At 32.8% G+C, this 57,671-nt stretch carries 43 protein-coding genes, 1 tRNA gene and 1 pseudogene (2 of these 45 cut by a window edge); 28 read left to right on the forward strand and 17 right to left on the reverse strand.

The window, feature by feature from the left end; all coding sequences use genetic code 11:
* Positions 1-429, reverse strand: a pseudogene (locus OYT91_RS15385) (ISAon1 family transposase); its annotated part reaches 462 nt to the left of the window's first position; the annotation flags it as partial.
* Positions 430-927: 498 nt separating this feature from the next.
* Between OYT91_RS15385 and OYT91_RS15390 the strand changes: the two are divergent.
* A complete protein-coding gene (locus OYT91_RS15390) occupies positions 928-1,332 on the forward strand; it encodes a T9SS type A sorting domain-containing protein (protein ID WP_269223018.1) in 405 nt (134 codons plus the stop codon).
* Between the two features lie 357 nt (positions 1,333-1,689).
* Here OYT91_RS15390 and OYT91_RS15395 read toward each other — a convergent pair whose 3' ends face one another.
* From OYT91_RS15395 to OYT91_RS15410, 4 genes are all read right to left on the reverse strand, one after another.
* The gene (locus tag OYT91_RS15395; protein WP_281238660.1) at positions 1,690-4,572 is read right to left on the reverse strand and encodes an alpha-amylase family glycosyl hydrolase; all 2,883 of its coding nucleotides are present in this window, start codon (positions 4,570-4,572) and stop codon (positions 1,690-1,692) included.
* 319 nt (positions 4,573-4,891) lie between these two features.
* Positions 4,892-5,644, reverse strand: coding sequence for a SusE domain-containing protein (locus tag OYT91_RS15400; protein WP_269224019.1), 753 nt, complete (start codon positions 5,642-5,644; stop codon positions 4,892-4,894).
* A 17-nt stretch (positions 5,645-5,661) separates the two neighbouring features.
* A complete protein-coding gene (locus tag OYT91_RS15405; protein ID WP_281238661.1) occupies positions 5,662-7,215 on the reverse strand; it encodes a RagB/SusD family nutrient uptake outer membrane protein in 1,554 nt (517 codons plus the stop codon).
* A 17-nt stretch (positions 7,216-7,232) separates the two neighbouring features.
* The gene (locus OYT91_RS15410) at positions 7,233-10,295 is read right to left on the reverse strand and encodes a SusC/RagA family TonB-linked outer membrane protein (protein ID WP_281238662.1); all 3,063 of its coding nucleotides are present in this window, start codon (positions 10,293-10,295) and stop codon (positions 7,233-7,235) included.
* A gap of 240 nt (positions 10,296-10,535) precedes the next feature.
* Between OYT91_RS15410 and OYT91_RS15415 the strand changes: the two genes are divergently transcribed.
* The 10 genes from OYT91_RS15415 to OYT91_RS15460 all read left to right on the forward strand — a co-directional run bounded on the left by OYT91_RS15415 (position 10,536) and on the right by OYT91_RS15460 (position 25,922).
* A complete protein-coding gene (locus tag OYT91_RS15415) occupies positions 10,536-11,558 on the forward strand; it encodes a LacI family DNA-binding transcriptional regulator (RefSeq protein ID WP_269224016.1) in 1,023 nt (340 codons plus the stop codon).
* Between the two features lie 877 nt (positions 11,559-12,435).
* Positions 12,436-13,767, forward strand: coding sequence for an MFS transporter (locus OYT91_RS15420; RefSeq protein ID WP_269224015.1), 1,332 nt, complete (start codon positions 12,436-12,438; stop codon positions 13,765-13,767).
* 13 nt (positions 13,768-13,780) lie between these two features.
* On the forward strand, positions 13,781-14,440 hold the full coding sequence (gene pgmB, locus OYT91_RS15425) for a beta-phosphoglucomutase (protein WP_269224014.1): 660 nt from the start codon (positions 13,781-13,783) through the stop codon (positions 14,438-14,440).
* An 88-nt stretch (positions 14,441-14,528) separates the two neighbouring features.
* A complete protein-coding gene (locus OYT91_RS15430; RefSeq protein WP_281238663.1) occupies positions 14,529-16,823 on the forward strand; it encodes a maltose phosphorylase MdxK in 2,295 nt (764 codons plus the stop codon).
* 65 nt (positions 16,824-16,888) lie between these two features.
* Positions 16,889-18,727, forward strand: coding sequence for a glycoside hydrolase family 13 protein (locus OYT91_RS15435; RefSeq protein ID WP_281238664.1), 1,839 nt, complete (start codon positions 16,889-16,891; stop codon positions 18,725-18,727).
* Between the two features lie 93 nt (positions 18,728-18,820).
* The gene (locus tag OYT91_RS15440) at positions 18,821-19,222 is read left to right on the forward strand and encodes a GxxExxY protein (protein ID WP_269224011.1); all 402 of its coding nucleotides are present in this window, start codon (positions 18,821-18,823) and stop codon (positions 19,220-19,222) included.
* Between the two features lie 230 nt (positions 19,223-19,452).
* On the forward strand, positions 19,453-21,846 hold the full coding sequence (locus OYT91_RS15445; protein WP_281238665.1) for a glycoside hydrolase family 31 protein: 2,394 nt from the start codon (positions 19,453-19,455) through the stop codon (positions 21,844-21,846).
* A 1-nt stretch (position 21,847) separates the two neighbouring features.
* Positions 21,848-23,515: an alpha-amylase family glycosyl hydrolase gene (locus tag OYT91_RS15450; protein WP_281238666.1), complete on the forward strand. Its 1,668-nt coding sequence runs from the start codon at positions 21,848-21,850 to the stop codon at positions 23,513-23,515.
* A 257-nt stretch (positions 23,516-23,772) separates the two neighbouring features.
* Positions 23,773-24,459 carry a glycerophosphodiester phosphodiesterase gene (locus tag OYT91_RS15455; RefSeq protein ID WP_281238667.1) on the forward strand — a complete coding sequence of 229 codons (687 nt, stop codon included), beginning with the start codon at positions 23,773-23,775 and terminating at the stop codon, positions 24,457-24,459.
* A 254-nt stretch (positions 24,460-24,713) separates the two neighbouring features.
* On the forward strand, positions 24,714-25,922 hold the full coding sequence (locus OYT91_RS15460; protein WP_281238668.1) for a BaiN/RdsA family NAD(P)/FAD-dependent oxidoreductase: 1,209 nt from the start codon (positions 24,714-24,716) through the stop codon (positions 25,920-25,922).
* An 18-nt stretch (positions 25,923-25,940) separates the two neighbouring features.
* On the opposite strand, the gene OYT91_RS15465 is transcribed toward OYT91_RS15460, so the two are convergent.
* Positions 25,941-27,239: a TlpA family protein disulfide reductase gene (locus OYT91_RS15465; protein WP_281238669.1), complete on the reverse strand. Its 1,299-nt coding sequence runs from the start codon at positions 27,237-27,239 to the stop codon at positions 25,941-25,943.
* A gap of 247 nt (positions 27,240-27,486) precedes the next feature.
* Between OYT91_RS15465 and OYT91_RS15470 the strand changes: the two genes are divergently transcribed.
* Positions 27,487-28,227 (forward strand): BamP family beta-assembly machinery protein, encoded by a 741-nt coding sequence (locus OYT91_RS15470; RefSeq protein WP_281238670.1) that lies wholly within the window; start codon positions 27,487-27,489, stop codon positions 28,225-28,227.
* Positions 28,228-28,282: 55 nt separating this feature from the next.
* Here OYT91_RS15470 and OYT91_RS15475 read toward each other — a convergent pair whose 3' ends face one another.
* The 6 genes from OYT91_RS15475 to OYT91_RS15500 all read right to left on the reverse strand — a co-directional run bounded on the left by OYT91_RS15475 (position 28,283) and on the right by OYT91_RS15500 (position 38,916).
* The gene (locus OYT91_RS15475) at positions 28,283-29,806 is read right to left on the reverse strand and encodes a RagB/SusD family nutrient uptake outer membrane protein (protein ID WP_281238671.1); all 1,524 of its coding nucleotides are present in this window, start codon (positions 29,804-29,806) and stop codon (positions 28,283-28,285) included.
* A gap of 14 nt (positions 29,807-29,820) precedes the next feature.
* A complete protein-coding gene (locus tag OYT91_RS15480; RefSeq protein WP_281238672.1) occupies positions 29,821-32,928 on the reverse strand; it encodes a SusC/RagA family TonB-linked outer membrane protein in 3,108 nt (1,035 codons plus the stop codon).
* Between the two features lie 68 nt (positions 32,929-32,996).
* The gene (locus OYT91_RS15485) at positions 32,997-33,863 is read right to left on the reverse strand and encodes an ROK family protein (protein ID WP_281238673.1); all 867 of its coding nucleotides are present in this window, start codon (positions 33,861-33,863) and stop codon (positions 32,997-32,999) included.
* A 20-nt stretch (positions 33,864-33,883) separates the two neighbouring features.
* Positions 33,884-35,140, reverse strand: a complete 1,257-nt coding sequence (locus OYT91_RS15490; RefSeq protein ID WP_281238674.1) for an MFS transporter — start codon at positions 35,138-35,140, stop codon at positions 33,884-33,886.
* Between the two features lie 140 nt (positions 35,141-35,280).
* Positions 35,281-37,893 (reverse strand): glycosyl hydrolase 2 galactose-binding domain-containing protein, encoded by a 2,613-nt coding sequence (locus tag OYT91_RS15495; protein WP_281238675.1) that lies wholly within the window; start codon positions 37,891-37,893, stop codon positions 35,281-35,283.
* A 3-nt stretch (positions 37,894-37,896) separates the two neighbouring features.
* Positions 37,897-38,916: an SIS domain-containing protein gene (locus tag OYT91_RS15500; protein WP_281238676.1), complete on the reverse strand. Its 1,020-nt coding sequence runs from the start codon at positions 38,914-38,916 to the stop codon at positions 37,897-37,899.
* Between the two features lie 326 nt (positions 38,917-39,242).
* Between OYT91_RS15500 and OYT91_RS15505 the strand changes: the two genes are divergently transcribed.
* Positions 39,243-40,418: a XylR family transcriptional regulator gene (locus tag OYT91_RS15505; protein WP_281238677.1), complete on the forward strand. Its 1,176-nt coding sequence runs from the start codon at positions 39,243-39,245 to the stop codon at positions 40,416-40,418.
* A gap of 9 nt (positions 40,419-40,427) precedes the next feature.
* On the opposite strand, the gene OYT91_RS15510 is transcribed toward OYT91_RS15505, so the two are convergent.
* A complete protein-coding gene (locus OYT91_RS15510) occupies positions 40,428-40,904 on the reverse strand; it encodes a TspO/MBR family protein (protein WP_269223995.1) in 477 nt (158 codons plus the stop codon).
* A 111-nt stretch (positions 40,905-41,015) separates the two neighbouring features.
* Here OYT91_RS15510 and OYT91_RS15515 point away from each other — a divergent pair, with 111 nt between their 5' ends.
* The 9 genes from OYT91_RS15515 (at position 41,016) to OYT91_RS15555 (ending at position 48,170) form a co-directional block, all read left to right on the forward strand.
* The gene (locus OYT91_RS15515; protein ID WP_281238678.1) at positions 41,016-42,098 is read left to right on the forward strand and encodes a diphosphomevalonate decarboxylase; all 1,083 of its coding nucleotides are present in this window, start codon (positions 41,016-41,018) and stop codon (positions 42,096-42,098) included.
* Positions 42,099-42,138: 40 nt separating this feature from the next.
* Complete coding sequence (locus OYT91_RS15520) at positions 42,139-42,333, forward strand: hypothetical protein (protein ID WP_281238679.1); 195 nt, start codon at positions 42,139-42,141, stop codon at positions 42,331-42,333.
* A gap of 12 nt (positions 42,334-42,345) precedes the next feature.
* Positions 42,346-42,567, forward strand: coding sequence for a hypothetical protein (locus tag OYT91_RS15525; RefSeq protein ID WP_281238680.1), 222 nt, complete (start codon positions 42,346-42,348; stop codon positions 42,565-42,567).
* 2 nt (positions 42,568-42,569) lie between these two features.
* Positions 42,570-42,869 carry a type II toxin-antitoxin system RelE/ParE family toxin gene (locus tag OYT91_RS15530; protein ID WP_281238681.1) on the forward strand — a complete coding sequence of 100 codons (300 nt, stop codon included), beginning with the start codon at positions 42,570-42,572 and terminating at the stop codon, positions 42,867-42,869.
* Between the two features lie 31 nt (positions 42,870-42,900).
* Positions 42,901-43,839, forward strand: coding sequence for a mevalonate kinase family protein (locus tag OYT91_RS15535; RefSeq protein WP_281238682.1), 939 nt, complete (start codon positions 42,901-42,903; stop codon positions 43,837-43,839).
* 51 nt (positions 43,840-43,890) lie between these two features.
* Positions 43,891-44,847 (forward strand): geranylgeranylglycerol-phosphate geranylgeranyltransferase, encoded by a 957-nt coding sequence (locus OYT91_RS15540; RefSeq protein ID WP_269223990.1) that lies wholly within the window; start codon positions 43,891-43,893, stop codon positions 44,845-44,847.
* Positions 44,848-44,992: 145 nt separating this feature from the next.
* A complete protein-coding gene (locus OYT91_RS15545) occupies positions 44,993-45,898 on the forward strand; it encodes a pseudouridine synthase (protein WP_281238683.1) in 906 nt (301 codons plus the stop codon).
* A gap of 76 nt (positions 45,899-45,974) precedes the next feature.
* Complete coding sequence (locus OYT91_RS15550) at positions 45,975-46,337, forward strand: nuclear transport factor 2 family protein (protein ID WP_281238684.1); 363 nt, start codon at positions 45,975-45,977, stop codon at positions 46,335-46,337.
* Positions 46,338-46,406: 69 nt separating this feature from the next.
* Positions 46,407-48,170, forward strand: a complete 1,764-nt coding sequence (locus tag OYT91_RS15555) for a DUF885 domain-containing protein (protein WP_281238685.1) — start codon at positions 46,407-46,409, stop codon at positions 48,168-48,170.
* Between the two features lie 213 nt (positions 48,171-48,383).
* Here OYT91_RS15555 and OYT91_RS15560 read toward each other — a convergent pair whose 3' ends face one another.
* Both OYT91_RS15560 and OYT91_RS15565 read right to left on the reverse strand, forming a co-directional pair.
* Entirely contained in the window at positions 48,384-48,995 is a 612-nt protein-coding gene (locus OYT91_RS15560; RefSeq protein WP_281238686.1) for a hypothetical protein, read from the reverse strand.
* Positions 48,996-49,491: 496 nt separating this feature from the next.
* Positions 49,492-49,564, reverse strand: a tRNA-Phe gene (locus OYT91_RS15565).
* Between the two features lie 99 nt (positions 49,565-49,663).
* Between OYT91_RS15565 and OYT91_RS15570 the strand changes: the two genes are divergently transcribed.
* The 6 genes from OYT91_RS15570 to OYT91_RS15595 all read left to right on the forward strand — a co-directional run bounded on the left by OYT91_RS15570 (position 49,664) and on the right by OYT91_RS15595 (position 55,922).
* Positions 49,664-50,398: a type III pantothenate kinase gene (locus OYT91_RS15570; RefSeq protein WP_269223985.1), complete on the forward strand. Its 735-nt coding sequence runs from the start codon at positions 49,664-49,666 to the stop codon at positions 50,396-50,398.
* On the forward strand, positions 50,391-51,641 hold the full coding sequence (gene bamG, locus OYT91_RS15575) for a BamG family beta-barrel-assembly machinery protein (protein WP_281238687.1): 1,251 nt from the start codon (positions 50,391-50,393) through the stop codon (positions 51,639-51,641). Before OYT91_RS15570 ends, bamG begins: the two co-directional genes overlap by 8 nt.
* Before the next feature lie 41 nt (positions 51,642-51,682).
* On the forward strand, positions 51,683-52,237 hold the full coding sequence (gene lptC / locus OYT91_RS15580; RefSeq protein ID WP_432419428.1) for an LPS export ABC transporter periplasmic protein LptC: 555 nt from the start codon (positions 51,683-51,685) through the stop codon (positions 52,235-52,237).
* A 20-nt stretch (positions 52,238-52,257) separates the two neighbouring features.
* Positions 52,258-52,449 carry a hypothetical protein gene (locus OYT91_RS15585; protein ID WP_269223983.1) on the forward strand — a complete coding sequence of 64 codons (192 nt, stop codon included), beginning with the start codon at positions 52,258-52,260 and terminating at the stop codon, positions 52,447-52,449.
* A 3-nt stretch (positions 52,450-52,452) separates the two neighbouring features.
* Positions 52,453-53,712 (forward strand): hemolysin family protein, encoded by a 1,260-nt coding sequence (locus tag OYT91_RS15590; RefSeq protein ID WP_281238689.1) that lies wholly within the window; start codon positions 52,453-52,455, stop codon positions 53,710-53,712.
* Between the two features lie 110 nt (positions 53,713-53,822).
* A complete protein-coding gene (locus tag OYT91_RS15595) occupies positions 53,823-55,922 on the forward strand; it encodes a peptidylprolyl isomerase (protein WP_281238690.1) in 2,100 nt (699 codons plus the stop codon).
* 74 nt (positions 55,923-55,996) lie between these two features.
* Here OYT91_RS15595 and OYT91_RS15600 read toward each other — a convergent pair whose 3' ends face one another.
* Both OYT91_RS15600 and OYT91_RS15605 read right to left on the reverse strand, forming a co-directional pair.
* Positions 55,997-56,908 (reverse strand): GYDIA family GHMP kinase, encoded by a 912-nt coding sequence (locus OYT91_RS15600; RefSeq protein WP_281238691.1) that lies wholly within the window; start codon positions 56,906-56,908, stop codon positions 55,997-55,999.
* 56 nt (positions 56,909-56,964) lie between these two features.
* Positions 56,965-57,671, reverse strand: the 3' portion of a protein-coding gene (locus OYT91_RS15605) for a hydroxymethylglutaryl-CoA reductase, degradative (protein WP_281238692.1). 616 nt of this gene lie beyond the right edge of the window; the window shows 707 of its 1,323 coding nt (coding positions 617-1,323); the start codon falls outside the window, past its right edge; its stop codon occupies positions 56,965-56,967.

Here is a 57,671-nt window from a genome sequence, read left to right on the forward strand (position 1 = left end):
TTTCTTGGCTGCTTCTATAGCTTCGTTTTCTTGGTCTATGGCTAGCCATCGGTATTTGATTCTGATTTCTTGTAAAGCTTCCGTAGCTAGCTTTTGAACGTGAAACCGGTCTGTAACACGAGTTGCGTTTGGAAAACATTTCTTAGCAATCAATCCCATATTCCCTGCCATATCCAAGGTTATTTCCGTGACTAGATTTCGTTGTTTGAGAGGGATTTTTTCAATGATTGCAATTACCTCCTCAGCTTTAGTTCCAGCAACCATAGCCACTATAGCTCCTTTTTTACCTTTAGCGGCTTTGTTAGTTAAAATAGTATAGAGCTCGCCATTGGATAAGGAGGTTTCGTCTATTGATAAACGTTTTCCAATATTTTTGGAGAAAAGAAGCCATTTTTTTGCGTGTTTTATTTGATCCCAAATTTTAAAACCGCTTAAAAAATCGGATCAATCCTAAAAGTTGTGGGGAAATATTAATAGAAGATACTTGTGTTTATAATATATACCCCATGCAAGATTCATTTAGTGAACTAATCAAATTATTATTACCCGAAATCATAGTAGAGTAATTACATATTTAAAGTTGTTGTGCACGCGTGAGTTATGGAAGCGAGTTACCGAATAAAGTGATATTCTATAAAATCGTGAAATTAATAATTTTGTTTTCACTTAGATTTTGCAGATTTACGCAGAAAAAGGAGTGCGAAACGTTAAGATTTTGTGATATTTTTTTTTCTTATTTTTTATAAAATAAAAATATATAGTGTGTTCTAAATTACCTTAGAATAGTACTTAATTATCTTAAGTGGTTAGATATCGTTTTCGTAAGGTTAATATAACAACTGTATTGGAAAATGGAGTTGTGTTTTGAACTGAATTATACTGCTACTTTAGCAGTGAAAATAATTACTAATTTAAAACAACAGTATTATGAAAACGATTTTAAAATTAAGTCTAGTAGTATTAGTAGCAATGACTACCATGAATACTTATGCAATTGATGGTGATTTTTTACTAAATGTAAAAAAAGGAACAGGAAAAGAAATTAGTTTTTCGGTAAATGAGATTCAGCAAGCAAATGTAACTATATATGATAAATTGCATAACGAAATTTATTCTGAGGTTGCTACCGGTAAAGCTGGTATTATGAAAACCTATAGTCTTGAGGAATTTCCTGATGGTGTTTATTTTTTGGAAGTGGAAACAAACCTAAAAAAAGTAACACACGAGATTGTGATCTCAAAAGATGTGCCTTCATTATCTAGAAAAGCTATTGCAGAAGTGTATAAAGGTAATCTAAAAATGAAAAATCAAAATGTAGTAACTTTGAATTAATAAAGTCATACGTTAAGAACACTATTTACTTCGAATTTATGAAAAACAGCTCTTATATGGAGCTGTTTTTTGTTTTAGTATATTTCCTTTAAAACCAATAAAAAGGTTGTGAAAACTAATTTGCATGAGGGATGGAAATGGCATCTCCCGATTTAGAAAAACAAGGTTTTTTGCCGTAGTTTTTGTTAATCGGGAATACAATGGACAGCCCGACCTTGTTGCTTGAAAAATGATGTTATTTGCCCAAAATGATCTGCAACAAGGACATGCCCAAATTTAATTTTTTGATTGTAAAAAAAAGCCACCAAAAATAATTTGATGGCTTTTAAAACTATACTAATTCATAATAATAGCTTTTTATTGTTTGACAAACTTCATCACTTTTACTTTATTCTCATCGTTGTATATTTTAACGAAATACATACCACTCTCTAGATTACTAACATTGTATTGATATTCTTTGACTTGACTTTTATCGAAAGTTTTTACTAATTGTCCCGATATTGCATAAATCTGAACTTTAGTAGTTGTAGTATTTAGTATAAAATAATTAGATGCTGGATTAGGGTAAATATAAATATCATTTAATACATCAAAATCAGTTGTAGCCAAAGTAGTTGCTTTGTTTCCGTAGACTCTAAATTCACCGGGTTGCAAAGAAATTGTAGCATTCACGTCGGTTACCGTATAAGGTGTATTATCCATTAGATTATACCATGATCCTGTATATTGAAAACCTGTCGCAACATTTTTTGCAGTTACATCTAGATTAGCAATAATAAGCACATCTTTGAGATCGGTACTTGTTAATGTACTATTCGTGATTTTGATATTTGGAGTAAGGGATGATGTATTCGGAATAGTTGCAACCCCTGAAAACACAGCTTCAGTAGTTTTTAAACTGATCATTCTAGCCCAGTCATAATAGATTTTGTTCCTGTTATTATCAGCAAGCCAGTTGTTTGCCCATTGTGGTTGTGGCTTGGTAGATAATTTACAATCACCTGCAATCGTTGCTGAATTGTCATTTACACTTCCATCTGTACATGTATAAATAGAAGAATTCCATCCCAACTCTCCAAAGTGCCAGATCATTTTTGGTCCAGGAACCAATAAAGAAACTGCTCCAATAGCTGACATTCTAGACAAAGCAACATTTAAAGTTTTTACATTATGAGCTACATTTGTTGCATTACCAAATTGCGAATTTTTGTACATCAAACGTTCTTCATCATGACTTTCTGCATAACCCATTAATCGATTTGCAGTAAACCCACGGCTTTGACTTGTCATTCCAGAAATATTTGCAGTATAACCCATTGATAACTCATTATAATTCGAATTCATGTTTCCCCACATTATTACTCCTTTACTTGGATTTTCTGAAATTCTATAATTTGCCCATTGTTGTTCTTCAGTATTTCCACCTAAATGTTCAAAAATAGTGTAATGTGTTGGGTCTAATAACCATGAATAATCAGTATATTCCTTCAAGATATCTACTCTGTCTTGTTGATAGTTACCTGTACAAGTTTGATCGCTGGCCGTACAATTTTGAGTAAATCCTTTGGTTAAGTCCCAACGGAATCCATCAATTTTATATTCTTCAATCCATTGTTTGATCACACGTTTTACATAGTTTTTGGTATAAGCTGAAGAATGATTAAAATCTTCTCCTACGCTATAGGAATGTTTAGCTACGGTATTAAAATAAGGATTCTCAGTAGTTGGATTTCCGTATCCGTCTCCATCTGGATCATTCATCCACATGCGAATCATTGGATTTCTTCCAAAAGCGTGATTTAAGGCTACATCTAGAATTACTGCAATACCATTTTGATGACATAAGTCAATCAACTCTTTTAATTTTGTAGATGGCCCGTAAAATTTATCCAATGCCATGTGAAATGAAGTATTGTAACCCCAACTTTCGTTGCCTTCAAATTCCATTACAGGCATTAACTCAATGGCATTGATCTTTAAATTTTTAAAATAATCAATACGATCAATTAAGTTTTGATAATTTTTATTGGCATCAAAATCACGAACTAATACTTCATATACTACTAATTTGTCTTTTTCTGGTTTTACAAAGTTTGTAGTTGATGTACTCCACGCATAAGGAGTCTGTCCTGTTTGTAATACCGTAACTTCTTTGTCTTGTCCAGCAGGATATACTGGCATATTAGGATAAGTGGTAGACGGAATATATTGATCATCCAAAGGTGATAACACCAATGTAGAATAAGGATCAGCTGTTTTGACCAATGCAGGTGAGTTAGCAATTGGTGTAGTTTCACCTACCCAATATAAAAAGCTTTCACTTTTTCCTGATGTTAATCCTGTCAATTCCAACCAAAATTTGGTGGAACCAGGAGTAGCATCTTTTTTCATTGCGTATGAATTTCCAGGTTGCCAGTTATTGAAACTCCCTGCTACATATACAAAATCTTTAAGTGGTGCATCAAGTACTAATGTTGCTTTAGTTGCATCTGTTGGATTGTAATTGATTCCATCAACTAAGCCAGCTGGAATTGTTTCAGAAATTGTATTTGGATTTATAACGACAGTAAATTTTTTAGTAATAATTGTTGTCCCTTGAGTTACCTCTAATTCGTAGTTTTGATTGTCTGTGATATTTGTATGAGAAAACGAATAAGTAGAAGTACTAGGATTAGTATTGATGCTAATTCCATTTGATTTTAAATTGTAACTAGCAACTCCATTTGTATTTGTAGCAGCAATAGAAAGATTACTCCCAGAAGTTAAAATGGTTGCACTGTTTTCAGCTGGAGAAGTTAGGTTTACTTGAAAAGCTCCAACTTCAGCAAGAATATCTTGTGATTTTTTATCACCAGTTCCATCTTTGGCTTTAATTAGAAATCCAATTTTTCCAATATTTGTTGTATTATAATAGGTACTTGGTACAAATGTTTTTGTATAAGTATCGTTTCCAGAGTTATAAGTAAATCTACTGGCTTCATCTGAAGTATTCCAAGATCCATTTAGAGGTGTTCCTTTTTGGGTAGTATCATCTAAGTCAAAAGCCCATGCCCATAAATAAAGTGCATTACCTGATACACCCCAAGTACTTTCATTTATACTGCTCCCATTAATGGTAATAGTAATAGATGTTGTTTCTTCAAACGAAGCCGGACTTATAGAATAAGTCGCTGTTTGTTGTTGAGCTGTGCACAACAAAGAAATAAAAAATGGTATTAAAAGTATAAGTTTTTTCATAGTCGTAGAATTTTTTTGAAAATGTGTAATTTCCTAAATCATTTAATTTAAACTAATTTACCTTAAGATTTTAAACGTTAGAATTTGTTATTAATAGAATAAAATGACAATTAGAAAGTTTTAAATGACGCTGTATTGTATTCTTTAAAGTTAAGTTTTATCTAATATTAAATAAGAATGTTTGATTACAAACATTTTACGATATCGTTGTAGTGTTTAAAACTTTATTTTTTTTAAGTATTTTTCCGAATAGTTTATTTTTTTAAATTAAAAAAGGGCTGTCAGTTAAGACAGCCCTTTTTTGGAAATAATTTTAAAATTATTTTTTAACAATACTATATATATTTGCTTTAAAATCTACTGTAATTAAATAATTTCCATCAGCAGCGATTTTCATATTGTCACCATTTTGTTCCATTGAAAAGTCAGCACCTGTGTCACCGCGGTTTACAGTCCAAGCGTCGTCTAGTCTAAATTTATACTCACCAGCTTTTAATGCACCGTCAAAAGTGTATTTTTTGGTAGCTAAATCGTAAGTTAAATTTGTATCAGGATCACCCCATCCATTAGGAGTTGCGCTACCAATAATTCCCCAGTTATCCCAAGCTGGGTAAGGAGTGATTTTCAATTTAACTACATTAGAGTATTGAGGTACGCCACTTACTCCAACGTAAGATTTAATTCTAATTTCAGCATCTGAAGCTGAAAAAGGAGCTAAACCAGTATTTAGAGCAGCATCATTCAATTGAGCAACTGTAAGTGCTACTAAACGATCTGTAGTTTTTGTAATAACATTAATTGCTTTGAAGTCAGTTCCAGCTTTAGCCATTTCTACTTCGTAGTTAATAACTGTCTGAGTACCGTCGTATTTAGTATAATCCCAAACAAGAGTAGTAGCCATATCAGCTGCTTTTAGCTTGTCTAGTATAAAAACTGCACCATCAGCTGGAGCAAGTAATTTAGGAGTTTCAGATGGTGAAATTACTGTTAATTCGTTGTCAGAAGTTGGTACACATGATACGGCTGACATTAAAAGCATCGCTATTGCGCTTAATTTAAATATATTTTTCATTGTTCTTTAGTGTTAAATTAAAAACCTGGGTTTTGAGTTAAGTTTGAATTTGCTTGTAAAGCAGATGTAGGAATTGGATATAATTTATAGGTATCAGGAATAGAAGTACCTCCTTTAGTACCACCTTTCCATGGCCATAAATATGAACCGCCTGTGAATTTACCAAAACGAATCAAATCCGTTCTTCTTTGTCCTTCAAAATTCAATTCTCTTGCTCTTTCGTCGATTAAAAAATTCAAGTTTAATTGTGAAGCAGTTATTGCATCTCCTTTAGACCTAGTGATTATTGCATTAACATAAGTTAATGCTTGTGAAGCATTTCCAGCAGTTGCACCTCTTAATACACATTCTGCATACATTAAATAAGCATCAGCCAATCTAAATAAAGGGAAATCTGTACCCGAGAAGCTTGTAGAAATAGAAGTTCCGCTAAAGTTTGAATTTCTAAATTTAACACTTGGATATCCATCTGTCCATGTTTTATAATTATTCATTTCATAAGAATGACCTGTAGTCCAGAATAATTTTGATCTTACATCATTTGAGCCCAATAAATCACCACCATTAAATAAACCATACCATGCTTTAGTAGCTCTATGACCTCCCCATCCATCTTTTGCTCCAAATAAGTTTGGATCTACTGTATCGTTACTTAAACTTCCGTTTACAATATAAGTAGTATTACCATAACTTTGACTAACTACAGCATCAGCAATTAATGTATAAATAATTTCAGGACTAGTATTGTTATCTCCTGAAAATATGCTTACATAATTCGGCGCTAATGAATATTGGCTATCTGCTAGTACTTTATTTACATAAGTAAGGGCATCATTATATCTTGCAGTTCCAGTATAAACTTCCGCATTAAGATATAGTTTTGCAAGTAACATTTGAACTGCTGCTTTATTTGCTTTACCATACGATTTTGTAGACGTGATAGTTTGTTCTGCTTCCAACAAATCTTTTTCAACAAAATCAAATAATTCTTTTCTTGTTGATTCTTTTTTAGGTGTTGTTGAATTGATATCAGCCTCAGTTACTAGAGGACCTTTTCCAAAGCAATCAATCACATAATAATAAGCTAAACATCTTAGAAAACGTAATTCAGCAATATGATTTTCTTTATCTGGAATTGCAGTCTTAGTTTCTTTTAAGATTTTTATCAAATTATTACTTTGTGGAATTGTGTAATAAGCTCTGTCAAATAAGTATCTAAAGAATTTGTTATTTGGATTCCATCCACTTGTTGTAGTAAGTTGATCCAAACCATCATCTCCCCAACGGTTTTTTACTGCATCTGCAGAAAAATCTTCAAGATTAATGATTCCTCTTAAAAATGCTGCTTCACCAGCATCTTTGGTCACAACATCTGTAGAACCTGGCCCATCAGGCCCTGAAAGTGCAAATGTTCCATAAATTTTAGAAACCATCCCCTCAACAGCTTGCGGGTCTTTTGCTAACAATTTATCTAATGTTAGTTCTACTTTTGGCTCAGTATTCAAATCATCAACGCATGAAGCGAAAAAGACAAGCATAACGGCTGCTCCTATAATTTTAAATTTGTTCATTTTTCTTTTTTTTTGTATTAAAAATCTAGATTCATACCGAAACTAAATACTCTTGGTCTAGGATAGAAATTATTGTCAATTGCATTGAAATTTTCTGGATCGGTTCCAGTATAATCAGATACAAGAAATAAGTTATTTACAGATGTATATAATCTTAAAGAAGCACCTTTTATAGCATTATCCATTTTAAAACCAATTGTTACATTTTGACAACGTAGGAAACTCGCATCTTCTAAGTAATAATCTGAGAAAGGAACGTTACCATTAATAGTTGTAAATACATATTCTGTATCTAACATATTTGTTAATGCATTTGAATTTACAGGTAAAGAATGGTCAATAAAACCAGATTGTAATTTTCTAGCATTGTAAACTTTACCGCCTATTTGACCATTGAATGTAGTAGATAGATCAAATTGTTTATAGGAAGCCGTTAGACCAAAACCATATGTCCAATTTGGTCTCAATGCTACATAATGACGATCTAAGTCTGTAATTTGACCATCTCCGTTTTTATCAACAAAAGCATTTTCAATAGGTTTTAAATTTGAATCGTAAATTTGTTCAAAAACCCAAGCAGAATAAGGTTGCTCACCCACAGTATTGTATGCGATTTTTTGTCCTGTTCCTACTGGGATACCAGAATTATTATCAACATTTGTAGTTCTATTGTTTAAGTCTGTAATTTTACCAAGGTTAAAAGCCATATTACCATTAACAGATAAATTGAAATCTTGACTATTAATAACTTTAACATTTAAACTAGCTTCCATACCTTTGTTTTCCATTTTACCTACATTTGAAACAAATTCATTAGTTAAAGCTTGACCAGGAGCAGCAGATACCATAGATAGTAAATCTGTTGTAAAACGTTTATAAGCATCAAAACTACCTGTTACAATTCCATTTGTAAATAAACTAAAATCTATACCTACGTTGTAAGTAGCTGTTTGTTCCCATGTTAAATCTGGATTATAAGGTAATGCATAATAGCCGTTTACACCCGGAATATAGGTACTTGAAGCACTTGTTGGTGCAAAAAGAGGAATGTATGGATACGAATTAGATACACCAGAAATGTCTTGTTGTCCAGTAATACCATATCCTAATCTTAGTTTTAAATCGTTAAATGTGCTTGACTCTTTTAAGAAAGATTCATCTTTCATTTTCCAAGCAAAACCTACAGCAGGAAAATAACCCCATCTTTTACTTTCTTCAAATAGTGAAGAACCATCTGCTCTTAAAGTAAATGTAAATAGATATTTATTTAATAAATCAACATTTGCTCTTCCAAAAAATGATTGTAAGTTTCTTTCGTTGTAGTATCTGTTATTACCATTTGATGGGTTTGGAGTTTCTTCTCTTAAACCAGTGTCAGTATTGTATCTATAAATCTCTTTATTACCGTCAACTTTAAAGTTTTGATAGTTATATCCTGCTTGAGCATCAAATTTAGTTACAAAGCCAGTCAAGTCTTTGGTATACTGTAAATAAGCATCAAAAGTTTGATTGTTTATTGTTTGGTTCTCACCATAATTTTTACCTGGGTTGAATACATATGTAGGAGGATTTGTTCCTGCAGAGTTGTTTAACTGATAAGTTGATAATGAATTATTAGAGTAAAACTCTTCAATTTTAGACTTTGAAGATTCTATACCAAAATTTGTTACAGCTCTTAACTCTTCTAAAAAAGGCATTTTATAATCCAATTGAATATTTGCTAAAACTTTTTGTACTTCTTCTGGACGAGTTCTTTGATTCAAAAGAGCTAATGGATTGTATTGACCATTTATAGAATTATTCGCATTTAAAGATTGATAATAACCGCCAAATATATTTTTTGATGAGTTGTCATAAACTGGTTTAGTAGGATCCATTCCTAATGCTCCACCAATTACACCACCCTCGTCAATTGCATTTTTCTTAGAAGAAATTCCTTTAGCATTAATGTCAATTTTCAAATGATTATCAAGTAATACTGGTGTAAATTTAACAGAAGCTGTATATCTGTCTAAATCATTAGTTCTTACAACACCCTCACTTTTTGTGTATCCAACTGAAGCTCTAAAAGGAACTTTTCCAAATAAGTTAGCTCTGGCACTAAATGAGTTGTCAGTTGAGAATGATTCTCTGTAAATTAAATCTTGCCAGTTAGTGTCTGATAGAATTCTACCTTCAATTTGAGGTGTAGTTAAATCATCTACTTTTCCAGAACCATCACTTACACCTAAAAGATTTGTGTATCCTGGGTGGTATTTCTGAATAAAAGAAGCAAATTCTTTACCGCTTAACATGTCAACTGGATTATTAACCGTACCAACAGAAATGTTAGATGAAAAATTAAATTGAGGTTTTCCAGAAGACCCTTTTTTAGTTGTAATAATTATAACACCATTTGATGCTCTAGAACCATAGATAGCTGTTGCTGATGCATCCTTTAAAATTGTAAAGGAATCGATATCATTTGGATTTATTAAAGTTAATGGATTGGCAACTCCTGCAGGATTTACATTATCCAATGGTACACCATCTACTATTATTAAAGGACTATTACTGCCTGATAATGAGGCGCCACCTCGAATTCTAATATTAGGGTTAGAATCTGGTTGACCACCATCAGAAGTAATTCTTACTCCTGGGGCTCTACCTACTAATAATTGATCAGCTGATGCAATTGGTCCTTTGTTGAAATCTTTAGTAGATAAGACCGTTACAGCTCCAGTAGCATCTTTTTTCTTAACAGAACCGTATCCCACTTGTACTACAACTTCTTTCAATTGATTAGAATCTTCTTGAAGTTTAATAATTAAGGAGGTTTGGTTTCCAACTATAACTGTCCTATTGGAATAACCCATATAGGAGATGTTAAGTACATCCGATGGCTTAACATTGGATAATTGAAATTTACCGTCAAAACCTGTTGAAGTACCTGATGCACTTCCTTCTATTCTTACATTTACTCCCGGAATGGGTTGGCCTGACGCATTATCAACCACCGTTCCTTCAACTTTGTTCTGGGCTATTGCGCAAAACGGAAGTAGGAGTAATAAAAATAACAACTTTCTATAAATTGTTTTCATACTTTTTGTTTAAATTAATTGTTTTTTTGGTTAAGTTTTGTTTAAGTTTTTTTACTTCGAATTTCAAAATTAAGAATTAATTAACACGCTCGACATGACAAAAATCAAACACGGTTACGAAAACGTGATAGTGTTGAAAACTTTGCTTTTTATATTTTTTTTTATGCGAATATTTACAATAAATAAAAAATTATGTTATCTTTATTAAGAATTGAATAGATAGTATTAAGTAAACCCCCTATGAAGAAGAAAATTACACTTAAGCAAATCGCTAAAGAACTAGATGTTTCTATTTCCACAGTTTCTAAATCTCTAAGGAATAGCCCCGAAATCGGTGAAGAAACAAGGTTGAAAGTTCAAGCTTTTGCTAAATTTTATCATTATAAGCCAAATAATATAGCACTAAGCCTTAAGAATCGGAAAACCAAAACAATAGGGATTATCATTCCGGAAATTGTTCATCATTTTTTCTCTACAGTAATTAATGGTATTGAACAAGTTGCCAATGAAAAAGGGTATAGTGTCGTAATATGTTTGTCTGACGATTCATTTGATAAAGAAGTTTTAAACATGGAACTTTTGGCCAATGGAAGTATAGATGGTTTTATTATGTCTTTGTCTAAAGAAACACAATATAAAGGAGATTTTCATCATATCACTGAGGTCATAAGTCAAGGAATGCCCGTAGTAATGTTTGACCGTATTACTAATGAAGTTTTATGTGATAAAGTGATTATTGATGATAAACAAGCTGCTTATGAAGCGGTTCAATCATTAATAGACAAAGGTAGACGTAAAATTGCCTTGGTTACTACTGTGGATTATGTAAGTGTTGGTAAATTAAGAACGGACGGGTACATCAAAGCATTGTTGGATAATAATATCCCTTTTGATGAGCATTTGATTATTAAAATTGAAGACATAGATACTTGTGAAATTATTATTGGTAAATTATTAGAGGATGAAGCCATTGATGCTGTTTTTGCTGTAAATGAGATTTTTGCAGTAACCTGTATCAAAACGGCAAATAAAATTGGATTGAATGTACCAACAGACCTAGCAGTAATAGCATTTACCGATGGTATGATATCAAAATATTCTACTCCAACAATAACAACTGTTAGTCAAAGTGGACTTAAAATGGGTAATAGAGCTGCCAAAATAATAATAGACAGATTGGAAGCAGATGACGATTCTGAAGAAGTGAATTACATAACAGAAGTAATTGAAACATATTTGGTAGAAAGAGAGTCTACAGATTAAAGTTTAAAGCCTATTTTTATTAGACATATAAGTAAAGCGGAACTTTTTATAGAAATATAGTTCTTGGATTGTTTTAAAGGATTCTTAGGTATTTTTTGTCAGTGATTTAAAATTAATTGAAAGGTTGTGAAATCTATTTAGATAAATATAATTTCTAATATTAGATTTAGGTCTATGGGAAAGGCTTTTTTTGTAAATCAGAAAGTTTAACAGATATTAACTTAAAATTTTTTTTAGTTTTTTTAAAAATGAAAATCGAATGGAATAATATTCATTCGATTTTTTTATGCTGTATTGTCAATTCCGAAATTAATTGCAATTAAAACTCGTATTTTATTCAATACTATAACCTTGTAGTTGCGAAAAATGATTTTTTTTGAATTTAATTCAATTAAATCTGAAAAGAATTTTATACATTTACTCCACGTTTATAGCTTCTCTTTTACTTCGAAAAATAAGATGAGTTTTTTTAAAGCGAAGATTTTGTAGAATATTTTTTAATCTCTACGGTAAAAATCTTAAAAGAAAATCATAAATAGTTTAATGATTTAATGAATTTTTAAAAATGGTATAGTATTGGTTTTAAAGATTATCACCTTGAAAATAGGTTGAGTTTCTTCAATTTTATTCCTTAATTTCAATCAGAACACACTATTGTAGAATTAATTTAGTGCTTAAAAATGAATTTTCAATAAATTCATATTTAAGTTATTGAATGCTATATCTAAAAATAAGCGTGTTTTTTGAACACGAAAATAAGTTATGTGAATGAATTATAGGATTTGAAATTCAAATTTTGTGAAATAGTGATGTTACAAAATCAATAACTATAAGGTAGACATTGTGTTTGCCTATATAAATAAGTAAATTTTTAATTATGGAAAAACCGAAATTAAGTTTTTGGCAAATATGGAATTTAAGTTTTGGGTTCTTAGGAGTTCAGATTGGTTATTCTTTACAAAATGGGAATACAAGTAGAATTTTAGAAGCATTAGGCGCTGATGTGCATAGTATAGGCTATTTTTGGTTAGCAGCCCCTTTAGCAGGGTTAGTAGTTCAACCAATTATTGGTCTATCAAGTGATAAAACATGGACAAAATTAGGGAGACGTATTCCGTTTATATTTTTTGGAGCAATAGTATCTGCTTTAGCAATGTTTTTTATGCCTAATGCAGAATATTTTACCTTTTTATTACCGCCCTTGGTTTTTGGTGCAGTAATGTTGTTATTAATGGACACTTCCTTCAATGTAACTATGCAACCTTTTAGAGCATTAGTAGGGGATATGGTAAATGATGAACAGCGGAATTTAGGCTATTCTCTTCAAAGTGCGTTGATTAATTTTGGTGCTGTTTTTGGATCATTATTGCCTTGGATTCTTGTTAAAATAGGGATGTCAAATGTTCCTGCAGCTGGAGAGAAAGTAGCCGAATCTGTTATTTGGTCTTTTTATATTGGGGGAGGAATATTATTGGCAACTGTACTTTGGACCGTTTTTAGAACCAAAGAATATGCGCCAAAGGAGCATGCTGAGTATAATAAAATTGACCTAAATGCCCCTGAAAATAAGGAAAAGACAAGTATTTTTAAATTAATAGGAAATGCTCCAAAAATCTTTTGGCAACTAGGAATTGTTCAATTTTTCTCATGGTTTGCATTGTTTTTAATGTGGGTTTACACAACAAGAGCTATTGCTGATCAAGTTTGGGGACATGGAGAGGCATTAGATGCAAAGTCAATTGGTTTTAATGAAGCTGGAGATTGGACTGGTGTAATGTTTGCTTTCTATAGTGGAGTGGCGGCTTTATTTTCATTATTTATCCCTTCAATTGCAAAATCTATTGGAAGGAAAAAAACATATAGTTTTTCACTAGTATTAGGAGGTATAGGATTGATTTCTATGTTTTTTGTTGAAGATAAAAATATTTTGTTACTTTCTATATCTGGAGTAGGTCTTGCATGGGCTGCAATTTTGGCGATGCCTTATGCAATGTTATCAGGATCTTTACCGGCAGATAAAATGGGTGTATATATGGGGCTTTTTAATGCAACAATCACAATACCTCAAATAGCTGCTGGAGTTTTAGGTAGTACTTTGATAGCTCTTTTTGGAGGTAATCCAATGGCGATAATCGTAATTGCAGGAGCATCAATGTTAATTGCCGGTACAGCAGTATTTTTTGTAAAAGAAAAAGTAAAAACGAATTAATAAGAAGAGTATAATGGAAAAGAAAAAAGGATTTATTTTTGATTTGGATGGTGTGATTGTAGACACTGCCAAATACCATTTTTTAGCATGGAAAAAAATAGCCAATGGACTAGGAATTGACTTCACTTTAGAACATAATGAATTGTTAAAAGGAGTGAGTCGAGTTCGTTCTTTAGACATAATTTTAGAATTAGGAAATGTCAAAGCGTCACAAGAAGATAAAAACAAATGGTTAGTTCAGAAAAATGAAGATTATCTTTCGTATCTCGTGGATATGAATGAGACTGAGATTTTGCCAGGAGTAATGAAAGTTTTAAAGTTTTTAAAAGCTAATAATCAGCCAATTGCATTGGGTTCTGCAAGTAAAAATGCTAAGCCAATCCTTGAAAAAACAGGTACCTTGTCTTATTTTGATGTTATTGTTGACGGTAATGATGTTGCCAATGCAAAACCAGATCCAGAAGTTTTTCTTCAAGCAGCACGATTATTGAATGTAGCTAATGAAGATGCAATTGTTTTTGAGGATTCTGTTGCAGGTATACAAGCTGCCAATATTGCAAAAATGTTAAGCATCGGTATTGGGGAAGAAGAAACGCTTCATGAAGCAGAATATATTTTTAAAGATTTTACGCAAATAAGTTCCACTTTTTTGGAATTATTAATAAACAATTAAAACAAAAAGATAAGGTTAAAAGAGGAATGAAGCAAATAGGTGTTTTATTCTTAGACTTCAAACCCTACCCCTTAAATTGAAAATAAAAATGAATCAAGATTATATTAAACCAGACAATTGGTCTATCATTGAAGAAGGATTTGATAGAGAGAGTGTAAAATCATCAGAAAGTCTTTTTAGCATTGGTAATGGAGCTATGGGACAAAGAGCAAATTTTGAAGAAAATTATACAGGTGAAACGTTTCAAGGTAGTTACATCGCAGGAATTTATTATCCTGACAAAACTAAAGTAGGATGGTGGAAAAATGGATACCCAAAATATTTCGCCAAAGTATTAAATGCTCCAAATTGGATAGGTATCAATATCGAAATAAACGGAGAGGATTTTGATCTAAATACGTGTACTGAAGTTAAAGATTTTCGTCGTGAATTGAATATGAAAGAGGGGTGGTACCATCGTTCTTTTCAAGCTACTTTAAAAAATGGAACTGAAATAGCTGTTGATATTCGTCGTTTTTTATCTTTGAACTTAGATGAAGTAGGAGTTATTAATTATGAAATTACACCTTTAAATAAAGATGCTAAAATTATATACAAGCCTTACATTGATGCAGGGGTAACAAATGAAGATGCCAACTGGGAAGAAAAATTTTGGGAACCTTTGGATGTGAAAAAGTCTGGAAATGAAGCTTATGTAACGGCACAAACTTTTAAAACACATTTTAAAGTTACTACTTTTATGCAAAACACAATTTTTGCTAAAGGGGAAAAACAAAATCTATCACCAACTTCTGTTGATACAATTTCCGATAAGATTTTATTTTATTATGATGTTATTGTTGCTAAAGGAGAAAAATCAGCTATCCAAAAAATTGGAGGCTATACCGTTTCTTTAAATCATTCAGATACGATTTCCGCAGCAGAGAATGTTGTACAGGCAGCTTTAGCTAAAGGATATGATCAGTTATTGCAAGATCAAATTGATGCTTGGTCAAAAATTTGGGAAATGTCAGATATTACCATTGATGGTGATGTTAAAGCACAACAGGGAATCCGATTTAATATTTTTCAATTGAATCAAACTTATTTAGGTAAAGATTCACGTTTGAATATTGGACCAAAAGGTTTCACTGGAGAGAAATATGGTGGATCAACATATTGGGACACTGAAGCATATTGTATACCATTTTATATGGCAACAAAAGACCAACAAGTGGCCCGTAATTTATTGACCTACCGTTACAATCAATTGGATAAAGCCATTGAAAATGCCGAGCAAAATTTAGGTTTCAAAGATGGTGCAGCCTTGTATCCAATGGTAACGATGAATGGTGAAGAATGCCATAACGAATGGGAAATCACACATGAGGAAATTCATAGAAATGGAGCAATAGCATTTGCTATTTATAATTATTATCGTTTTACTGGTGATTACAGTTATATTCCAGAAAAAGGATTAGAAGTTTTAATCGGAATTGCTCGTTTTTGGCATCAAAGAGCTTCTTTTTCTAAAAACAAAAATCAATATATGATTTTGGGTGTAACAGGTCCAAATGAATATGAAAATAACATTAATAATAATTTCTATACCAATTATATTGCAAAATGGTGTATTGATTATGCATATGAGCAAATTCAAAAAGTTTCTTTAGAATATCCTTCAGACCATAAACGTATTATGGAAAAAGTAAAACTTTCTGATACAGAATTGAAGGAATGGAATAAAGTTGCTGGAAATATGTATTTTCCAAGATCTGAAGAAATGGGTATTTATTTGCAACAAGATGGTTTCTTAGACAAAGATTTAGTTCCAGTAAAAGATTTGGACCGTTCACAAAGACCAATCAATCAAAAATGGTCTTGGGATCGTGTTTTACGTTCTCCATATATCAAACAAGCTGACGTTTTGCAATGTTTTTACTTCTTTGAAGAACATTTTTCTAAAGAAGAATTGGAGCGAAATTTCGACTTCTACGAGTCATTCACAGTACACGAAAGTTCTCTTTCTCCCTGTGTTCACTCTATTCAAGCGGCATTGTTAGACAAAATGGATATGGCTTATGCTTTTTATTTAAGAACATCACGTTTGGATTTGGATGATTATAATAAAGAAGTAGAAGAAGGGTGTCATATTACTTCTATGGCAGGAACTTGGATGAGTATCGTTGAAGGATTTGGAGGAATGAGAGTAAAAAATGATGCACTTCATTTTTCACCAAAAATCCCTAAAGAATGGGGAGGTTATTCGTTTAAAATCAACTTTAGAAACCAGATCTTAAAAATTGCGGTAGATCACAATGAAACAAAACTATCCTTAGAGGGATCAAAAGAGCTCACTGTTTATGTAAACGGGGTTCCAGTTTTAGTTCAACCAAACAACTAGTATTAAATCTAATAATAAACCCTTTCTTAGTTTTACTTCGAAAGGGTTTTTAAATTTAAGACAAAATGAAAAAGTTTCTTTTTTTATTATTTTTCATTTCTACTTCTGTTTTTTCTCAAATTAACAGAATAGAACCTCCATTTTGGTATGCAGGAATGAAGAATCCAGAGTTACAAATTATGTTTTATGGAAAAAATATTTCTGAAAATGAAGTATCCGTATCAAATGGTATTGTTATAAAAGAAGTTAAAAAAACGGAAAATCCAAATTACCTTTTCGTTACTATTGACACAAAAGATGTTACGGCACAAGATTTTGTTTTTTCATTTTCGAAAGATAAAAAGGTTGTATTCACAAAAAAATATAGTTTAAAACAAAGAAGAGTAAATTCTGCAGACAGAAAGAGTTATGATGCATCCGATTTGATTTACCTTGTAATGTCAGATCGTTTTGCCAATGGTAACCCTAAAAACGACAGTGATAAATCAGTTTATGAAAAAGGGAATAGAGCACTTCCAGGGGGCAGACATGGAGGCGATATTGCGGGGATGATTCAGCATTTGGATTATATTAAAGAATTAGGAGCAACAGCACTTTGGCCTACACCACTTTGTGAAGATAATGATAAAGCCTATTCTTATCATACTTATGGTCAATCGGATGTTTATAAAATAGATCCACGATTTGGAACCAATGATGAGTATGTACAACTTTCGGCCGAATTGCACAAACGCGACATGAAACTTATCATGGATTATGTAACCAATCATTGGGGAGCTGAACATTGGATGATGAATGATTTACCTACCTATGAATGGATACATCAATTCCCAGGTTATGCGCAAACAAATTACAGAATGACCACTCAGTTTGATAACAATGCGTCTCAAATTGATGCTAAAATGTGTATGGATGGATGGTTTGTAAAATCGATGCCCGATCTGAATCAATCGAATCCATTGGTGAATACTTATTTGAAACAAAACGCAATTTGGTGGATTGAATATGCTAATTTGGACGGTTTTCGTGTAGATACTTATTCGTATTGCGACAAAAAAGGTATAGCCGAATGGACCAAAGCAATTACTGATGAATATCCTAATTTTAATATCGTTGGTGAAGTTTGGATGCATGCCCAAGCCCAAATGGCGTATTGGCAAAAAGATAGTAAAATTGCTGCTATCGAAAATTATAATTCGTATTTGCCATCTGTTATGGACTTTACATTAACAGAGACTTTAGGAAAAGTATTCAATGAAGACAATGGTAAGTGGAATGAGGGTATGATTAATGTTTACGAAAATTTCACCAACGATTTTTTATATCCAAATATCAATAGCATTATGACTTTTGTGGAGAATCATGATACAAATCGTTTCAATGAGATTTATAAAAATGATTTTTCAAAATATAAAATGGCCATGACTTTGTTGGCAACAGTTCGAGGAATTCCTCAAATCTATTATGGTTCAGAGATTGGAATGGCTGGTAACAAAGATAAAGAGGGGGATGCTGCTATCCGACAAGATTTTCCAGGCGGTTGGGAAGGTGATAAGAATAATGCTTTCGCTAAAGCAGGAAGAACTCCCGAACAACAGAAGTATTTTGATTTTTCATCTCAATTATTTACTTGGAGAAAATCAAATGATGTGGTACATTTTGGAAAAATGAAACATTATATACCAGAAAACAACGTGTATGTGTATTTCAGATATACAGACTCCAAATCGGTTATGGTGGTCATCAATAATAATAAAGATTCTAAAACTTTTCCAACGAATCGTTTTCAAGAAAGTATTTTAAATTATAAAACAGGAAACGACGTGCTTTCTGGGAAAACTATTGATTTGAAAAATGACATTACTATCGAAGGAAAATCGGTTCTACTTTTGGAATTGAAGTGAAAAAATAAAAAATTTAAACCATTAAGGAATTAAGTTTATTAAGAAAAATTGTAAATTGATAAACTTAATTTTTAATGATTTAATAAAAATAAAATGACCAAAAAAGAAGTGACTCAATTGTCTTATGAAATTACTGGGTATGCAATAAAAGTGCATAAAGAACTAGGACCAGGATTATTGGAAAGTGTTTATGAAAAATGCTTGAAATATGAGTTAGAAACTAATGGTTATTCAGTAAGACAGCAATTATCTGTTCCTATTCAATATTATGATTTAGAAATTGATGCAGATTTAAGACTAGACTTGATGGTAAATGACACAATAATTGTAGAGTTGAAAGCAGTTGAAGCAATTTTACCAATTCACGAGGCGCAATTACTAACTTATATGAAGTTATTAGAGATTCCTCAAGGTTTATTAATCAATTTTTACACTTTAAATATTTCTAAATCATTAAAACCGTTTGTTAACGAATTTTTCGCCAGGCTAGATTAAAAATCAGCTATTGAATTTCAAAATAATTGAATAAACCTTTAAGTCATTAAGTTTAATTAAGAAAAACTTTGCCCTTTTATGTATCAAATTATAAACAAAGCTTAATAAACTTAATGCCTTAATGGTCCAAAAAATAAAATAGGTTTAAAAAAATTTACCATGATTAGTCATCAAATTACAAGCAAAGCTTAATAATCTTAATGTCTTAATGGTTCAAAAAAAAAACAGTCATGAAAAAAATAATTCTATTTCTTTTAATTTCAAGTATTTCATTTGCACAAAATGCAAACAGAAAATTCGAAAGTTATAAAGTAGTCAAAAACACCTTGGAAATTAAAACTTCCGATGGAGTTTATTATATCAAACCTTATTCGGATAAAATAATTGAAACCACTTTTTTGCCAACTGGAGAAAACTTAATTTCCAATTCGCATGCAGTTATTTTAACTCCTGAAAAAGTAGCTTTTAAAATAAAGCAAACTCAAAACGAATTAGTATTTTCCACTAATGGGATTTCGGTTTCTATTGTAAAAAGTCCTTTTCAAATTTCGTATTTGTATAAAAACAAGGAATTAATTTCGGAGAAAAACGGATATGTGCAACGGGAGAAAGCTACCATTAGCAAAGAACAGCCAAAAGAAACATTAGAGTTTAATTTGGATGCTTCCGAAGCCTTATATGGAGCTGGAGCACGAGCCTTGGGAATGAATCGTCGTGGAAACCGTTTGGAACTATACAACCAAGCCGATTATGGATATGGAACGCATTCGAAAAAAATGAATTTCTCGATTCCGTTAGTACTATCTTCCAAAATTTATGCCGTTCATTTTGATAACGGAGCCATTGGTTGGTTGGATTTGGACAGTAAAAAAGATAATACATTGGTTTATGAAACCATTTCAGGAAGAAAAACATATCAAGTAATTGCTGGTAATTCTTGGGCTGATTTGACTTCGAATTATACTTCATTGACTGGTAAACAACCGCTTGTTCCTCGTTGGGCTTTGGGAAATTTCTCCAGTCGATTTGGATACCATTCTCAAGACGAAGTCGCCAAAACAATTGACAAATACATCAAAGACGAAATACCTGTAGATGCCATAATTCTGGATTTGTATTGGTTTGGAAAAACCGTTCAAGGTACAATGGGTAACCTAGATTGGGACAAAGACAATTTCTCTGATCCTAAGAAAATGATAACCGATTTGAACAGCAAAGGAGTTAAAACCATTCTGATCACGGAGCCTTTTATACTTACCACTTCAAGCAAATGGCAAGAAGCAGTGGATAAAAAAGTATTAGCTACAGATCAAGCAGGAAATCCGTTTAAATATGATTTTTATTTTGGAAATACAGGACTAGTAGATGTTTTTAAACCCGAAGGTAAAACCTGGTTTTGGAATATTTACAAAAACTTAATCAACCAAGGAGTTGGTGGATGGTGGGGCGATTTGGGTGAACCAGAAGTATTCCCTTCCGCCACATTTACAGCCCAAGGACCTGCCGATGAAGTGCATAATATTTATGGTCATAATTGGGCCAAAATGATTCGTGATGGTTACAAAACTGATTTTCCAACGGTACGCCCATTTATTCTAATGCGTGCTGGATATTCAGGATCTCAAAACTACGGAATGATTCCGTGGTCTGGTGATGTGAGCCGTTCTTGGGAAGGATTACAATCTCAACCCGAAATTGCATTGCAAATGGGAATGCAGGGAATGGCCTATATGCACTCCGATTTAGGGGGTTTTGCAGGCGATTATTTTGATAACGAATTGTATGTGCGTTGGCTGCAGTATGGAGTTTTTCAACCTGTTTATCGTCCGCATGCACAGGAAGATGTGCCTTCGGAGCCTGTTTATAAAGACATCGTGACTAAAGCTAAAGTAAAAAAACAAATCGAGTTGCGCTATCAAATGTTGCCATACAACTATACTTTGGCATTTGAAAACAACAACAAAGGTTTACCATTAATGCGTCCCTTATTTTTTGAAGAACCAACCAACGAAAAGTTGTTGAATTCTTGTGATTCGTATTTGTGGGGGAATGATTTTCTGGTGACTCCAATTACAAAAGCGGGCGTTACAAGTACATCGATTTATTTTCCAAAAAATAGTAATTGGTATGATTTTTATACTGGAGCAAAACAAGAGGCAGGAACAACAGCAAACATAGCTGTTTCGGCAGACAATATTCCAGTTTTTGTGCGTGGTGGCGCTTTTATTCCGATGATAAAAACGATTCAGAATACAACAAAATATTCTTTGGCTAATTTTGATTTGCATTTTTATTACGACGAAAAAGCAACTTCAAGTACTGGAAAATTATACAATGACGATGGTGTTACTCCAAATGATTTTGAAAAAGGAGCTTATGAAATACTCGATTTTTCGAGTAATTCAACCAATAAATTGATTACGGTTAAAATTAATACGGTTACAGGTAAATCTTTTATAAGCGAAGATAAAAACATTACTTTTTTAGTTCATAATATCGCAGGAAAACCAAGTAAAGTGACTGTAAACGGTGTAAATGTAGATTTTAAAACAAATGGAAACAATCTTGAAATTCCAGTTGTATTGAAAAAAGGATTGGATAACGAAATTAAAATACAATTATAAAATGAAAAGTAGAAATATAGTATTAGCCCTATTTTTATTAGCAGTAACCACTTTTGTTAGTGCTCAAGATAAAAAAGAATCAAAAACAAAAACAGAAAAAACGCCTTTTGTATGGGAAGGCGCCAACTTGTATTTTTTGATGACCGATCGTTTTGCTAATGGCGATAAATCGAATGATTTAAATTATAACAGAACCAAAACTACTGGAAAATTAAGAGGTTTTGAAGGTGGAGACATCAAAGGGATCACTCAAAAAGTAGATGAAGGTTATTTTACCAAATTAGGAATCAATGTGATTTGGTTTACGCCTGTTGTCGAACAAATCCACGATGGTGTTGATGAAGGAACTGGATTGAGTTATGGATTTCACGGCTATTGGGCAAGAGATTGGACGGCATTGGATAAAAACTTTGGAACCAAAAAAGACTTGGCTGAATTGGTGAAAAAAGCACATGCCAAAGGAATCCGAATTATGCTTGACGGTGTAATCAACCATACGGGACCAGTTACAGAAATAGATACGGTTTGGCCAGAAGGCTGGGTTCGTACAGAGCCTAAATGCCAATACAGCAATTTCGAAAATACAACCGCTTGTACATTGGTGGCGAATTTGCCTGATGTAAAAACGGAAAGCAAAGTAGAAGTACCTTTACCTCCTTTTTTGATCGAAAAATGGAAAGCTGAAGGAAGATATGAAAAAGAAGTGGCTTCATTGGATGCATTTTTCAAAAGAACGGGCTACCCAAGAACTCCAAAATATTACATCATAAAATGGCTAACAGATTATATCACAGAGTTCGGAATTGACGGTTATAGAGCCGATACTGTAAAACATACAGATGAAAGTGTTTGGGCAGATTTTAAAACACAATGCGACTATTCTTTTGCAGATTGGAAAAAAAACAATCCAACCAAAGTGTTAGACAACAATCCATTTTACACCATTGCCGAAGTCTACAATTACAACATCAGCAACGGACAGCTATTTGATTTTGGAGACAAAAAAGTAAATTATTACGAGAATGGTTTTACGGGAATGATCAATTTTGAATTCAAAAGTGATGCTCAAAAAGACTATGCTTTTATGTTTCAAAAATATTCGGATTTGTTGAATAATCAATTGAAAGGTTTTAGTGTTTTGAATTATTTATCATCGCATGATGATGGAGGTCCTTTTGATGCCAAGAGAGAAAAAAGCATCGAAAGTGGTACTAAATTACTTTTGACTCCAGGAATTGCACAAGTGTATTACGGAGATGAATCTGCACGTTCATTGGTGATTGAAGGAACTCAAGGTGATGCCACATTGCGTTCGCTTATGAATTGGGATGCTGTAAAAACCGATGCAAAGACTCAAAAAGTGCTTTTGCATTGGCAAAAATTAGGTCAATTTAGAAAAAATCATCCTGCAGTGGGAGCTGGTGTGAATGTAGCCATTTCGGCAAAACCGTATGTGTGTTCCAGAACTTTTACAAGAGGGAATTACACAGATACCGTTGTAATAGGCTTGGATTTAGCCAAAGGAAAAAAAGAAATTCCTGTAGGTACTGCATTCAAAGATGGAGCCAAAATAAAAGATGCCTATTCCGGCAAAATGGCAACTGTTTTGAATGGTAAAGTTACCGTTGACAGTGAGTTTGATATCGTTTTGTTGGAATTAAAGAAATAATTTTTGAAGCAGAAAGATTAGGCTTCTTTGGAAATATCGTCCCGCTTTCCGTTACAATCTTTTGTGCCGAACACCGGCACAAAAGGATTTTCACTTCAATCGGGGCTCAAGGGAAAGATTTTGCTTTTTTGCCTTCATACTAACAGGATTTAAAAACCTTTTAAGACTCATTAAAATAGCGTCAATTTGCATAAGTAATTGACTTTTGAATAGAAACGCCTTCAACAATGAAGGCGTTTTTTTATATTTGTATAACTATGAACAAAATACTCAAAATAGGACATCGCGGAGCCAAAGGATATGAACCCGAAAATACCTTGGTTTCTTTTGAAAAAGCACTACAAATGGGAGCAGACGGAATCGAACTGGATGTGCATCTAAGCGTAGACGGTCATTTGATAGTGATTCACGATGAAACTGTAGACAGAACAACCAACGGTAAAGGTGTTGTGAACCAATTGACATTACAAGAATTAAAGGCATTTCGAATCAACGATACCTATGAAATTCCAACATTAGAGGAAGTTCTGGATTTGGTCAATCAAAGGTGTTTTGTCAATATTGAATTGAAAAATCAAGATACAGCCGAGAAAGTGGTTCAAATAATAGAGCATTATATTTCTGTCAAAAATTGGAATCACGCTCATTTTTTAGTATCTAGTTTTGATTGGAATGCGTTGCAACAAGTTCGATTTTTAAACGATGGAATTCGGATTGGAGTTCTAACCGAAACCGATTTGGACGTAGCCATTTCTTTTGCCCGGTTCATGAAAGCTGCAGCCTTGCATCCCGATTTTCAATTATTGACCAATGAATATACCACTAAAATTCAAGAGAAAGGAATTCTGGTTTTCCCTTGGACAGTAAATGAAACGGATGATATTCAAAAAATGAAATCGTTCAAAGTAAATGGCATAATTACCGATTTTTTGGATATGGTTTAATGAATTAAACTGAAATAGGTAGTAGAAAATTATTTCACGGAGATTCGCGAAGAAGTCTCTAAGATTCGCAAAGAAAATACTTGTTTTTCAAATTTCAAAAAGACTTCGTGGATCTTTGGGTTTTCTCTGTGTAGCTTTGCGAAACAAACCATTATTGCACATAAATCTGTTCTTTATCAAAATATAATCTGCAAATCTGCGGTTATCCCTTCAATAACTTACCTTTGCATTCCAATTTATTTCCTTTTACAATCATGAATCAAAACTTTGACATAATAATAGTCGGCGGCGGAGCTGCAGGTTTTTTTACGGCCATCAATATTGTGGAGAAAAATCCAAAAATGAAAGTTGCCATACTCGAAAGAGGAGCCGAAGTGTTAGGAAAAGTTCGCGTTTCTGGAGGCGGACGCTGTAATGTAACCCATGCGTGTTTTGAACCGAACGAATTGGTGAAGTTTTACCCACGTGGCGAGAAAGAATTGCGAGGTCCTTTTCATCAATTTTGTTCGGGAGATACTATTGAATGGTTTGAGAAGCATGGAGTAGAACTCAAAATTGAAGAAGATGGAAGAATGTTTCCCGTTTCTAATTCTTCGCAGACTATTATAGATTGTTTTATAAAAGCCACTCAAAAATTGGGGATAGCAGTTCTAACTGGACAAAGTGTACAATCGATATTCAAAAAAGATAATTTTTGGAAAGTGGAAACGCAAAACGAAAATTATATTGCAGAAAAATTAGTTCTTGCCACAGGAAGTAACCCCAAAATCTGGGAAATGCTGCAACAGCAAGGTCACGCGATTGTAAGTCCTGTACCGTCATTGTTTACCTTTAACATAAAAGATTCCCGAATCAAAGAATTGCCTGGCGTAGCGGCTCAAGTTACGGTAAAAGTCAAAGACACGAAGCTAACCTCAACAGGACCATTGTTAATCACGCATTGGGGAATGAGTGGTCCAGCCATTTTGAAATTATCGGCTTGGGGAGCGCGAACTTTATTCGATAAAAATTATCAGTTTACCATTTTTGTAAATTGGCTAAATGACATGGATGCCGAAGATGCTGAAAAAGTGCTAAAAACGGTAAAACAAGAACACACCAAAAAAGCCGTTTCCAAAAAATCTCCTTTTGACTTTCCAAACCGATTATGGGAAAGTTTAGTTTTGGCTTCGAATATTCCAGAGGAAACCAAATGGGCAGATTTGTCTAAAGTTCAATTGCAAAATTTAGTGAAACAATTGACTAATTGCACGTTCCAAGTCAATGGCAAAAGCACTTTTAAAGAAGAGTTTGTAACTGCTGGAGGAATCGATTTAAAAGAAATTAACTTCAAAACTATGGAAAGCAAACTACACGAAAACCTCTATTTTGCAGGCGAAATCGTGAATATTGATGCTATTACAGGAGGTTTTAATTTCCAGAATGCTTGGACTAGCGGTTTTATTGTGGCGAGTGCTGTTTAATTTTAATTTCATTATTTGCTATAAATTTGCTTTAATCAATGTCTCCATTTCGGTGCTGGAAGGTCGTGGAGCATCAAGATTGATGATTTTTCCATCTTTTCCAAACAAGACACAACGAGGAATTGTAGATAGGTTTATCTCTTTTAATATCTCGTCTTTTTCTGATTTTATAAGTAAAAAACTGTTCTCTTTGTTGAGGATATCGTTGTATTGAGTCATTGCTTTTTGCCAAGCCGCTTTGCTTTTGTCAATGGATAGAAATAGAAAAGTTACATTTGGGTATTTTTGCATCAGTTTTTTTTCACTCGGTAACTCTTCTCGACAAGGTATGCACCACGATGCCCAAAAATCAACCAGAACCAATCTTCCAGCATGCTTTTTTATAACATCATTAATAATTATAGGTGTTGTTCTTGGTAGTAAATCTTGATTTATTGCATCAATGTATTCTTGGTTTTTGCAGTTTTTTCTAAAAAGTTCAATACTTTGTTCATCAACTACTGTTTTTCCGAATCGATCATTTAAGGAGTAATTAATATTGGTATATAATAAATAATCTCTAATTTTTTGGTTGGAAATATTTTTAGCAACAAAGTCCATTTTAGAATATAAATCATTTTTTAAATTCAGATTCTTCATGGATCTTGCAACATAATTCCATAGCAATTCTTTATATCCTTCGATAGCCAATAACTTATCAGCTTCATTAAAACTTTTTTCTATTGATAAGTAAGTTTCTGGATTTATAACTTTGTTTTCTAATTCATTGAATTTGATTAAACACCAATACATTGTTTGGAAATATTGATAAAATTCTTTTGAAACTTTCTCTTTTTTATAATAAATTTCCAGTAATTCTAACTCTTTGGTATACTCTTTATCAAAATACTTTGATGTGCCATTCAATAAACGGATCTGTTTAAGCTCATTATAATTTGAAATATTTTCAGTTTTTCCGAATTTTTCATAACAATCATTTATGAATTCTGATTCTGATTTTCGATATTTATTGGAGTTGCAATAATAACTGATTAATCCATTTTTATTTATATCAAATTCAATTGTCTCATTTGGGGACACATAAATCAATGTATTTCTAGTAACCTGATTGCATAATAGTGTTGTTGAGCGATCTAATGTTATTTTTAAATCTCTATTATTTTTGTTAAATACGAAGGGTGACTGCAATGATTCTAAAGATTGACAAGTTAACATAATAGCATCATCAGTATTACCAATATATTTAATGAATATATTTTGTGAGAAAGAATATGATGAAATAAAAAATATTAAAAATGATTTTTTTATTGCTTTCATTGGGATCGTTTTTTTATTTTTTTAAGCTTTTTACTAAATGAAATTAAATCCACATTTATTTTATTTTTGATACAGAGTTTGGGGTAGTAAAATCGAATGTACGAATATTATTCAAAATAGTACTTTTGGTCTTTTTATATTTTGACTAATTGAATCAATTAATTAAACAATTAACAAAAATTTACATCTATTCTAAGTTTTTATTAAGGACGATTAGAATAGATTTACTTTCAATAAATTCTTACTTATGAAGGTAAATTTACTTGTTGTATTATTCTTGTTTTTCTTTCAATTTAGTTTTTCTCAAAAAGAAGAAATGCTAAAAGGAAAAGTTTTCAATCAAAATCTTCCTATTAAGGGAGTTGCTATTATTAATTTTAACACTAAAGCTCAAACAAGCACTGATCAGTTTGGTAATTTTTCTATTCCTGCAAAAACAAATGATTTACTCGTTTTTATTTCAAAAGAGTATCAATTGAAAAAGTTGCTTGTAAACGAAAAACTGTATGATGAAAAAGGATTGGCTGTTTATTTGAACCTAAAACCAGAAGAGTTAGAAGAAGTAGTGATTACAAAATTACCTTCCCTGAAATTGAGCGGAAGTAAAGGCTACGAACAAGGAAAAGTGGACGAAATAACTTTGGATAAAGCTGCAAGTAAACCAAGAACTGGAGTTTACGATGGAGCTATAGAAAACGGTGCCGATATCAATCGAATATTTGGAATGGTTTTGGGACTGTTCATAAAAGACAAAGAACCGCCCAAAGAAAAAGGGCCAGAAATTGAATTTGCAGTATTGGCAAAAAACACCTGCAATCAAAAATTCTACCTTGAAACTTTAAAATTAAAACTCGAAGAAATAGATCTTTTTCTACAGTTTTGTGATACTGATCCCAAATCCAAAAAACTAATTAAAAACAGTAATGTTCTTAGCATGATGGATTTTCTATCGGCTAAAAACATTGAATTTCAAAAGATAAAAAATTAAAAAGAGAGGACAATGTAAACTGTCCTCTCTTTTAACTAACCAAATATAACGGAACTTAATACCCTGGATTTTGTTTCATTTTTGTTCCTTGCATTTCATTAAACGGAATTGGGAAAATTTCATCGACACCAGCGTCAAATCCTCTGTTTGCAAGTTTGGTTGCCGCATCTCCCCATCTTACTAAATCGAAAAAACGATGTCCTTCGCCAGCAAGTTCCATTCTTCTTTCATTTTTAATCGCCGAAAGTGATACGGGAATAGAAGGCATGCCTACTCTAGCTCTTACAGCATCCAAAAGTGCTTGTGCTCTTGTTCCTGTTCCTCCCAAAGCTTCGGCTTCTAGTAGATACGTGTCAGCCAATCTGATAATATATGAGTTTTGTTGAAAATTCAAATCGACTTCTCCTGGTCCTTGATTGCGATCTTTGGATCTAGGCAGAAATTTATTTAAAAAATACCCTGTTCCTTGGTATCCGGCATCATAGGTAACTGCACCGTTTTCTTTCAGTTCTTTCAGATCTAATATAGTAGCATGGAAACGGTTGTCGTTTTGCATAGCATCATACAAATCTTGAGTCACGACATTAAATCCCCAACCTGGTGATAAATCCAATTCGGTATCTGTTGTGGTGCCTTTGTCATATTCTCTAATACCTATCATTTGATTGGCCACATTTCCTTCTGCAGCTCCACCAAAGGACTCCGCATCCGATCCCCATTGCGTTTGTGAATTATTGGTGTGTGATACTTCAATTAAGGATTCTACATTAAATTTATACTCATTTTCAAATTTCCATAAATCTTCAAAATGTTCCAACAGATGATTCCCGTATTGATTGGTTCCTCCTGGCGTTCCATTTACTTCGGACAAAACAGCAGCAGCTTCTGTATTTTTTCCATCATATAAATATACTTTTCCGAGCATTGCTTGGGCACCCACTTTGGTAATGCGTCCTAATTCATCATCTGGTAAAGAAACTGGCAAAACAGCAATGGCTTCCACTAAATCTTTTTCGATTTGAGTATAAACCGCTTTGGGATCTGCTTGAACAACAGTTCTCATATTGTCAAGTGTCAATGGTTCAAGTAATAAAGGGATGTTCTTGAACATTCGCACCAAATTGAAATAATAAATAGCTCGTAAGGCTTTGGATTCGGCCGCATATCTGACTTTTAGATTGTTATCCATCGGAATGCTTGGGAGTTTTTGAAGCAACTTGTTGGCTCTGTAAATGCCTTGATAATGATCATTCCATAAACTGGCATAAATATAGGTTGGTGTCAATGCATGTTTCGAAAAATACTGATGTCCCAAACCATCCGAATCATTGGCGCCACCAGCATAAAAATCATCAGAACCTGAGTTCATTACGGTTAAAATATTTTCAAACCCACCTGTGTTTTTTCGTAAGATGTCATACACACCTACAAGCGCACTAGTAGCTTGCTTTTCATTGGTATAATAATCAGATTCTTGAAAAGCACCTTTTGGAGTTACAGTTACAAATTCTTCATCACAAGAACCTAAAGTAACTACTGCAATTGTAATAAATATATATTTGGATAATATAGTTTTCATAAGTTTAGATTTTATTAAAATTGTAAATTAGCACCAAACAAGAATGATCTTGCTTGCGGATAAGTTCCTTTGTCTATTCCAAAAACACCACCTCCAATTTCTGGGTCATATCCTGTATATTTTGTAAAAGTCATTAGATTTTCTCCTGAAACGTAAAAACGTAATTTAGTAGCACCAATTATTGAAATAGCATTTGTGGGTAATGAGTATCCTATTTGAATCAATTTTAAGCGCAAATAAGCTCCGTCTTCCAAGAAAAAGTTTGACATTTTTGTAAAGTTCCCATTGTCATCATTGTAAGTCAATCGAGCATAATCGTTCGAAGTCCCTTCGCCAGTCCAACGATCCAAAACACTGGTTTGATAATTGGCGTCTTTGGCATCCAAATTGCGCAATCCTTGAAATATTTTATTCCCAGCCGCTCCTTGTGTAAAGACCATGAAGTCAAAATTTTTGTAGTCTAAATTTAAAGTTAAACCAAAGGTATATTTTGGGATACTGCTTCCTAAGAACTGTTTGTCATTAACATCTATCGTTCCATTTCCATCGGTGTCTGCCCAGCGGTAATCACCTGGTTTTGCATCTGGTTGGATAATTATTCCTTTGCTGTTTTTATAAGCCGCAATTTCGGCATCATTTTGAAAAACACCAGCGGTTTTAAAACCATAGAATTCATTATAAGAATGTCCAACTTGTGTTCTTGTTACTTCATCCATCGATTGAAATTTGACATCACCCGGTATGAAATTGGTATTCGAATCAATTTGAGTAATTTCATTTTTTAAATAGGCAAAATTTGCATTGGCCGAAAAATTGAAATCACCAAATTGTTTTTTGTAACCCAACTCCACTTCAATTCCTTTATTGTCCATATTGGCAACATTGCCAGTTGGGTATTCAGGAACACCAACATATCCAGGAATACTCACTGGTCGTAATATTCCTTCGGTAGATTTTTTGTACAAATCAATAGTCAGACTAAGAGAATTGAAAAAACGAGTTTCAAAACCAAGAGTTGCTTGAGAGGTTTGTTCCCATCTTAGATCAGGATTATTTAGTGTTCCATTTCCGTAGCCTGTTTGAATGATTCCATCTTTCCCAAAAGCATAATTGTATCCACCAGAAACTAATGATAAATATCTAAAATCAGGTATCGCATCATTTCCAACAACTCCATATCCTCCACGAATTTTCAACAGATTAATTATATCATTGGTTTTCCAAAAATCTTCTTTGGAGGCAATCCACCCCAAATTGAATGAAGGGAATACACCGAATTTATTATTTTCCCCAAAACGAGAAGATCCATCGCGACGGATAATTCCAGTAAAAATATATTTCTCTTTGTAGTCGTAATTAACTCTTGAGAATAATGAAGTCAATTTATGCTCCGTCATATCATAAGCCGTTACATATCGGTCTGAAGCTGGAACATCAAAGTTAAAAGAGGCATTACGATAATCGTTAATTGGCAAATTTGAATACGTCACGGCAGATCCTCCTCCATTATTACTGGAATAGGATCCTTGTCCCAATAAAACAGTTAAGTTATGATCCCCAAATTTGTTTGAATAAGTCAAAATGTTTTCAATGTTCCAAGCAAAATCCTTGTACTCACTTTTGTTGTAACTGTTGATCGGATTGGTAACATTTGGATTCAAATAAAATACGGGTATAAAAGCTACACTTCCGCCAATAGATTGCTTGGCACCAAAAGTGGATCTAATTTTAATGTTTTTAGAAATAGTTGCTTCCAAATAAACATTCCCTACCAAGTCATAAAACGACTGATTGTTTCCCAATCTAGTTTTGGCATAAGCAACAGGATTGGTAAAATCTTGCGAAAGATATTCGGATATACCATAAGGATTGCCATTTGCATCACGCACTACGGGATTTGTACTATATGGTGGTGCATTTGCCAAAATAGGATCTGTTTCTACAATTGGGGTAATTGGATCAAGATGAATGGCAGACCCAAGAACTCCTCCATATTCCGTATTTGTTTCCCCAATTCCAACTGTTTTTTGAGTAGTAAATCCAAGAGTTTGCCCCAATGTAAATACTTTTGAAATTTTGTGAGTAGAATTTAAACGGAAATTCCTTTTACTGTAATTTGAAATTTCGGTTGAGACAATTCCTTCTTGATCTAATAGTCCAAAAGAAGTATAAAAATTGGAAACATCATTTCCGCCACTGATGCTTAATTCGTGTGAGTAACGAAAAGCACCTGTATTGAAAATAGCTTTTTGCCAATCTGTCCCTGCTCCTAATGTGGCAGGATTTGAAAATTTTTCAGGTAATCCTGATGCGCTATATTTTTCGTTCATTATTTCGCCATATTGACTGGCGTTTAATAAATTTAATGTTTTTTCTGGTGCCGAAAACCCAGCAAATCCATTATAATTAACCGTAAATTTTCCTGATTTTCCTTTTTTGGTTGTCACCAAAATAACGCCTGTTGCTGCACGAGTTCCATAGATCGCCGCCGAAGCTGCATCTTTAAGAACCTCCATAGATTCTATATCAGATTGGTTCAGAAATCCTATTCCGCCAGCATCAACCACCACACCGTCAATTACCCAAAGGGGATCGTTTCCTCCCTCTCCAAAAGTAGTTATCCCTCTAATTCTAATTGTAGAAGCAGAACCAGGTGAACCTGAATTGGAAGCAACTGTAACGCCCGAAACCCTTCCTTGTAAAGCTTGCTCAATACGGCCATTGGGTACTTTTTCCAGATCTTTGGCTTTGACACTCGAAATGGCCCCAGTAACAACACTTTTCTTTTGAGTACCGTATCCAACAACCACAATTTCATTGAGTTGGTTTTGCTCTATTGTCATTACAACTTTGAGAGCATTTTTGCCATTCACATTTATTTCTTGGGTTTTAAAACCAATATATTTGAAGATCAAAACAGTATTTTCTCCTGTATTTTTTATAGTAAAGCTCCCGTCAAAATCAGTTTGAGCTTCTGTATTGCTGCCTTTTATTTGTATAGAAACTCCAGGAAGTGGTGCGTTAGAATCCGTCACTATTCCCGTTATATTTTGGGAATAGATCAAACTAGTGCAAATCATAGTTATAAAAACTAAAAAGCCTTTTTGTAGACTATTTTTCATACGTGATAATTTAATTGGTTAGTAATAGGTTAGATAATATATAGGTGGTTTAATTTTAATTCGAGAATTTATGATTCTAAAATAGTTTCGGTTTTAAAATTATAAACCAATGCTGCAGCTCCTAAAACAGCACTGTTCTTAAGTTCTGATTTTTCTATTTTTAAAGTTTTCAATGCAATGGGATACATATAATCTTCCAAATCTTTCCAAACCGCTTCAATAAAAAATTCAAAAGCATTGCTGATGGATCCTCCAAGAATGATTACTTCTGGATCATAGGCATATAAAATAATTTTCACCACTTCAGAAAGGTTTTTTCCGTATTCTTCAAAAGTGACCAATGCTTTTTGATCTCCATTTTTGGCGGCTTTATAAAGTTCTTCGCCGTCCAAACCTTTAGAAGTAAAAAATTCACTGGCAGTATATTGTTCAATAATTCCGTCTTTGTAAGAAATGCTGCCAATTTCACCCGCGCCTGTGTTGGCTCCATGGTACAATTTATTGTCTATAATGATGCCGCTTCCTAATCCTGTTCCTATAGTTACACCAATAAAATTTGAGGCATTAATTCCTTTTCCGAAAAAATTCTCTCCTAAGGCGAAACAATTGGAATCATTATTTACATACACTGGTGTTTTAAAATGGTTTTCGAGTATTTCTTTTAAGTGTACTTCTTTCCAAGAGGGTATGGCAACTACATCATAAACAATTCCTTTTTCTGAATCAACAACACTTGGAACACCAATTCCAATTCCTTCGCAATCCGATTGAAATACTTGCTCAATGGCTTCAATTAATCGGTCTAATACGGCTTTTTCAGATTCTTTTGCAGGGGTGTCTAAAGTACATTCGGAAATTATTTCTTTACCTGAAATTAGACTTGCATGGATTTTTGTTCCACCCATATCAACGCCTATAGTTTTTCTTTCCAACATTTTATATTTTTATATAATGATTAATTTTCTTTTACTTTTTTTAAATTTATTGTAGCATTTGTAATTAAAGGTTTTGCCCAAAAACCAATGCTTAGGATGTATCCAAGGGTTATAAAGAGTAGGGTCATCGCAAAACGCAACCCAATGATGTCTCCCAATTTTCCAATGATTAAAGACATTACCGCACCACCAACAATGCCTGTACATAAAATTCCGGAAAAAGCACCGTGATTGCTTTCAAGAGAATTCAAAGCGAGAGAAAACACAATAGACCACATTACCGATAGCGCAAAACCAGAAAGTGGAAAAGCATACAACGCCATTTGTGCAGGACCAAAAAGAGCAATCGTCAGGCATATAATTGCAGCAACAGTAAACAAGATGAGTACTTTCCGACTGTCCATAAATTTAAGTAACAGTAAACCCAGCAAGCATCCAGCGGTCAATAGTCCCCAGAAATAAGCAACGGCTTCAGCTCCTATAGTCTGAGGATCGTAACCGTGATAATCACTTAGAAATTTGGACATCCAGTTGGCAATTCCCTGTTCGGTGCCTACATAAGCAAATGTTCCGAAGAAGAATAAAAGCACGGTTTTGTTCTTTAGCAAATCTTTGTAAACACTCCAAGTTCCTGCTTTTTCGGTTTCCTCTAATTCGAATTTTGGAAATTTAAAAAGTAGAATAATTACCACCATTGCAAGTGCCGTGATGGCAAAAATCCAATAGAGTGAAACCCAGTTCAGGTTTTCTGGAACCAATTTTGAAAGGATTTCCAAAAAAGCATTTGAATTTGTACCGTCGTGTTTGATATTAGTAACCAAATAACTGTAAACCAAGGGACTTAAAAAAGAGGCCAATCCAAAAAACAATTGTGCCATTACAGAATTAAAAGCAAAATGTTTTTCGCCACCAGAAACTCGGAGCAAAGGATTAATTGCAACCTGTAAAGCAGCCATTCCAATTCCTATTAAAAATAAAGAAACCAGTGCCATGGAATAATAAGGGAATAATCCAAACAATAAAGAACCCAATGCTGCCATTAGAAACGAAAAAGCCATTACTTTTTTCTCTCTGTATTTTTCGAGCAAAACTCCTGCCGATGTTGACATCACTCCGTAAGCTGCAAAAAAAGAAAAGGGAAGAAACCCAACCATTCCGAGAGATAATTTGTAGCTGTTAATAATATCGGGGATTAATGGTCCCATAATATTAGTCAAAAAAGAGATGACAAAAAAGGTCAGAAATACTAGTCCTACGGTTAAATTATTGTTTTTCATTGGTTTGTGATTTTTAAAGAGGTTCAGATTTTGGCATAGGTTTTCCCTTTCGGTTATGACGTCTTTATTTTTAGACTCATAACCACTCTGTTTTTGAATAATGAAAAGCCATTATTCAGTTGATATTGAAAGTGATTTTTTTATTCTACATTCCAGCCTTTGTATTTGAAAACAGGTTTCTCTCCTTTCAAAGCCGAGGCAGGAAAAGTGACTTTGATTGTCCTGCTTTCTTTTGGAACTAAAGAAATATAATTGTCGTCCCATAAAACTGGAACTATCGATTTTCCTGATGTTTCTCCCATTATACTCAACTCAATCAAAAAGGCAATTTTGTCTGATGGATTGCTAAGTTTTACAGTGACTTCATATTCCTCATTTTGCTTTTTAATACTATTTTCAGTTTCGATTTTAACTTTAGGTAATTTGTCTAAATCTTTAAAATCAGCATGTTCTACCAATGGCGTATTGATCCAATCTGATTTTTTGAAATCGAAAACATCTTTTTTGGTCGACAGCCAATAAAAATTATCAGCAATTGCCTTTCCGTTCTCGTCTGTTAATTTTAGTTTCAAAAAATATACTTTGGAATAATTCTGGTCATTCGGCAAGTCAATTATTTTATGCGAAGCATTTCCGTTCACAGCAATTTTGTCGTTTTTTTCGAAAATCAATTTTCCATTAAAATCAAAAATTTGAATTGTTGCCTGTAGATTGTTGGCAGTCTGCGGATTCAAATTGCTTGCATAAACTGCATTATCACCATAGTTGTAAGCAATGTTTACAGGACGTGCACCAGACCTTGCCCCATAAAAAGCAGCATTGGGTAATAAATTATAATCCCAGAACTGCCAAATCAATTTAGGCCAAGGCGAATTGTACATCCATTGAATGATTCCTGTTGTTTTGCTTCTGTTGATTGCAAATGCCTCATACATAGCGCGCATGGATTCCAAGTTGGATGCTTGACTTTTAAAAGTAAAATCTTCCACATTGTTTTGTTCGCCATATCTGTTATTGAAAGCCTTTACGTACCGATTAAGCGTGTTAAATTCATTTCTTCCACAGTGAAACTCCCAAGTTGCGTTTATGGGCCATAATTTATCTTCGGGAATCATACTTTTCAGTACTTCAAGCGAAGGGACTTGTGGTCCTGGTCCCGTTTCGGTATTAAATCCAAAAGCACCTCCATTTTCAGTGTCGATAAACCAATAGTTGGGTGCTACATATTCGTATGGGCCTCTCATTTTTACAGCCGTTTTACCCGAAATCTCACTATCCATTTCCTTGCAAGACATTAAAAGAGGTCTTGAAGAATCAATTTCATTAAATAAAACATGGTATTTTTTTTCCAATTCCGGGCGAGGTAATTTGTCACTTCCCATAACCCAAACAAAAATACTAGGGTGGTTTCGCAACCAATTGACGTGATCTCTAGTGTAGTTTACAATCAAATTCATGTCTTCTGGAGTTTTGATAGACATAAAATCATCCTCGGGTTTGTCCAGATAGGCGTTCCATTCCCATTGACAACTCCAGCCGACCATCATTAAGAGCCCCATTTCGTCGGCCATTTCATATATTCTTTCACTATTTCCCCAAAAACCTTCCATACGAACGGTGTTCATGTGGGTTTGTTTTACATATTGCAATTGTGCTTTTACTTTTTCTTCGGTGTCGTTTAAGAACATTCCATCAACCCATCCGCCTCCTTTTATTAAAATTTCAACACCGTTTAGTTTGTATCCTCGATAACCTTCTGCAGTGATATAATCTTCGACTTCACGAATGCCAAAAGTGGTTGTTTTTGAAAAAGAAACAGTATTATTTGTTTCTATCGTCATATTCAAATTGTACAAATTTGGTTTCCCCAATTCATACGTCCACCACAAACGTGGGTTTTTAATTTTCAATTGACTAAAATCGGAAGCATTAAAAACAACCAATTTTTTCTCGAAAGGCTGAAGCGTAACTTTCTTTTCGAAATTGATGTTTTCAATTCGGCCTTTTACAATGGCTTCGACCACTACTGAAGTATTGTTTACCGCCTCGGCAGTTATTTGCAGTTCGGCAATTTTGTATTCTTTTTTGTCAATTTTTGAGGTTACAAAAATATTGTTTAAGCTGGTTTTGTCCGAAATCTTAAGTTTTACAGGTCTCCACAATCCCAATTCTCGGTCTGGAGCCATAGGTGCCCAATCGACAAAACCAATCGAAGGTTCATTCTTTTTTTGATGAAATACTTCTACAGCAAGTGTGTTTTTACCTTTTACTACGCTTTTTGAAATGTTTAAAGAAAAAATTCTAAAACCACCAAAAAGACTATCTGCAGCTGCTATTTTTTTGCCATTCAACCAAATATTGGCGCGGTAATTGATTCCTTCAAAAATCAGCTCTGTGTTTTTGGAAGAATCCCCGATAGTAAACTCGTTTCTGTACCACCACGGGGTTCTAAATCTAGTGGTGTCTACTTTGTCAAGATTGTCTCCCATAAAAATATCCCGATATTCATTATTGGCAATTAAAGACGCCATTACGGTTGATGGGACAGTAGTTTTATACCATTTTGAATCATCAAACCCTTTTTGTGAAATTTTATCTCCTGTAGTATTTACTTTCTTTGAAGATTCTATACTCCATCCTTCTTTTAGTTGATGTTCAAATTTTATATTTTGAGCATTTAAAGTTTCCATTTTGCACAACAGCAATAAAAGGAATGCAATAAATAAACGAATTGTATGGTTTAGATTTTTCATAATTTATACTTCTATAAGGTATTCATTTCCAATTTTTCTAGCGCGTTCCGGCTTATCCAAATCAATGTCTAAATGTAATCCGCATTCAACCAAAAGATTCCAGCCGGCGGCCATTTGCAAATAGGTATCATAATACTCAATTTCATGAATCAAAATAGTAGGAAACAGTGTTTGACGATTTGAAATTGCAATAATATTGATACCAACACCTTCTTCCAAATGAGTTTTGAATTTGTGTTCTTCCTCTTCAATAGGATCAATAATAATCATCACATCATTTGGAGTCATAACTTCTTCGGCTCCGTGAAGGGCGTATGTTCCTTCTAAATAAACCGCTTTTTTTCGAATAATTTCTTGCGTTTTGAGCGTCAACTCTTCGGCCACACCGTTGTTTCTACCAGCAAAATAAATGGTGTCAGCATTTAGTATTTTGATTATAATATCCTCGGAAACAGCAATGGACAACGCATTTAAAAATTTGAGTGACAATTCATCCAAACTAGGTGTTTTTACATCTTGTAATTTACAAAATAAAGTGTCAAAAAACAAAGCTTGCTCAATTACACTGATAGTTGCTGCTACAGATTTTTCGAGGCCACATTTTAAGACATTAGTCTGTTGGGCTATATTTTCTAATGGTGTTGCAGTATTAGCGGTAACGGCAAATAGTTGGGTGTGATTCGAATTTTGCAATTGGGTAAACAAACCAATAAGTTCACTTGTTTTGCCAGAATTGGAAGCACCAAATACAATAAAATGGGTTAAATCATATTCTTTTGCTTGACTTGCCCCTTCCGTTTTTATGTCAAAATCAGTTGCATAACGTAACGAATTGCTGATCATATTCTTTGCAGGAAATATTCGGCTGCTTCCTTCTCCAGTGATAAAAAACTTTTTATTATTTTCTATCCTATTTACAAATGGGATAACATCTTTTGAATTAAAATTCCGAATTAATTCGGCTGTATGCATCATATCAGTACACAATCCGAATTTTTTATATTTTGTATCTAATCTATTCATTGCTATTTGAAAATTATGTAATGTTGTTAAATCGCATTAGGCCGTTTAAAAGGGTATAATTATTTTTTTTAGTTTAAACCCTTAATTTAATTGATGAAATGAAATTTTAATTTTGTGTAAAACAACCGAGAACGATTGAAATATTTTCTAAAAAAAGATTCCTGTATTTAAATTGAAAAGCCTTTAAGGATAACTAGGAGACAAAAATAGGTTCGTAATTTGATTCTTAATGGTATATTTGCGGTAATTAATCTTCATTTTGCGAACAATTAATTTTAAGAAATTAGATTAGTCAATAAAACATTGTTTTAAATATCACATCAAAAATGACACCCAAAATTCTGTTGTTAGTTAATTTTTCTGAAGAATATGGACGAGGACTTCTCAATGGAATCGCCAAATATTCGAGATTATTTGGGCCTCTTAATTTTTGTCGCATTCCTTTAATAAATGGCAGTAAGAAAGATTTAAAGAATGTTATTACATGGGCAAAAGCATGGGGAGCAGATGGAATTATTGCGCAAATTGAAACGGAACGATCGTTTGAAAAATTACTTCAACTTGAAATCCCAATAATTGCTCAAGATACTAAAGAACGGTTTTTAGAAATTCCGAATATTACCGGTTTATATAAGGAAACAGGGCAAATGGCCGCCACTTATTTTGTAGAAAAAGGATTTACCAATTTTGCTTTTTATGGTTTCGACAATATGGTTTGGTCTAGAGAAAGGTGTGAAGGTTTTTCTAACAAAGTCAAAGAATATGGTTTTGATGTCTATGTATATCAGCATCAAAAAGAGGAAACGCCACCATTATGGAGTTATAAAGAATCGAGTCTCTCGGATTGGCTGAAGGCTTTGCCAAAACCAATTGCAATAATGACTTGCGATGACAATCAAGGACAGCATGTGACCGAAGCGTGCAAAGCAGTTGGAATCAATGTGCCTGAGCAAGTGTCGGTTCTTGGAGTGGACAATGATTTGAGTATTTGTAACTTATCCGATCCGCCTTTGTCGAGCATCTCTTTGAATACCGAAAAAGCTGGTTTTGAAACGGCACAATTGCTTAGTAAAATGATTGCAAATAAAGATTTTAAATTCACTGATATTTATGTTGAACCCCTTCAAATTATTACACGAAGATCAACTGATTTTTTAGCAGTAGATGACAAAGAGGTGAGTAAGGCACTCCATTTTATTTATTATAATTTTAAAGAGTTAATTTCAGTTGACGATGTTGTTAATGCAACAGCCTTGTCCAGAAGAGTATTGGAAAAAAGATTTCAGTCCGTTTTAAAACGAAGTATTTTGGACGAAATTAACACATTGCGAATCAAGCAAGTAAAACAACTTTTGATAGAAACAGATTTGTCTGTAACTGAAATATCCGATTTTTGTGGCTATACCGTTATCAAGAATCTTTCAAGATATTTTCGAAGACACGAAGGTGTTAGTCCTTTAGAATATAGAAAACTGAAACAAACAAAATTGATATCGTTGTAAATCAAATCACTATCGATTCAACCACCAAATACTTCCATTCAAAACAGCGGCAAAACTAACCCAAAGCAAATAAGGAATAAACAAATAACCTGAAATTTTGTTGATTTTGGCAAATTGTACATAAGTTTCGTAAATCATAAGCCACAATATAATAATTTCAAGACCGGCCAACATTGGGTTTTTTAATCCAAAAAACAAATACGACCACAAGGCATTTAATGCTAGTTGAATAGCAAAAAACAGCAAAGCTTTTTTTACGATTTCTTTCTCAAAATCAATTCTGTTCCAAACCAATCCTGCAGCAATTCCCATCATGATATAAAGAGTACTCCAAACTGGCGCAAAAATCCAATTGGGTGGATTGAAACTCGGTTTAATCAAAGTAGGATACCAAGTTGTTATCGCAGAACGGGTAACCATTCCAGAAAAATAACCAATAACTAGACAAGTTGCAACAATTGCTAAAATTCGAGTAATCTTATTCATTTCATATTTTTAAGAAGAGTCAAAAGTAATTAAAAAACTTTCTAAAGATTATACAAAATAGGAAAACCTCATTTTCGTTAAAAAAAGTATCTTTGCTCAAATTTTTCATTTATGATTGCAGCTACCGATTTTATACCTAAGCCTTATACAAATAGTTTAAACCAAGGAAGTTTTACTTGGAGTGCACCCAGTAACATTGCTTTGGTAAAATATTGGGGCAAAAAAAACAACCAAATTCCAGCCAATCCATCAGTTAGTTTTACGTTGAACAATTGCAAAACGATTACAACTTTGGCTTTCGCCAAAAAACAAAAGGACGGTAATTTCTCTTTCGATTTGCTTTTTGAAGGAAAACCCAAAGAAGATTTTAAACCAAAAATTCAAAAATTCTTGGAAAGGATTGAAGTTTACTTGCCTTTTTTGAAAGAGTATCATTTCACGATTGATACCCAAAACACATTTCCTCATAGTTCAGGAATTGCTTCTTCGGCATCGGGAATGGCAGCTTTGGCTATGAATTTTATGAGTTTGGAAAAAGCGTTACATCCTGAAATGACCGAAGAATATTTCTTTAAAAAAGCATCATTTTTGGCGCGATTAGGCTCAGGAAGTGCTTGCAGAAGCGTAAAGGGACAAGTAGTAGTTTGGGGAAATCAAGCCAATATAAAAGGAAGCACAGATCTGTATGGAGTTGAATATCCGTATGCAATTCATGATACTTTCAGAAATTTTCAAGACACCATTTTGCTCGTTGACAAAGGAGAAAAACAGGTTTCGAGTACTGTGGGACACGATTTGATGCACGATCACCCTTTTGCCGAAAGGCGATTTGCTCAAGCTCATGAAAACTTAGACAAACTGATTCCTGTTTTTGAAAACGGAAATCTCGATGAATTTATAACCATTGTAGAAAGTGAAGCATTGACTTTGCACGCGATGATGATGACTTCTTTACCTTATTTTATTTTGATGAAACCGAATACTTTACAAATTATTAATGCGATTTTGAAATTCAGAAATGAAACTAAAATACCGGTTTGTTTTACTTTAGATGCCGGTGCGAATGTGCATGTTTTGTATCCAAATGCGGTTAAAGAAAAAGTGTTGCAATTTATTAAAGCAGAATTAGTTGGCTATTGCCAAAATGGTCAGTACCTTTGCGACGAAATTGGAAATGGTGCATTGTTGAATTGATTCCTTTTTTTCTTATCTTTAGTTTCTAAATGCGACAATCATGGATTTGAATGCGGAGAAATTAAAACTAATTAAGAAGATTTTGAAAACCAAAGATATTTCGATTTTGAAAAAAATACGCTTGGTTTTTGAAAATAATGACAGAGAGCTTTGGAAGGAATTAACTCCCGAACAGCAAGAAGAAATAAACATAGGAATACAAAATGAAAATCGGTCTGATGTAGTCGATTTTTAAAATAGAATCATCATGGATATACAATTTGAAAAATCGGAATTGATGAAAAAGTTGGAAGAAACCAATGATTTGTCTATAATTGAAGCGATAAAAAATATTTTTCAATCGGAGAAAAAAGACTTTTGGAATGAGTTAACTCAAGAACAAAGGGATGAAATTGAAGAAGGAAATAGACAAATTGAAAGAGGTGAGTTTGTGGATTTTGAAGAATTCATTAAGAAGTACATTGAGTAAAAATGAGAGAAATTAAAATTTCAATTAATGCTCAAAAAAAGACAAAAATAATTTTAGAATATCTTGAGGCGAAATGGTCTGAAAGAGTTAGAATTAAATTTGCAAAGAAATTGTACGACTCACTAAAAATAATTAGAGCGAATCCTGAGATCTTTCCTAAATCAGTAACGAATAAAAAATTTCATAAATGCGTAGTTACAAAACAAACAACTTTGTTTTATACCTACACAAGCAAACGAATATATGTGGTTGCGCTTTTTGACACAAGACAAAACCCATCGAAAATAAAAAAAATAGAATAATTACCAACCCCAAATTGATAATTTATAAAATATGAAAGGACCTTTATTTTACTCAAAAATATTACTTTTTGGAGAATACGGAATTATTCGTGACTCCAAAGGATTATCAATTCCGTATAACTTTTACAATGGCGCACTTAAGAAAGAATTAAATCCTTCTGAAGAAGCCATAAAATCCAACGGTCATTTGAAACGTTTTGTAGTCTATTTGGAAACCCTTCAAAAAGAACAACCTGATTTGGTAATGTTTGATTTAGAGACTTTAAAGAATGATGTTGAAACAGGGATGTATTTTGATTCCAGTATTCCTCAAGGATACGGAGTAGGCAGTAGCGGAGCATTGGTAGCTGCTATTTATGATAAATATGCGCAAAATAAAATCACCGTTTTAGAAAATCTAACCCGAGAAAAACTATTGAGTTTAAAAACAATTTTTTCTCAAATGGAAAGTTTTTTTCACGGAAAAAGCTCAGGATTGGATCCCTTAAATAGTTATTTGAGCATCCCGATTTTAATTAATTCCAAAGACAATATTGAAGCAACTGGTATTCCTACTCAAAGTTTTGATGGAAAAGGAGCTGTATTTTTATTAGATTCAGGCATTGTGGGTGAAACCGCTCCAATGGTCAATATTTTTATGGAAAATTTGAAAGACAAAGGGTTTCGTACGATGTTAAAAACTCAATTTGTAAAATATACAGATGCTTGTGTAGAAAATTTCTTAGGAGGCGATATGAAGTCTTTGTTTGAAAACACAAAACACTTATCAAAAGTAGTTTTGAATAACTTTAAACCAATGATTCCAGAACAATTTCATGGTATTTGGCAAGCAGGTTTAGATTCAAATGATTATTACTTAAAATTGTGTGGATCTGGTGGAGGTGGTTATATTTTAGGATTTACAGAAGATCTTGAAAAAGCCAAAGCATCTTTGAAAGATTTCAAACTTGAGGTGGTTTATCAATTTTAATTTACTTTTTTTAAATACAAAATCACAACTCATAAACCTTAAACCTACTCCATGTTAAGCAGGCAGAATAAACTTTTTCTATTAAAAATGTTCAGTTTGTTCTCTGTAGTAAGAGGTTATAATATTCCTATTATTGCTTTAGCGCAGTATCTTTCGGCAATATTTATTTTGGCTCCAGAAAAAAGGGCCTTGGCAGTGCTTTTAGACTTCCACCTTTTTATAATAGTCTTGGCCTCTAGTTTAACCATTGCGTCAGGATACATTATCAACAGCTTTTATGACAGTAAAAAAGACTTAATTAATCGACCGAATAAATCACATTTGGATCGTTTGGTAAGTCAGAGAACAAAACTTCGAGTCTATTTTAGTCTTAATTTTTTTGTAGCGGTGATTGCTTTTTTTGTCTCATTTAGGGCAGTTTTATTTTTTTCTGTTTATATTTTCTTGATTTGGTTTTATTCGCATAAAATAAAAAAATACCCCCTTATTGGAAATTTAATGGCTGCTTTTTTGGCTGTTTTACCTTTTTTTGGAATTCTACTTTACTATTATTTAAAAATGCCTTTGTATGAAATAGAAAACAATAGTGGTAAACTTGCCGTTATTCTTTCTCATGCTACATTCTTGTTCCTTTTGATTTTAATTCGGGAAATGATTAAAGATCTTGAGAATATAAAAGGTGATTTGGCCAATGATTACAAAACCATTCCAATTATTTATGGAGAAGAATTTTCAAAAAGAATAATAACGATTTTAACTATAATGACCATCTTCCCTGTATATTTCTTAATTGATGTATACGATGTTGGGTATATGGATATTTATTTTTACTGTTGTTTTATTGTTCTCATTTTCTTCTTACTCTATTTATGGAAATGGAACACCAAAGAACAATATGTCGTGCTTCACAACGTTTTGAAATTCATAATAGTAGCAGGTGTTTTTTGTATCGTCTTAATAAATCCAAGTGTTTTGTGGCATGGCAAAAAAGTATTGATGGCTATATAATCAAGGATTCTTAAAAGCAAACCACTCTATTTTATTTTTACTCACTAAATTAAAACGCATTTAATTAGATAGTTAGCTTTTTCTAATTGCCAAAAATCGTTTCTCAATGATATAAATAGTATCTTTGCACAAATTATAGAATATTATGAACAATAAGGACGGCAATAATAGAGGAAGTGGACCAAGAGCAAACAGCTCTAGACCTAGTTCAAATAAGCCAAAACCTGCGATGCAAAAAAGGGCACAAGGGCCAAAAAAAGTAAAAACAATTGTTAAAGTTGCCGATACTACTGATAAAGTAGAGAAAAAACCGAATCAAGCGCCTAAAAGACCTAAAGCAAAAGACGAAATTCGTTTGAATAAATACATCTCAAATTCTGGGACTTGTTCAAGACGTGATGCCGATATTTACATTCAATCCGGAAATGTAAAAGTAAATGGAATTCCAGTTGTAGAAATGGGATATATGGTAAAACCCGGAGATGTTGTGAATTTTGACGGAGTGGTTTTGACTCCAGAGAAAAAAGTTTACATCTTATTAAACAAGCCCAAAAATTTTACTACTGCACTTGATGAAGGTCAAGAATACAGAAATGTTTTAGAACTTGTAAAAGGTTCTACCACTTCAAAAATTGCTCCAATAGGCAGAATGGACAAAAACACAACGGGACTTTTGTTGTTTACAAATGATACCGATATGATTCGTAAATTTACTTTACCAAGTCAAAAATCATCCAAAATATATCAAGTTTCTTTAGATAAAAATTTAAAATTTGAAGATTTAGAAAAAATCAATAAAGGACTTGTTCTTGATGGACACCGAGTATTTGTTGAAGATGTTAGCTATATTGATGGTGAAGCAAAAAGCGAAATCGGAATTCAATTAAGATCGGCAAACGTAAAAGTGGTTCGTGCTATTTTTGAAAATTTCAGTTATGACGTTTTAAGAATTGACCGTGTAGCTTTTGCAGGTTTAACCAAGAAGAATTTACCAAGAGGAAATTGGAGGCTGCTCACAGATCAAGAAATTATTAATCTGAAGAACGTATAAAACTTTTTTCTAATAAAAATCTCAAATCCCTTTCACTTCAAATGTAAAGGGATTTTTTAATTAAAAAATAACCAGAATGACACCAGAAAAATTACAATCTATCGCCTTTAAATGGTTTGACGCTTTTAACAATCATAACTTAGAACAGTTACTTTCATTATACGATGACGAGGCAGCCCATTTTAGTCCAAAATTAAAAATTCGTCAACCTGAAACCCAAGGATTAGTTACTGGAAAAGAAGCTTTAAGGACTTGGTGGCAAGATGCTTTTGATCGTTTGCCAACATTGCATTATAAAGTAACTTCGCTTACGGCCAATGCAGATCGTGTTTTTATGGAATATGTTCGCACTGTAAAGGATGAGGAAGATATGCTTGTGGCTGAAGTTCTTGTTGTTAAGGAAGATAAGATTGTAGCTTCTAGAGTCTATCACGGATAGTTTAAGATTTAATTAACATACAAAAATGGTCTTTTGGTTAGATTTACAACTTATTATTAAACCCCAATTATGAAAAAAACCTATATTTTTTTGTTTGCAATTGCAGCATCAATTGCATTAACTAATTGTAAATCAAATGAAAAAAAGCAAGATTTCACGGCTTTGACTAAAAGTTATTTTGACGATAAAAACGCTTTGGACCCTTTGGGCGCTACTCAAAATGGTCAATCGGCATACAATGATCAGTTGCAGTTTGAAATGACCGATTCTTATAGAAAAACACAAGCAACTTTTTTTAATAAGTACGAAACAGAATTGGCCAAAATAGACCAAGCTTCTCTTTCAAATGAAGAGAAAAACAGTTTCGAAATTATGAAATGGGAAATTCAAGTTGGGAAACTAGTATTGAAACAACCTTCAAACTTAATGCCTATCCATCAATTCTGGGGAACTCAAGTTACGATGGGGCAATACGCAGGTGGAACCTCTGCTCAACCTTTTAAAACTGAAAAAGATTACGCCAATTTCTTAAAAAGAATGGACAAGTATGCTGTTTGGATTGATTCGGCAATGGTGTATATGAAAAAAGGAATGAAAGAAGGTGCCGTTTTGCCAAAAGCTTTAACCCTAAAAGTAATTCCACTCTTTGCAGACATGCCAACAGCAAAAATAGAGGACAATTTATTTTATTCTTCTATAAAATTAATGCCAACTTCTTTTAGTGATGCTGTTATAAAGGATTTGACTGCAAAATATACTACAGCAATTAATGAAAAGTTAATTCCGCAGTATAAAAAAATGACTGAATTTTTAAAAAACGAATACCTTCCAGCTTCCAGATCAACCAGTGGAATAGGCAGTTTGTCTTTTGGAAAAGAACTTTATAAAACATATGTAAAACAATGGACTACTACTGAAATGACCCCTGAAGAAATTCACGAACTTGGTCTGAAAGAAGTAGCGCGTTTGACAATAGAAATGGAAAAAGTCAAAAAGCAAGTTGGCTTTAAAGGGACTTTATTGGCCTTTTTTGATGAAGTAAGAAATAAAAAAGAGTTAAAACCATTTCATAAACCAGAAGAAGTAATTGCAAATTTTGAAAGGATTTATACCAAAATAAAACCAAACGTTGATAAGCTTTTTTCTTTGCAGCCACATTCTAAATTTGAAATTAGAAGAACAGAAGCTTTTAGAGAAAAAACAGCAAGTGCTGAATACAATCAAGGATCTGCAGATGGAACCCGACCAGGTATTTTTTATGTTCCGGTTCCAAATGTAACAGAGTATAATGTTTATGGCGACGAAGATTTATTCTTACATGAAGCTATTCCTGGGCATCATTTTCAGATTTCATTACAACAAGAAAATGCAGCTTTGCCTGATTTTAGAAAGTTCGCTTGGTTTGGTGCCTATGGTGAAGGCTGGGCATTATATACAGAGAGTTTAGGAAAAGAATTAGGATTGTATCAAGATCCATATCAATATTTTGGAATGTTGGGCAATGAGATGCATAGAGCTGTTCGATTGGTCGTAGATACAGGAATGCACAACAAAGGATGGACTAGAGAACAAGCCATAGCGTATTCACTAGCTCATGAAGCTGAAAGTAGAGAAAGTATCACTACAGAAATTGAAAGATATATGGCAATTCCAGGTCAAGCTTTGTCTTATAAAATTGGGCAATTGAAAATTATGGAATTGCGTAAAAAAGCAGAAACAAAAATGGGAGCTCAATTTGACATCAAAAAATTCCATGAAAAAGTATTAGAATCAGGTGTTTTGCCTTTGGCGTTATTAGAAATGAAAATTAATGAATGGATACAAGAAAAATAATTTTTAATTTGAATTAACTTCGTTTAAAAAAGCAAAAAGGTATAGTATTTATTCAGATACTATACCTTTTTTTGTTTATAATAGTTTATCCAAAATCCACATTTGACTATATAACGAAACTGAATTATTCAATAAAAAAAAGAGCTCACGTACTGTTTTTGAAGAAGAATTCAGATGTAGTAGATTTCTAATGCGGATTCTAGGTTTAAGGAACTATAAGTTAAAAATTTTGCTTAAAAATTTGTTTTTATATTTAGATTGTAATAATGGATTTGTTGTGTTTAAAATTTCTTCCTCACATTTAAAATTCGAATAACCAAGCATAATTCGAATGCCTTCAGGTAAAGTACTTATTATACTTGTTTTTTCTGCGTGTAGAGAAAATTGAATGTTTTTTTCTTTTTGCTTTTCATTTTTAAAATGACATAAAATAAGCATAACTGCAAAATTTAAAATAGAAATAGCAGTCTCGCTTTTAATTCCTATTTCGTTAGAAATCATTTCTGAGATTCTTCCTTTTTTGATTGAAAAAATTAAATTTAGAGGTATGTTACCTTCGTGTTCAAAGGAGTAATTTATGGATGATAGTTTGCCGTTTTCATATTCAATAGAATTATAGAATTCGGAGTTTGAAATGGAGTCAATAATTTTGAGAAACAAAGAATTGGTTTTAATGACGTTGTCAAGTCCTATTAACACAGTACATATACTAGTGTCAATCGATTTTCTAAGCAATGTTTCATTCTCTTCAAACTTTTTACAAAAAATTGAAATCAATGGTGAAGTGATAGAACTTCTAAGCTGATTAAGTAAAATGGGGGTCATATTTTATCTTTTATCAAGCAAATATCTTTATTTGCATTAATCACAAATAATCGTCAAAATGCTACATTTTATCGATTATCGGATAAATATATAAAAATTTTAACAAATACCAATTAAATCAAACATTTTTTTGTAACTAAAATTTCAACAGAATTGATTCACTTATGTGAAAATTTGGATGGTGTAACAGACTAGTATGGTGATGCCTGAAAACAAAGTATTTTTTGTTCCGTTAATTAATGGAATTAATAAGTAGTAATGTAAATAATTTTGAAATTACTAATTCCTTGTTAAAATGACAATGACTGTTTTTTAAGTATTTTTTCAAAACAAAAGGATATGGTGTTTTTTGTCTTTTTGAATAGTTTCTTGGGTTGGAATAATTTTAGGTAAAAAATCTTATTTTTTACCTGTCTTCCTTTTTGAAATCAACCCAATTAGAAGATGAATAATAATGTGTACAAAACAAAAAACCCACTCGTTTGAGTGGGTTTCGTGGTACCTCCAGGGATCGAACCAGGGACACATGGATTTTCAGTCCATTGCTCTACCATCTGAGCTAAGGTACCGTGCTTATTGCGGGTGCAAATATAATATCTTTTTTAAATTAAACAATACATTTTTTTAAAAAAATCTATTCGTACCTTAGCATTTTTAAAAAAATAACTATGATTTTAACCATCGATGTTGGAAATACAAGAATAAAAGCAGCTGTTTTTGAGGACTATAAGGCTTTGGAGAGTTTTGTTTTTTCTAATAATGAAATACTTAAAAAAATTACATTTATTTTAGAAAAATACAAGGCAATTACACATTTGGTAGTAGCTTCTGTTGGAAAAATGGGAAAAGAAATGTTTTTAGACTTCGAAAAAGAACTAATTGTATGGTTTGTTACGCACGAAGATGTTTTTCCATTTGCAAATAATTATGCTACACCAAAAACTTTAGGGATAGACAGAATGGTTTTGGCAGCTGGAGCAACTTTACAGTTTCAAGGGAAAAATAGATTGATTATTGATGCAGGTACCTGTATTACTTATGATTTTGTAGATCAAAACGATGTATATCATGGTGGAGCGATCTCTCCTGGTTTGCGATTACGGTATGAATCATTACATAATTTTACTGAAAAACTCCCGTTGTTAACATTCGTAGAACCAAAAGATATGATTGGAAATTCTACAGCAGAATCTATTCATTCTGGAGTTGTAAATGGATTGGTCTATGAAATTAATGGTTTTGTCGATGAATATAGTGCTCGATACTCAAATTTTATAATAATTTTAACGGGTGGAGACACAGAATTTTTGGCTAAACGATTAAAAAATACCATATTTGCCAATTCAAATTTCCTATTAGAGAGTTTGAACCAAATTTTTCAATATAAAATCAAAAATGATTAAAAAAATTATAGTTGCAGCCTGTTTCTTTATCTCACTAGTATCTAACGCTCAAACTGGTTCTGCTTCTCCTTATTCTTTTTTCGGAATTGGAGAATCTAGATTTAAAGGAAATCTTGAGAATCGTTCTATGGCAGGGCTTAGTGTTGAGCAAGATAGTCTCCATATAAATATTTTGAATCCTGCGAGTTTTGCAAGTTTAAAATTTACAACTTTCACGATAGGTGGTAACTACACTTCTACGGGGTTAAAAACAGATACCAAAACGGAGAAAGCGCAAAGAACAGCTCTTGATTATATAGCCGTTTCAGTGCCTTTAGGTAAAATGGGAGTAGGATTTGGATTGTTACCATATACTTCAGTTGGTTATAATATTCAATCAATAAACTCAAGTCCTGATGGTGTTAATAACGTGCTAAAAGGAACTGGTGGTTTGAATAAGGCATTCTTTTCATTAGGATATACCGTTATTCCTAACTTAGTAGTGGGAGCAGATATTCAATATAATTTTGGAAGAATAAATAATACTAATTTAGAATACATAACAGGTGTATTTATTGGTACTCAAGAAAAAAATGAAGCGGATTTAAAAGGTTTTGCGTCAAATTTTGGTGTTATGTACAAACACAAAATTTATAAGAATATAAATTTACATAGTAGTTTTACTTTCTCCCCTCAAAGTAGATTGGCTTCAACAAATACTCAAACTAAGTCTACCGTAAATTTTAATTCAAATTTTGATGTAGCTATTATTGATCCTGCCGATCCAAATGAAATCAGAACTGATTTAACCATTCCTGAAAAAATATCTTTTGGTTTAGGTGTTGGTAAAACAAAAAAATGGTTGCTAGGCTCTCAAATAGTTTTTCAAAATGCAGGGAAACTTACAGATGAATTTAATTCTGCAAGTAATGTTACTTATGGTACATATTCTAGCTACAGTTTAGGAGGATTTTATGTTCCAAATTACAACGTATTTTCTAAATATTATCAAAAGATTGTTTACAGAGCTGGATTAAAATATACAAAAACTGGATTGACTGTTAAATCTGAAGATATTGATGAAAAAGCAATGACTTTAGGTTTTGGTTTGCCAATATCGGGAGGTTTTTCTAATATCAATATTGGGTTAGAATACGGGAAAAGAGGAACTACAGCAAAAGGCTTAATTCAAGAAAATTATTTTGTTCTTGCTATGAGCTTCTCTCTAAGTGAAAAATGGTTTAGACAGGCCAAAATAGATTAATTTTTCCGCACAAAATAAGATTTCCTTTTTAATAGTATATGATGAATTTTTACAATAAAAGTATTTTGCACTTTTTGCTGATGTCACTCTTTTTTAGTGTGCTTTTGAGTTGTGAAAGTAATTTTAAAGAAGTTCAAAAAAATGATTATTCAGAATTTGTGCCTAGCGGAGATGCTGATTTTGTAAACTTAAAATATACAGATTCAGGAGTCATAAAATCGGTATTGATCAGTCCAAAAATGTTTGATTATGCTAATGTTGATTTTGCTTTTACTGAATTTCCAAAAGGTGTAGATGTTACAATTTATGATAACAAAGGAAAAAAAACATTTATCAGATCCAATTACGCAGTTTCTTATAAACAAACTAATATAATTGATTTACAGGGAAAAGTAAAAATTACTTCAGAAGCTGGTCAAATGCTCGAAACCGAACAGTTGTATTTTGATCAAAAAAATCAATGGTTTTATACCGAGAAAAAATTTAAATTGACAGATATTAAAGGCGGCTCGACAGGTCAAGGAATTGATTTTAGTAAAGATTTTAAAATAGTCAATTCGCAACGAATAGAAGGCGAAATCGAGTCTTCAGAATAATAAAAATAAAAAATAATACGATGAATTTCTTAAAATACACCTCTTACCTTTATTTAGCATTTGGAATCTATTTTCTATACGATGGATTTACAAAATGGAATACTACTGAAAACCCTTGGATGAGTTTTATAATTGCAGGACTCGCTATTTTTATGTTTTTCTTTAGAAGGAAGTTTGCCAAGAAATTTGAAGATCGAAATAAACAATCATAGATAATGGAAATTAGTATTATCATATTGTGTTTAATACTATGTGCTTTTTTTTCAGGAATGGAGATAGCATTCATATCTTCGAATAAAATATATTTAGAATTAGAAAAAAAACAAGACAACTTTCTTTCTAAAATTTTAATCAAACTTACTGAGAAGCCTTCAAAATTCATTGCAGCCATGCTTATTGGAAACAATATAGCGCTTGTGGTTTACGGGTTTTTTATGGGCAATTTGTTAATGAGTTGGTTGCTTCTTCTGCAATGGCATTTTTCTGATTTTACAAGTTTATTAATTCAGATTGTAATTTCTACATTTATTGTTTTAATAACAGCCGAATTTCTTCCCAAGGTTTTCTTTCAGATTTACGCCAATTCCTTGATGAAATTTTTCGCCATTCCGGCTTATTTTTTTTATAGGTTATTCTATTTTGTTTCCACTTTTTTGATTTGGATTTCAGATTTTTTATTGAAAAAATTTTTTAAAACAGAAGGAGATCAGGTACAACTTTATTTTAGTAAAATAGAACTCGGTAATTACATTACGGAACAAATGAGTACAGTGGAAGATCATGAAGAGGTAGATTCTGAAATACAAATATTTCGTAATGCACTAGATTTTTCTGGAGTAAAAGCAAGAGATGTAATGACGCCTAGGACTGAGATTTCTGCTATAGATGTTTCGGAATCCTTAAATGAACTTAGAGAATTATTTATAGAGACAGGTTATTCAAAAATGCTTGTTTATCAAAATTCACTCGACGATATTATAGGATATGTGCATTCTTTTGATTTATTTAAAAAACCATCCAGCATCAAAGAGATCGTGATTCCTGTAGAATTTATCCCTGAAGCGATTTATGTGAAAGATGCAATGAGTCTGTTAACCAAAAAAAGAAAAAGTGTTGCGGTTGTCCTGGATGAATATGGGGGTACTTCCGGAATTTTGACCATTGAAGATATTGTTGAAGAATTATTTGGTGAAATAGAAGATGAACATGATTCTGATGAAGAATTGGTTGAAAAAGAACTTGAAAATGGTGTTTATCTGTTTTCAGCACGTTTTGATGTAGAGTATTTGAATCAGACTTATAAATTATCGATACCCGAAAGTGAATCTTATGGTACGCTTGGAGGATTTATTGTTGATTTTACTAAGGAAATTCCTCAAAAAGGAGATAATATTACGATCGAAAATTATCATTTCACCATTGAAGAAGCAACAAATAAGAAGATTGAATTGGTTAAAATGACGATCAAAGACTAAGATTCTTTTTTTAATTTAAAAAAAAACAAAAAAAAAACAGTAGTTCTATAATTATTAATTAGATAATTGTATTTTCGCAAACAAAATTTTAAAATAAACAATAATATACAATGGCAGTTTTATCAAAAATTAGACAACATTCCGCTATAATGATTGGAGTTATTGCTCTAGCATTATTCTCATTTATAATTCAAGATCTTTTTACGAAAGGGAATTTTGGTAAAAGCTCTAAGGATGTTGGAAGCATCAATGGAAAGGATATCGCATTTGAAGACTTTAGAATAAAAGTAAGCAATGTTGAAAAAAGTGGGCAAGGAATAACTTCAACTGAAGCGTCTAGAAGAGTATGGGATCAAGAGGTGACTATCGCTTTGTTATCTGCAGAATTTGATAAACTAGGCCTAAGAGTTGGAGAGAAACACATCATGGACGTTCTTAAAGCGGATCAAAATATTGGTAAAAACCCAATGTTCTTAAATGCTGCCGGTATGTTTGATGTTGCAAAATTCAAAGAATATTTCAAATCTAATCCAGAACAAGCTCAATATTTAAAAGACAGAGAGAAAGATGCTGAATTAAATGCTAAATATCAAATTTATAGCACTTTAGTAAAATCTGGAATTTACACAACTGAAAGTGAAGGGAAATTTAACTACGAAACAGCTTCCAATAAAGTAAACTTCTCTTATGTTGCGGCTTTGTTTTCTACAATTAAAGATAGTGAAGTTAAAGTTACAGATGCAGAAATAGTGGATTACATGAAAGCGAGTCCTAAAAAATTCAAGTCTGATGAAACTCGTAAAATCGAATATGTTTTAATTGAAGATAAAGCATCTCCAGCTGATGTAAACGAAGTAAAAACTAAAGTTAATTCTTTATTGACTGGAAGCGTAGTTTACAATCAAGCAACGGGTAAAAATGATACTTTGGCAGGATTTAAAAATACTAAAAATGTGATTGAGTTTGTAAATTCAAACTCTGATGTTCCTTACGATTCTTCGTATGTTGCCAAAAAAGATTTGCCAGCGGTTGATGCGGATGCACTATACAACTTGGCTCCTGGAGCAGTTTATGGACCTTATGTTTTTGGAAAATACTACTGTATTTCAAAATCTTTAGGTAGAAAAGTGGGTGTAAATGCAAAAGCAAGTCATATATTAATTGGTTATGAGGGTTCTCAGACACCAAACACTAAAGAAAAAAGAACCAAAGAAGAAGCTAAAGAAAAAGCAGAAAGTATTTTGGCTCAAGTTAATGCTAATCCAGAAAGTTTCTTAATGTTAGCATTTACCAATTCTGATGATTCTTCTGCTCAGCAAGGTGGTGATTTAGGATATTTTGGACCAAATCAAATGGTAAAACCGTTTAATGATTTTGTTTTCAATAATGGTATTGGAAAAGTAGGACTAGTTGAAACTCAATTTGGTTTTCATATTATTAAAATTACAGACAAGCAAGACGGAATTCGTTTGGCAACTGTAGCTCAAAAAATTGAAGCTTCAGAAGCTACTTCGGATAAAGTATTTACTCAAGCGACTAAATTTGAGATGGATGTTGCTGAAAAAGACTTTGATAAAACAGCCAAAGAAATGGGGCTAGTTGTTGCGCCAGAAGCTACAGTTAAAGCAATGGATGAAAATTTTGGTTCATTAGGAAATCAAAGAACTATCGTTAGATGGGCTTTTGAAAAAGACTCTAAAGAAGGAGCTACAAAAAGATTTGAAGTAGCCAATTTAGGTCACGTAATTGCAAAAGTAAAATCTATTGATAATTCAGGATTGGTTCCTGTAGATCAGGCAAGACCTTATGTTGAGTCTATTCTTAAAAACAAGAAAAAAGCAGAGATTTTAAAAGCTAAAATGAGTGGAAGTTCATTGGAAGCGATTGCGAAAGCAACAGGATCTTCTGTGCAACAAGCGAATAATGTAACATTAGAAAATCCAGTATTAACGGGTGGTGTTGGTCAAGAACCAAGAGTTGTAGGGAATGCTTTTGCATTAGCTGCCAATAAACTTTCGGCTCCAATTGAAGGAGTAACTGGGGTATATGTAGTGAAAAACACTAGTACTGTGAAAGCTCCAGCGTTGAAAAGTTATGCTGATAATGTTGCTAAATTGAAAGCTCAAAGCGCATCAGATGCTAATAGAGTATTGCCTGCTTTAAAAGAAGGTGCTGATATTAAAGATAACAGAAAAGAGTTTAATTACTAAACAGTAATATTCCCAAATAAAAAACCCGATACTTATAAACTGCAAGTATCGGGTTTTTTGTTTTTAGATTTTATTTATAATATCATTTCTTTGTATGGAATAATGGTTTCAAATCCTTTATCAAAAAAATAAGAACTAGGGTTTTCTTTAGAAATAACCATCACGAAATCTCCTCCCCATGCTCCAAGACTTTTTATAGTTCCTGTAAAATCTGGAAATAAAGATTCTTTGACCGTTTTTGTTTCTAGAACAGAACTCAATTCTTTTTCGTGTCTTTCTAACGCTTCTGCAAAAATATTTTCGTTTTTTGTATTTAAAATTGTTTCGGTTATTTGATTAATAGTTTTTTTTTGAGATTCTAAATTGTTTTTTTTCTCTTTATAAGAAGCAATAGCGCTTTTGCTGTTTTGCTTTTGATTGAGATAAATAAAGTAAATATTTTTTGTGAAACTTGGATTGAATATTACTTTTTTGACAACTGGTTTTTCTTGTACAAGTTGATATACAATAGGAAAGTCGTTTTGAGCGCAAGCAATATCATATCCGCTACCTCCAAAACTGTTTTTAAGCAGCGTGAAGGCATTTATTTTAAACCATTGAGCTATATTATTTATAAGTGTAGATGAGGTTCCTAAACCCCATTTTCTTGGAAAGCTTAATGTTGTAGAAACACAAAACCCATCTGAATTGGAAATTGTATTTGGATTTAATAAGTGAGCTTCACTCAAAATTGAAATTAATGTGTTTTTGATAGATTCTTTTTCGGTACGAATTGATGATGTGATTTCTGAAAAGGATATTTTTTCTTCAAACCAAATACTTCCGTCTGCGTCATAGCTTGTCCAGGAAATTTCTTGACTTGAATTTTCTTCAATAATTAAGTCTTGTCCAAATTTTGTTGGAAGTGCAAAGGCTTTTGCACCATCAAGAACCAAATATTCTCCTGTTATCAAAAGTTTACCATTGCTATAAAATCTTTTTTTCATCTTTTATATTTTGCCTCGTTCCAGGTTTTTTTATCCAAATAAAGGCTAACTTTTATTTATGTGTTTTTCCTCAAATTTTCAATATAATCGACAACTGCACTATGGGAAACAACATGGTGTTTGAAATGTTTTTTGATAAAAATGCGTTCGGTATCAGTAGCTTCAAATTGATTTAAGATGTTGTTTAAATGCATTTTCATATGTCCATCTTGAATTCCCGTGGTAGTCAAGGAACGCAAGGCGGCAAAGTTTTGGGCTAAACCTGCTACGGCTACAATTTGCATTAATTCTTTGGCTGAAGGTTTTTCGAGCATTTCTAAAGACAATTTAACCAAAGGATGCAGAGAAGTTAATCCACCAACGGTTCCTAAAGCCAAGGGAACTTCCAACCAAAAACTAAAAATACCATTTTCTATTTTGGCATGCGATAAACTAGAATAGCTTCCATTTCTTGAAGCATAAGCGTGTATTCCAGCTTCAACTGCTCTAAAATCGTTTCCTGTAGCAAGAACAACGGCATCAATTCCGTTCATGATTCCTTTATTATGCGTGACTGCACGATAGGGTTCTACTTCGGCAATTTGAACAGCTTGAATAAATTTTTCGGCGAATTCTTGTGGGTTTTCAATGTGTTTTTCGGCTAATTCTGCAACAGGGCAAGAAACTTCGGCTCTTACTATACAATTTGGAACATAATTGGAAAGGATGCTCATAACCACTTGTATGTTTTTTTCTTCTTCCGAAAACAATTCGAAAGTCAAAG

Source organism: Flavobacterium praedii, from assembly GCF_026810365.1.
GTDB lineage: Bacteria > Bacteroidota > Bacteroidia > Flavobacteriales > Flavobacteriaceae > Flavobacterium > Flavobacterium praedii.

Bases quoted from the DNA above. Each gene is read 5' to 3' on its own strand.
- OYT91_RS15390 (WP_269223018.1), top strand. From the start codon at position 928: ATGAAAACGATTTTAAAATTAAGTCTAGTAGTATTAGTAGCAATGACT.
- OYT91_RS15395 (WP_281238660.1), bottom strand. From the start codon at position 4,572: ATGAAAAAACTTATACTTTTAATACCATTTTTTATTTCTTTGTTGTGC.
- OYT91_RS15400 (WP_269224019.1), bottom strand. From the start codon at position 5,644: ATGAAAAATATATTTAAATTAAGCGCAATAGCGATGCTTTTAATGTCA.
- OYT91_RS15405 (WP_281238661.1), bottom strand. From the start codon at position 7,215: ATGAACAAATTTAAAATTATAGGAGCAGCCGTTATGCTTGTCTTTTTC.
- OYT91_RS15410 (WP_281238662.1), bottom strand. From the start codon at position 10,295: ATGAAAACAATTTATAGAAAGTTGTTATTTTTATTACTCCTACTTCCG.
- OYT91_RS15415 (WP_269224016.1), top strand. From the start codon at position 10,536: ATGAAGAAGAAAATTACACTTAAGCAAATCGCTAAAGAACTAGATGTT.
- OYT91_RS15420 (WP_269224015.1), top strand. From the start codon at position 12,436: ATGGAAAAACCGAAATTAAGTTTTTGGCAAATATGGAATTTAAGTTTT.
- pgmB (WP_269224014.1), top strand. From the start codon at position 13,781: ATGGAAAAGAAAAAAGGATTTATTTTTGATTTGGATGGTGTGATTGTA.
- OYT91_RS15430 (WP_281238663.1), top strand. From the start codon at position 14,529: ATGAATCAAGATTATATTAAACCAGACAATTGGTCTATCATTGAAGAA.
- OYT91_RS15435 (WP_281238664.1), top strand. From the start codon at position 16,889: ATGAAAAAGTTTCTTTTTTTATTATTTTTCATTTCTACTTCTGTTTTT.
- OYT91_RS15440 (WP_269224011.1), top strand. From the start codon at position 18,821: ATGACCAAAAAAGAAGTGACTCAATTGTCTTATGAAATTACTGGGTAT.
- OYT91_RS15445 (WP_281238665.1), top strand. From the start codon at position 19,453: ATGAAAAAAATAATTCTATTTCTTTTAATTTCAAGTATTTCATTTGCA.
- OYT91_RS15450 (WP_281238666.1), top strand. From the start codon at position 21,848: ATGAAAAGTAGAAATATAGTATTAGCCCTATTTTTATTAGCAGTAACC.
- OYT91_RS15455 (WP_281238667.1), top strand. From the start codon at position 23,773: ATGAACAAAATACTCAAAATAGGACATCGCGGAGCCAAAGGATATGAA.
- OYT91_RS15460 (WP_281238668.1), top strand. From the start codon at position 24,714: ATGAATCAAAACTTTGACATAATAATAGTCGGCGGCGGAGCTGCAGGT.
- OYT91_RS15465 (WP_281238669.1), bottom strand. From the start codon at position 27,239: ATGAAAGCAATAAAAAAATCATTTTTAATATTTTTTATTTCATCATAT.
- OYT91_RS15470 (WP_281238670.1), top strand. From the start codon at position 27,487: ATGAAGGTAAATTTACTTGTTGTATTATTCTTGTTTTTCTTTCAATTT.
- OYT91_RS15475 (WP_281238671.1), bottom strand. From the start codon at position 29,806: ATGAAAACTATATTATCCAAATATATATTTATTACAATTGCAGTAGTT.
- OYT91_RS15480 (WP_281238672.1), bottom strand. From the start codon at position 32,928: ATGAAAAATAGTCTACAAAAAGGCTTTTTAGTTTTTATAACTATGATT.
- OYT91_RS15485 (WP_281238673.1), bottom strand. From the start codon at position 33,863: ATGTTGGAAAGAAAAACTATAGGCGTTGATATGGGTGGAACAAAAATC.
- OYT91_RS15490 (WP_281238674.1), bottom strand. From the start codon at position 35,140: ATGAAAAACAATAATTTAACCGTAGGACTAGTATTTCTGACCTTTTTT.
- OYT91_RS15495 (WP_281238675.1), bottom strand. From the start codon at position 37,893: ATGAAAAATCTAAACCATACAATTCGTTTATTTATTGCATTCCTTTTA.
- OYT91_RS15500 (WP_281238676.1), bottom strand. From the start codon at position 38,916: ATGAATAGATTAGATACAAAATATAAAAAATTCGGATTGTGTACTGAT.
- OYT91_RS15505 (WP_281238677.1), top strand. From the start codon at position 39,243: ATGACACCCAAAATTCTGTTGTTAGTTAATTTTTCTGAAGAATATGGA.
- OYT91_RS15510 (WP_269223995.1), bottom strand. From the start codon at position 40,904: ATGAATAAGATTACTCGAATTTTAGCAATTGTTGCAACTTGTCTAGTT.
- OYT91_RS15515 (WP_281238678.1), top strand. From the start codon at position 41,016: ATGATTGCAGCTACCGATTTTATACCTAAGCCTTATACAAATAGTTTA.
- OYT91_RS15520 (WP_281238679.1), top strand. From the start codon at position 42,139: ATGGATTTGAATGCGGAGAAATTAAAACTAATTAAGAAGATTTTGAAA.
- OYT91_RS15525 (WP_281238680.1), top strand. From the start codon at position 42,346: ATGGATATACAATTTGAAAAATCGGAATTGATGAAAAAGTTGGAAGAA.
- OYT91_RS15530 (WP_281238681.1), top strand. From the start codon at position 42,570: ATGAGAGAAATTAAAATTTCAATTAATGCTCAAAAAAAGACAAAAATA.
- OYT91_RS15535 (WP_281238682.1), top strand. From the start codon at position 42,901: ATGAAAGGACCTTTATTTTACTCAAAAATATTACTTTTTGGAGAATAC.
- OYT91_RS15540 (WP_269223990.1), top strand. From the start codon at position 43,891: ATGTTAAGCAGGCAGAATAAACTTTTTCTATTAAAAATGTTCAGTTTG.
- OYT91_RS15545 (WP_281238683.1), top strand. From the start codon at position 44,993: ATGAACAATAAGGACGGCAATAATAGAGGAAGTGGACCAAGAGCAAAC.
- OYT91_RS15550 (WP_281238684.1), top strand. From the start codon at position 45,975: ATGACACCAGAAAAATTACAATCTATCGCCTTTAAATGGTTTGACGCT.
- OYT91_RS15555 (WP_281238685.1), top strand. From the start codon at position 46,407: ATGAAAAAAACCTATATTTTTTTGTTTGCAATTGCAGCATCAATTGCA.
- OYT91_RS15560 (WP_281238686.1), bottom strand. From the start codon at position 48,995: ATGACCCCCATTTTACTTAATCAGCTTAGAAGTTCTATCACTTCACCA.
- OYT91_RS15570 (WP_269223985.1), top strand. From the start codon at position 49,664: ATGATTTTAACCATCGATGTTGGAAATACAAGAATAAAAGCAGCTGTT.
- bamG (WP_281238687.1), top strand. From the start codon at position 50,391: ATGATTAAAAAAATTATAGTTGCAGCCTGTTTCTTTATCTCACTAGTA.
- lptC (WP_432419428.1), top strand. From the start codon at position 51,683: ATGAATTTTTACAATAAAAGTATTTTGCACTTTTTGCTGATGTCACTC.
- OYT91_RS15585 (WP_269223983.1), top strand. From the start codon at position 52,258: ATGAATTTCTTAAAATACACCTCTTACCTTTATTTAGCATTTGGAATC.
- OYT91_RS15590 (WP_281238689.1), top strand. From the start codon at position 52,453: ATGGAAATTAGTATTATCATATTGTGTTTAATACTATGTGCTTTTTTT.
- OYT91_RS15595 (WP_281238690.1), top strand. From the start codon at position 53,823: ATGGCAGTTTTATCAAAAATTAGACAACATTCCGCTATAATGATTGGA.
- OYT91_RS15600 (WP_281238691.1), bottom strand. From the start codon at position 56,908: ATGAAAAAAAGATTTTATAGCAATGGTAAACTTTTGATAACAGGAGAA.